At 69.4% G+C, this 56760-nt stretch carries 55 protein-coding genes (2 of these 55 only partly in view); 20 read left to right on the top strand and 35 right to left on the bottom strand.

Annotated features, from left to right (window positions below; genetic code table 11):
- Positions 1–838, bottom strand: the 5' portion of a protein-coding gene (locus tag E1P53_RS08170; protein WP_131733978.1) for an HPP family protein. It extends 323 nt beyond the left edge of the window; 838 of the gene's 1161 nt are visible here — the first part of the coding sequence; its start codon is at positions 836–838; the stop codon falls past the left edge of the window.
- Positions 839–1083: 245 nt separating this feature from the next.
- Between E1P53_RS08170 and E1P53_RS08175 the strand changes: the two genes are divergently transcribed.
- Together E1P53_RS08175 and E1P53_RS08180 are read left to right on the top strand one after the other, a co-directional pair.
- Complete coding sequence (locus E1P53_RS08175) at positions 1084–2580, top strand: aldehyde dehydrogenase family protein (RefSeq protein ID WP_109239577.1); 1497 nt, start codon at positions 1084–1086, stop codon at positions 2578–2580.
- A gap of 41 nt (positions 2581–2621) precedes the next feature.
- Entirely contained in the window at positions 2622–3740 is a 1119-nt protein-coding gene (locus E1P53_RS08180; RefSeq protein WP_006899318.1) for an NDMA-dependent alcohol dehydrogenase, read from the top strand.
- Positions 3741–3783: 43 nt separating this feature from the next.
- Here the strand turns inward: E1P53_RS08180 and E1P53_RS08185 are convergent, their stop codons facing one another.
- Positions 3784–5970: an FUSC family protein gene (locus E1P53_RS08185; protein ID WP_131733979.1), complete on the bottom strand. Its 2187-nt coding sequence runs from the start codon at positions 5968–5970 to the stop codon at positions 3784–3786.
- Between the two features lie 110 nt (positions 5971–6080).
- Here E1P53_RS08185 and E1P53_RS08190 point away from each other — a divergent pair, with 110 nt between their 5' ends.
- Positions 6081–6695, top strand: coding sequence for a Pr6Pr family membrane protein (locus E1P53_RS08190; protein ID WP_131733980.1), 615 nt, complete (start codon positions 6081–6083; stop codon positions 6693–6695).
- Positions 6696–6846: 151 nt separating this feature from the next.
- Here the strand turns inward: E1P53_RS08190 and E1P53_RS08195 are convergent, their stop codons facing one another.
- From E1P53_RS08195 to E1P53_RS08215, 5 genes are all read right to left on the bottom strand, one after another.
- Complete coding sequence (locus E1P53_RS08195) at positions 6847–7473, bottom strand: TetR/AcrR family transcriptional regulator (RefSeq protein ID WP_006899315.1); 627 nt, start codon at positions 7471–7473, stop codon at positions 6847–6849.
- A 20-nt stretch (positions 7474–7493) separates the two neighbouring features.
- Positions 7494–8663 carry an acyl-CoA dehydrogenase family protein gene (locus E1P53_RS08200; RefSeq protein WP_109239526.1) on the bottom strand — a complete coding sequence of 390 codons (1170 nt, stop codon included), beginning with the start codon at positions 8661–8663 and terminating at the stop codon, positions 7494–7496.
- 40 nt (positions 8664–8703) lie between these two features.
- Positions 8704–9867, bottom strand: coding sequence for an acyl-CoA dehydrogenase family protein (locus E1P53_RS08205; protein ID WP_131733981.1), 1164 nt, complete (start codon positions 9865–9867; stop codon positions 8704–8706).
- Between the two features lie 67 nt (positions 9868–9934).
- Positions 9935–10741 carry a TIGR03084 family metal-binding protein gene (locus E1P53_RS08210; protein ID WP_131733982.1) on the bottom strand — a complete coding sequence of 269 codons (807 nt, stop codon included), beginning with the start codon at positions 10739–10741 and terminating at the stop codon, positions 9935–9937.
- A 90-nt stretch (positions 10742–10831) separates the two neighbouring features.
- Positions 10832–11752 (bottom strand): PaaI family thioesterase, encoded by a 921-nt coding sequence (locus E1P53_RS08215; RefSeq protein WP_131733983.1) that lies wholly within the window; start codon positions 11750–11752, stop codon positions 10832–10834.
- Between the two features lie 102 nt (positions 11753–11854).
- Between E1P53_RS08215 and E1P53_RS08220 the strand changes: the two genes are divergently transcribed.
- The 5 genes from E1P53_RS08220 (at position 11855) to E1P53_RS08240 (ending at position 17175) form a co-directional block, all read left to right on the top strand.
- The gene (locus E1P53_RS08220) at positions 11855–12316 is read left to right on the top strand and encodes a hypothetical protein (RefSeq protein ID WP_131733984.1); all 462 of its coding nucleotides are present in this window, start codon (positions 11855–11857) and stop codon (positions 12314–12316) included.
- 110 nt (positions 12317–12426) lie between these two features.
- Positions 12427–14016 carry a fatty-acid--CoA ligase FadD1 gene (gene fadD1, locus E1P53_RS08225; protein WP_131733985.1) on the top strand — a complete coding sequence of 530 codons (1590 nt, stop codon included), beginning with the start codon at positions 12427–12429 and terminating at the stop codon, positions 14014–14016.
- Positions 14017–14044: 28 nt separating this feature from the next.
- Positions 14045–15124, top strand: coding sequence for a TIGR03857 family LLM class F420-dependent oxidoreductase (locus tag E1P53_RS08230; RefSeq protein ID WP_131733986.1), 1080 nt, complete (start codon positions 14045–14047; stop codon positions 15122–15124).
- On the top strand, positions 15125–16177 hold the full coding sequence (locus E1P53_RS08235) for a phosphotransferase (RefSeq protein ID WP_131733987.1): 1053 nt from the start codon (positions 15125–15127) through the stop codon (positions 16175–16177).
- Positions 16174–17175 carry an NAD-dependent epimerase/dehydratase family protein gene (locus E1P53_RS08240; protein WP_131733988.1) on the top strand — a complete coding sequence of 334 codons (1002 nt, stop codon included), beginning with the start codon at positions 16174–16176 and terminating at the stop codon, positions 17173–17175. The genes E1P53_RS08235 and E1P53_RS08240 overlap by 4 nt, the downstream gene beginning before the upstream one ends.
- A 195-nt stretch (positions 17176–17370) precedes the next feature.
- Here the strand turns inward: E1P53_RS08240 and E1P53_RS08245 are convergent, their stop codons facing one another.
- The 8 genes from E1P53_RS08245 to E1P53_RS08280 are packed head-to-tail and all read right to left on the bottom strand — an operon-like array spanning position 17371 to position 24329.
- Complete coding sequence (locus E1P53_RS08245) at positions 17371–18264, bottom strand: SDR family NAD(P)-dependent oxidoreductase (RefSeq protein ID WP_131733989.1); 894 nt, start codon at positions 18262–18264, stop codon at positions 17371–17373.
- The gene (locus tag E1P53_RS08250; protein ID WP_131733990.1) at positions 18261–19529 is read right to left on the bottom strand and encodes a hypothetical protein; all 1269 of its coding nucleotides are present in this window, start codon (positions 19527–19529) and stop codon (positions 18261–18263) included. Before E1P53_RS08250 ends, E1P53_RS08245 begins: the two co-directional genes overlap by 4 nt.
- A gap of 4 nt (positions 19530–19533) precedes the next feature.
- Positions 19534–20079 (bottom strand): Cif family virulence factor, encoded by a 546-nt coding sequence (locus tag E1P53_RS08255; RefSeq protein ID WP_131733991.1) that lies wholly within the window; start codon positions 20077–20079, stop codon positions 19534–19536.
- 21 nt (positions 20080–20100) lie between these two features.
- Positions 20101–20301, bottom strand: a complete 201-nt coding sequence (locus E1P53_RS08260) for a ferredoxin (RefSeq protein WP_006899302.1) — start codon at positions 20299–20301, stop codon at positions 20101–20103.
- Positions 20301–21668: a cytochrome P450 gene (locus E1P53_RS08265; protein ID WP_131733992.1), complete on the bottom strand. Its 1368-nt coding sequence runs from the start codon at positions 21666–21668 to the stop codon at positions 20301–20303. The genes E1P53_RS08260 and E1P53_RS08265 overlap by 1 nt, the downstream gene beginning before the upstream one ends.
- On the bottom strand, positions 21668–22504 hold the full coding sequence (locus E1P53_RS08270; RefSeq protein ID WP_131733993.1) for an SDR family oxidoreductase: 837 nt from the start codon (positions 22502–22504) through the stop codon (positions 21668–21670). The genes E1P53_RS08265 and E1P53_RS08270 overlap by 1 nt, the downstream gene beginning before the upstream one ends.
- The gene (locus E1P53_RS08275) at positions 22504–23748 is read right to left on the bottom strand and encodes a cytochrome P450 (RefSeq protein WP_006899299.1); all 1245 of its coding nucleotides are present in this window, start codon (positions 23746–23748) and stop codon (positions 22504–22506) included. Before E1P53_RS08275 ends, E1P53_RS08270 begins: the two co-directional genes overlap by 1 nt.
- The gene (locus tag E1P53_RS08280) at positions 23748–24329 is read right to left on the bottom strand and encodes a TetR/AcrR family transcriptional regulator (protein WP_109239539.1); all 582 of its coding nucleotides are present in this window, start codon (positions 24327–24329) and stop codon (positions 23748–23750) included. Before E1P53_RS08280 ends, E1P53_RS08275 begins: the two co-directional genes overlap by 1 nt.
- A gap of 64 nt (positions 24330–24393) precedes the next feature.
- Between E1P53_RS08280 and E1P53_RS08285 the strand changes: the two genes are divergently transcribed.
- From E1P53_RS08285 to E1P53_RS08305, 5 genes are all read left to right on the top strand, one after another.
- Complete coding sequence (locus tag E1P53_RS08285) at positions 24394–25860, top strand: aldehyde dehydrogenase (RefSeq protein ID WP_131733994.1); 1467 nt, start codon at positions 24394–24396, stop codon at positions 25858–25860.
- 79 nt (positions 25861–25939) lie between these two features.
- Positions 25940–26677, top strand: coding sequence for an SDR family oxidoreductase (locus E1P53_RS08290; RefSeq protein ID WP_006899296.1), 738 nt, complete (start codon positions 25940–25942; stop codon positions 26675–26677).
- Positions 26674–27561, top strand: coding sequence for an NAD(P)-dependent oxidoreductase (locus E1P53_RS08295; RefSeq protein WP_131733995.1), 888 nt, complete (start codon positions 26674–26676; stop codon positions 27559–27561). Before E1P53_RS08290 ends, E1P53_RS08295 begins: the two co-directional genes overlap by 4 nt.
- A complete protein-coding gene (locus E1P53_RS08300) occupies positions 27558–27947 on the top strand; it encodes a carboxymuconolactone decarboxylase family protein (protein ID WP_006899294.1) in 390 nt (129 codons plus the stop codon). The genes E1P53_RS08295 and E1P53_RS08300 overlap by 4 nt, the downstream gene beginning before the upstream one ends.
- Positions 27944–29281 (top strand): alpha/beta hydrolase domain-containing protein, encoded by a 1338-nt coding sequence (locus E1P53_RS08305; RefSeq protein WP_131733996.1) that lies wholly within the window; start codon positions 27944–27946, stop codon positions 29279–29281. Before E1P53_RS08300 ends, E1P53_RS08305 begins: the two co-directional genes overlap by 4 nt.
- Positions 29282–29435: 154 nt before the next feature.
- On the opposite strand, the gene E1P53_RS08310 is transcribed toward E1P53_RS08305, so the two are convergent.
- The 4 genes from E1P53_RS08310 to E1P53_RS08325 are packed head-to-tail and all read right to left on the bottom strand — an operon-like array spanning position 29436 to position 34527.
- Positions 29436–30608, bottom strand: coding sequence for an alpha/beta fold hydrolase (locus E1P53_RS08310; protein WP_131733997.1), 1173 nt, complete (start codon positions 30606–30608; stop codon positions 29436–29438).
- Complete coding sequence (locus E1P53_RS08315) at positions 30605–32059, bottom strand: wax ester/triacylglycerol synthase domain-containing protein (protein ID WP_131733998.1); 1455 nt, start codon at positions 32057–32059, stop codon at positions 30605–30607. Before E1P53_RS08315 ends, E1P53_RS08310 begins: the two co-directional genes overlap by 4 nt.
- 3 nt (positions 32060–32062) lie before the next feature.
- Positions 32063–33712 (bottom strand): AMP-binding protein, encoded by a 1650-nt coding sequence (locus tag E1P53_RS08320; protein WP_131733999.1) that lies wholly within the window; start codon positions 33710–33712, stop codon positions 32063–32065.
- Positions 33713–33729: 17 nt separating this feature from the next.
- On the bottom strand, positions 33730–34527 hold the full coding sequence (locus E1P53_RS08325; RefSeq protein ID WP_006899289.1) for a 1-acyl-sn-glycerol-3-phosphate acyltransferase: 798 nt from the start codon (positions 34525–34527) through the stop codon (positions 33730–33732).
- 127 nt (positions 34528–34654) lie between these two features.
- Between E1P53_RS08325 and E1P53_RS08330 the strand changes: the two genes are divergently transcribed.
- The 4 genes from E1P53_RS08330 (at position 34655) to E1P53_RS08345 (ending at position 38461) form a co-directional block, all read left to right on the top strand.
- Positions 34655–35296 carry a PaaI family thioesterase gene (locus E1P53_RS08330; protein WP_131734000.1) on the top strand — a complete coding sequence of 214 codons (642 nt, stop codon included), beginning with the start codon at positions 34655–34657 and terminating at the stop codon, positions 35294–35296.
- A 5-nt stretch (positions 35297–35301) separates the two neighbouring features.
- Complete coding sequence (locus tag E1P53_RS08335; protein ID WP_131734001.1) at positions 35302–36318, top strand: alcohol dehydrogenase catalytic domain-containing protein; 1017 nt, start codon at positions 35302–35304, stop codon at positions 36316–36318.
- 43 nt (positions 36319–36361) lie between these two features.
- The gene (locus E1P53_RS08340) at positions 36362–37297 is read left to right on the top strand and encodes an amidohydrolase family protein (RefSeq protein WP_131734002.1); all 936 of its coding nucleotides are present in this window, start codon (positions 36362–36364) and stop codon (positions 37295–37297) included.
- Between the two features lie 360 nt (positions 37298–37657).
- A complete protein-coding gene (locus E1P53_RS08345; RefSeq protein WP_131734003.1) occupies positions 37658–38461 on the top strand; it encodes a FadR/GntR family transcriptional regulator in 804 nt (267 codons plus the stop codon).
- A gap of 29 nt (positions 38462–38490) precedes the next feature.
- Here E1P53_RS08345 and E1P53_RS08350 read toward each other — a convergent pair whose 3' ends face one another.
- From E1P53_RS08350 to E1P53_RS08365, 4 genes are all read right to left on the bottom strand, one after another.
- Positions 38491–39237 (bottom strand): amino acid ABC transporter ATP-binding protein, encoded by a 747-nt coding sequence (locus E1P53_RS08350; protein ID WP_006899284.1) that lies wholly within the window; start codon positions 39235–39237, stop codon positions 38491–38493.
- Between the two features lie 4 nt (positions 39238–39241).
- Positions 39242–41068 carry an ABC transporter substrate-binding protein/permease gene (locus E1P53_RS08355; RefSeq protein ID WP_131734004.1) on the bottom strand — a complete coding sequence of 609 codons (1827 nt, stop codon included), beginning with the start codon at positions 41066–41068 and terminating at the stop codon, positions 39242–39244.
- A gap of 174 nt (positions 41069–41242) precedes the next feature.
- Positions 41243–41512: a DUF2277 domain-containing protein gene (locus E1P53_RS08360; RefSeq protein WP_131734005.1), complete on the bottom strand. Its 270-nt coding sequence runs from the start codon at positions 41510–41512 to the stop codon at positions 41243–41245.
- A 65-nt stretch (positions 41513–41577) separates the two neighbouring features.
- Complete coding sequence (locus tag E1P53_RS08365; RefSeq protein ID WP_131734006.1) at positions 41578–42546, bottom strand: NADPH:quinone oxidoreductase family protein; 969 nt, start codon at positions 42544–42546, stop codon at positions 41578–41580.
- Between the two features lie 49 nt (positions 42547–42595).
- On the opposite strand from E1P53_RS08365, the gene E1P53_RS08370 reads away from it, so the two are divergent.
- Positions 42596–43303 carry a class I SAM-dependent methyltransferase gene (locus tag E1P53_RS08370; protein ID WP_131734007.1) on the top strand — a complete coding sequence of 236 codons (708 nt, stop codon included), beginning with the start codon at positions 42596–42598 and terminating at the stop codon, positions 43301–43303.
- Between the two features lie 47 nt (positions 43304–43350).
- Here E1P53_RS08370 and E1P53_RS08375 read toward each other — a convergent pair whose 3' ends face one another.
- The 3 genes from E1P53_RS08375 to E1P53_RS08385 are packed head-to-tail and all read right to left on the bottom strand — an operon-like array spanning position 43351 to position 46435.
- Complete coding sequence (locus E1P53_RS08375; RefSeq protein WP_131734008.1) at positions 43351–44109, bottom strand: SDR family NAD(P)-dependent oxidoreductase; 759 nt, start codon at positions 44107–44109, stop codon at positions 43351–43353.
- Positions 44106–45047, bottom strand: a complete 942-nt coding sequence (locus tag E1P53_RS08380; RefSeq protein WP_006899278.1) for an alpha/beta hydrolase — start codon at positions 45045–45047, stop codon at positions 44106–44108. Before E1P53_RS08380 ends, E1P53_RS08375 begins: the two co-directional genes overlap by 4 nt.
- Positions 45044–46435: a flavin-containing monooxygenase gene (locus E1P53_RS08385; protein WP_131734009.1), complete on the bottom strand. Its 1392-nt coding sequence runs from the start codon at positions 46433–46435 to the stop codon at positions 45044–45046. Before E1P53_RS08385 ends, E1P53_RS08380 begins: the two co-directional genes overlap by 4 nt.
- Before the next feature lie 176 nt (positions 46436–46611).
- On the opposite strand from E1P53_RS08385, the gene E1P53_RS08390 reads away from it, so the two are divergent.
- The gene (locus E1P53_RS08390; protein WP_006899276.1) at positions 46612–47211 is read left to right on the top strand and encodes a TetR/AcrR family transcriptional regulator; all 600 of its coding nucleotides are present in this window, start codon (positions 46612–46614) and stop codon (positions 47209–47211) included.
- Positions 47212–47377: 166 nt separating this feature from the next.
- Here the strand turns inward: E1P53_RS08390 and E1P53_RS08395 are convergent, their stop codons facing one another.
- From E1P53_RS08395 to E1P53_RS08415, 5 genes are all read right to left on the bottom strand, one after another.
- The gene (locus E1P53_RS08395) at positions 47378–48235 is read right to left on the bottom strand and encodes an LLM class F420-dependent oxidoreductase (protein WP_131734010.1); all 858 of its coding nucleotides are present in this window, start codon (positions 48233–48235) and stop codon (positions 47378–47380) included.
- A gap of 150 nt (positions 48236–48385) precedes the next feature.
- Complete coding sequence (locus E1P53_RS08400) at positions 48386–49465, bottom strand: prenyltransferase/squalene oxidase repeat-containing protein (RefSeq protein WP_006899274.1); 1080 nt, start codon at positions 49463–49465, stop codon at positions 48386–48388.
- On the bottom strand, positions 49462–50190 hold the full coding sequence (locus E1P53_RS08405) for a class I SAM-dependent methyltransferase (protein WP_006899273.1): 729 nt from the start codon (positions 50188–50190) through the stop codon (positions 49462–49464). Before E1P53_RS08405 ends, E1P53_RS08400 begins: the two co-directional genes overlap by 4 nt.
- 19 nt (positions 50191–50209) lie before the next feature.
- The gene (locus E1P53_RS08410; protein WP_006899272.1) at positions 50210–51454 is read right to left on the bottom strand and encodes a glycosyltransferase family 4 protein; all 1245 of its coding nucleotides are present in this window, start codon (positions 51452–51454) and stop codon (positions 50210–50212) included.
- Between the two features lie 2 nt (positions 51455–51456).
- Complete coding sequence (locus E1P53_RS08415; RefSeq protein ID WP_083900190.1) at positions 51457–53139, bottom strand: FAD-dependent oxidoreductase; 1683 nt, start codon at positions 53137–53139, stop codon at positions 51457–51459.
- 100 nt (positions 53140–53239) lie between these two features.
- Between E1P53_RS08415 and E1P53_RS08420 the strand changes: the two genes are divergently transcribed.
- Positions 53240–54076, top strand: a complete 837-nt coding sequence (locus tag E1P53_RS08420) for an acyl-[acyl-carrier-protein] thioesterase (RefSeq protein ID WP_131734011.1) — start codon at positions 53240–53242, stop codon at positions 54074–54076.
- Between the two features lie 16 nt (positions 54077–54092).
- On the opposite strand, the gene E1P53_RS08425 is transcribed toward E1P53_RS08420, so the two are convergent.
- The 4 genes from E1P53_RS08425 to E1P53_RS20420 form a co-directional block, all read right to left on the bottom strand.
- Entirely contained in the window at positions 54093–54641 is a 549-nt protein-coding gene (locus tag E1P53_RS08425; protein WP_131734012.1) for a DUF3558 domain-containing protein, read from the bottom strand.
- Positions 54638–55525 (bottom strand): Hsp15 family ribosome-associated heat shock protein, encoded by an 888-nt coding sequence (gene hslR, locus E1P53_RS08430; protein WP_006899268.1) that lies wholly within the window; start codon positions 55523–55525, stop codon positions 54638–54640. The genes E1P53_RS08425 and hslR overlap by 4 nt, the downstream gene beginning before the upstream one ends.
- 172 nt (positions 55526–55697) lie before the next feature.
- Positions 55698–55892, bottom strand: a complete 195-nt coding sequence (locus tag E1P53_RS08435; RefSeq protein ID WP_006899267.1) for a hypothetical protein — start codon at positions 55890–55892, stop codon at positions 55698–55700.
- Positions 55893–56091: 199 nt separating this feature from the next.
- Positions 56092–56760 carry the 3' portion of a hypothetical protein gene (locus tag E1P53_RS20420; RefSeq protein WP_181954837.1) on the bottom strand. 1182 nt of this gene lie beyond the right edge of the window, so the window shows 669 of its 1851 coding nt (coding positions 1183–1851); its start codon lies beyond the right edge, outside the window; its stop codon occupies positions 56092–56094.

Consider the following 56760-nt stretch of genomic DNA (forward strand, 5'->3'; position numbering starts at 1 on the left):
TTCGCGTCACCACCGGCAGCGCGGTGAAGCGGTGTGTGTCGAACATCTGCGCCAGCTCGCCGACCGTGGAGCCCGGCGCGACCGTCACGAGATCCACGGACATGAAGTCGCTTGCGACCAGCGGGCCGGCACGATGTCCGGCCGCCCGGAGTTCGGCCGCGCTGACCAGGCGAGCGAGGTCGGCGACCCCGAGGTTCAGGGACTGCTTGTACCGGTTGAGGATCTCGGTGAGTTCGCCCTCGTCGAGGCCGATCCGGGCGCCGACCGAGGGCGCGTCGTCGAACCGCCGATAAGGGTAGCGGCGTCCGGTGACGCGGGCGTACACCGCGGCGAGCGCGACGAGACCGATCGTCCCCACCGCGACGGGAGCCAGGGCGAATCGGAACCCGAGCGCGTGCACCAGCTCCGGGCTCAGGGCCGCGGTCATGGCGACGGCGCCACCGGGCGGGTGCACGGCCCGGCAGACGATCATCGCGATCACCGCAACGCCCACGGCCAACGGGACACGCACCGGCGCCGGCGACACGAGCAGGGTGACGGCGACTGCGGCCGACGCCGAGACCGTGTTCCCGACGACGGCCGGCCACGGCTGCGCGAGCGGGCTGTTGGGCGCGGCGAACAGCAGGACCGCCGTCGCCCCGAACGGCGCGATGAGAAAGAGGCCGGTTCGCGAGTCGATGCCCGACGACGCCAACACCAGTCCGATCAGACCGAGACCGACGGCGGAGCCCAGGCCGGCGCGCAGTGCCTCGCGCGCGGTGACCGCCGCGGACGACGGCCCCAGCGAGCGCAGGGCGCCTGACAGCCTGGCGGAGGACGTGGACGCGGGCCGTGCCATCGGTCACCTTTCCGCGTCCTCGGTCGGGCGGCGGACGCCGCCGTCGAGGAGAGAGGCTAGCCCCCGCTCGGGGCGTGCCCTCCCGCACCCCGCGCTGTCCAGGTCCGGTGTTCAGTTTCTGGACATGGCGGCGCTCTCGATCGGTGAGAGAAATGGTTCAGGTCACATATGACCCAGATCACCTCTGGCCCCGAGCAGGACTCCGGCGGGCCGGTGATCTCGCCACGTTCGAGATGGAGGTTCCCATGACCGCAGTCGCCACCGAGCTGCTCCCGAGAGTTCGTGACTTCATCGCCCGCGACCGTCCCATGCTGATCGACGGCGACTGGGTGCAGTCGGCGTCGGGCCGCACCTTCGAGACCATCGACCCGGCCACCGCGCGGCCGATCACCTCGGTCGCCCACGGCGACGCCACCGACGTCGACCGCGCCGTCCGGGCCGCGCGCGAGGCCTTCGACAACGGCCCGTGGACCCGGATGAAGCCGAACGAGCGCGAGCGGCTGCTGTGGCGGGTGGGCGACCTGCTCACCGAACGCGCCGCCGAGTTCGGCCAGCTCGAGGCCCTCGACAACGGCAAGGCGGCGACCATCGCGACCGCCGTCGACGTCGCCTGGTCCGCCGACATCTTCCGCTACAACGCGGGTCTGGCCACCAAGATCACCGGCACCACCGTCGACGTCTCGATGCCGTTCGTCCCGGGCGGCGAGTTCCACGCGTACACCCTGCGTGAGCCGGTCGGCGTCTGCGGACTGATCGTGCCGTGGAATTTCCCGCTGCTCATGGCGGCCTTCAAGCTCGCCCCCGCGCTGGCCGCCGGCAACACGGTGATCCTCAAGCCCGCCGAGCAGACGCCGCTCACCGCGCTGCTGCTCGGCGAGATCTTCCAGGAGGCAGGCTTCCCGCCCGGCGTGGTCAACATCGTCACCGGCTTCGGCGACGCGGGCGCGGCGCTCGCCGCCCACGACGACGTCGACAAGATCGCCTTCACCGGCTCCACCGAGGTCGGCAAGAAGATCGTCGAGGCCGCCAAGGGCAATCTCAAGAAGGTGTCGCTGGAACTCGGCGGCAAGAGCCCGAACATCGTCTTCGCCGACGCCGACTTCGAGAAGGCGGTCGCCGGGTCGGTCGCGGCGTGGATGTTCAACCACGGCCAGTGCTGCGTCGCCGGGACGCGACTGTTCGTCGAGCGCCCCATCTTCGACGAGTTCACCGCGGCCGTCGCCGAGGCCGCCTCGCAGGCGAAGATCGGGCCGGGACTCGATCCCGCCACCGAACTCGGACCGCTGGTCAGCCAGGAACAGTTCGACCGGGTGTCGGGCTATCTGGCCGCCGGTCTCGCCGACGGCGCGCGCGCCCTCACCGGCGGAAAGCGCTGGGGCGACGAGGGCTTCTTCATCGAGCCGACGGTCTTCGTCGACGTCGAGCCCGAGTTCTCCATCGTCCGCGAGGAGATCTTCGGCCCGGTCGTGGCCGCGATGCCCTTCGACGCCGACACCGGCGTCGCGGCGGCGGCGAACGATTCGATCTACGGCCTCGCCGCCGGCATCTGGACCACCGACCTGTCCAAGGCGCACCGCACGGCCCGTCAGATCAAGGCCGGCTCGGTCTGGGTGAACCAGTACAACGGCTTCGACACCGCCATGCCCTTCGGCGGATTCAAGCAGTCCGGGTGGGGCCGCGAGCTCGGCGCCGCCGCGATCGACCTCTACACCGAGACCAAGGCCGTCAACATCGCCCTCTGACCTCCCTCCCCCGCCCCCCCCCAAGTGCAAAGGAGCACAGCATGACACTCACCACCAAGGCCGCCGTCCTCACCGGTCCCGGCAAGCCGTTCGAGATCGTCGAACTGGATCTCGACGAGCCCCGCGAGGGTGAGGTCCTGATCAAGTACACCGCCGCCGGCCTGTGCCACTCCGACCTCCACCTCACCGACGGGGACCTCCCGCCGCGCTATCCGATCGTCGGCGGTCACGAGGGATCCGGCATCATCGAGGCCGTCGGCCCCGGTGTGACCAAGGTGAAGCCGGGCGACCACGTCGTGTGCAGCTTCATCCCCAACTGCGGCACCTGCCGCTACTGTTCGACGGGCCGCCAGAACCTGTGCGACATGGGCGCCACCATCCTGGAGGGCTCGATGCCCGACGGCACCTTCCGATTCCATTCCGGCAAGGACGATTTCGGCGCGATGTGCATGCTCGGCACGTTCGCCGAGCGCGCCACCATCTCCCAACACTCGGTGGTGAAGGTCGACGACTGGCTTCCGCTGGACAAGGCCGTCCTGGTGGGTTGCGGCGTCCCGTCGGGTTGGGGCACGTCGGTGTACGCCGGCGGCGTGCGAGCCGGTGACACCGTGGTCATCTACGGCATCGGCGGTCTCGGCATCAACGCCGTGCAGGGCGCGGTGTCGGCCGGCGCCAAGTTCATCGTGGTCGTCGACCCGGTGCAGATGAAGCGCGAGGCCGCGCTGAAATTCGGTGCGACACACGCGTTCGCGGACCCGGCCGAGGCCGCCGCGAAGGTCAACGAGCTCACCTGGGGACAGGGCGCCGACCAGGCGCTCATCCTGGTCGGCACCGTCGACGAAGAAGTCGTCTCGAACGCGACCGCCGTCATCGGCAAGGGCGGCACGGTCGTCATCACCGGCCTCGCCGACCCCGCCAAGCTCACCGTCCACGTGTCCGGCTGCGACCTGACCCTGAACCAGAAGACGATCAAGGGCAGCCTGTTCGGCTCGGCCAACCCGCAGTACGACATCGTCAAGCTGCTGCGCCTCTACGACCAGGGCCAGTTGAAGCTCGACGAGCTCGTCACCACCACCTACACCCTCGATCAGGTGAACGAGGGCTACCAGGACCTGCGCGACGGCAAGAACCTGCGCGGCGTCATCATCCACGACAGCTGACCCACCCGCTGTCTCGCAGCTGTCGCACGCCCGCCGGGAGGTCTCACCTCGCGGCGGGCGTGCTGCGTTCCCGGGCCCGCCGTCGGGGTTCGGGGACCGCCGCCGCCATCCGACGCACCGATTCGGTGACACGCTGCGCCTGGCGGACCGGATCCGGATCGGCCGGTGCGATCCCCAGCTCGGCGGGCGCTCCGCCGGTGGCGACCTCGCGGAGGCGGGACTCGTCGACTTCGCCGTGTTCGAGGGCCGACACGGTCGCATCGACCGCGACCCGCAGTTCCTCCACCGGGTCGGGAGCTCCGGCTCGGCGGTGTTCCGGCACGGCGGTCCCGGCACCGGCGGCCTCCACCGCCGACCAGGCGAGGCCGCGCGCCGCCCGGGTCGTCTCGCGCAGGTGCGGCCGCACCCGGCGCAGGGTCGCGCGATGGCTTCGGCTGAGCGCGAAGACAGCCGCGGTCGCAGCGCCGAGGATCGCCGACTCGGCGGCGTCGAGCGCCCGCACCGCGCCGAGCACCGCATCGGAATCGGGGACCGCGTCGGAGTCGGGGACCGCCCCGCCACCGGCGCCCGGTGAGGGTCGCCCGGTCCGGCGCAAGGCCACCGACGCCAGATCCACGAGCGCGTCGAAGTAGTCGTGCAACTTGGCGGCCAGGACCGGCGAGGTGGGTGTGCTCAGCACGAAGAACGCCGCGGCCGATCCCACCAGCGCACCGCACAGGGTCTCTTCGACGCGCCACTCGAGGACGTGGCGGTTGAGGACCCCGAGCAGGTCGTAGGTGTTGGTGAGGACGATGGTGATGAACAGGATCGTCCACGTGTAGGAGACGGAACCGAGGTAGAAGGCGAAGAACACCGCGCAGACGACGATCACGTACTGCACGTTCGGGTGTTCGCCGATGAGGAGGACCAAGGCGACGCCGACCAGCAGCCCGACGACGGTGCCCTGCACTCGCTTGACGGCCTTGGTGAGAATCGCCCCGCGCGTTGCCATCCCGTTGAACACCATGAACGCGCTGAGCACCGCCCAGTACCACCGGCTCGCGGAGATCAGATCCCCGACGATCAGTGCCGCCGAGCAGGCGACCACCACCTGCAGCGCGAAGCGCGTGGTGTCGGGCCGGGCGGGCTTCGCGGCGGGTTTCGACTCGGCCCCTGGGTTCGAGCGTGCCGTGGACTCTCCCGCGGCGGGCGGACCGGTGGGCGGCCGCGACGCCGGTGTGGGCCCGGGTGCCGGCGGAGTCGCGGGTTTCTTCCGCCGATGGATCTCGATCGCCCGGAGTTCGGCGGTCGCGGAGGCGACGACGCCGAGCGTCGCGATGGTCGGATCACCGTCGGTGAACGCCTCGTCCTGTTCGAGGACGGGCGGTCGCGTCTCGGACCGCAGGAACTCCCGGACCAGCGACACGGCGGCGGCGACGTATCGGTCGCCGCCGCGTTCGGCGACCAGGAAGGCCGCCTGCTCGCAGGACAGATGCAGCATCGCGACGCGCCGCGACAACGCCTCCGCGTCGGCGTCGGCGTACAACGCGGTGTCGTAGTCCTTCTGCCAGCCCGCGATCTCGCTCGCGGCCGCCGACAGCCGGGTGACGGCCCCCGCCAGGCGGTCCCGGTCTTCCGGCGCGTCGGCGTGCCCTGCCTCGACCGCGACCCGGAGCAGGTCGTCGGCGCAGACACGCATGCCCCGTATCAGACTCTCGAGTTCCCGATCCGGACGGTCCGGGATGAGGACCAGCCGGACGAAGAGCGCGGTCGCCACCGCGATCACCACCAGCCCGCACAACACCGGCAGGGCGTGCAGGTCCGCCTTCATCACCACCGCGAAGAAGAAGACGAAGAACCCGAAGAAGGAGAGGGCGCTGCCGCGCGGCCCGAATCGCGTCGACCACGCGGCGAGCCCGGCGATGGCCACGAAGGCCACCGCGCGCGCCACCGTCAGGTCGCGAAGCAGGCACGCGATCAGCGCCGCCGCGAACCCGGGGATCAGCAGTGCGACGGTCGTGATGATCCGGGCACGGGAGGTGGCGTCCTTGACCGCCCCGACCGTCGCCCACAGCGACAGGAACCCCGCCGACAGTTCCGCCGCGGCCGGAACGTCGACCACCGTGCGGATCGCGACGACGAGAAGCGCGCCGATCGCCATGGCCGATGCGCCGCGGGCGGCCTTTCGCAGACGTGCCGCCCCCGGATCGTGGGTCGTGAGCAGTGCGGTCAGCGCGAAGGGCGGGGCCATTCCGGAATTTTCGCATCAACCCCGCCGTCCGCACATGTGCGCAGGGGCGTGTTCGTGCCACTCCGGCGAGGCGGCGTCTGCGGCGGATCACCGGGTGCTTGAATCTCGGTGTGACAGCGACCTGGTGGATCCGCATTCTCCGCATCGCCTTCGCCGCCCTCGGCACCGCGGCCCTGGTCTACCAGGTGATGGTCCGGTGGGGCGACGCCGATTTCTCGCTCGGCAACTTCTTCGGCTACTTCACGGTGCTCAGCAACATCGCGGCCGCGATCGTGCTGCTCGTCGGCGGGCTGTTCGCACCGACCTCGCCGGGCTGGGAGTGGTTCCGCGGCGCGGTCACCACCTGCATGGTGATCACCGGAATCGTGTACGCGCTGTTGCTCAGCGACGTCGACGTGGACGTCACCTACAGCTGGGTCAACGACGTCCTGCACCGCATCATCCCGCTGGTGATGCTGGTGGACTGGGTCGTCGTGCGGGCACGCCGGCTGCCCCCGCGCAGCTGGCTGACGTGGCTGGCGATCCCACTCGTCTACGGCGTCTACACCCTCATCCGGGGCCCGTTCGTCGACTGGTACCCGTACCCCTTCATCGACCCGCGGGAGCAGGGCTACGCCTCGATGACGATCTCGCTGATCGTCGTCTTCGTCGGCATGGCCTTCATGTCCTTCGGCGTGTACTGGGCCGGGACGTTCGGCCGGACGAGGGAACCGGCGGGCGACTGACGGCTCGTCGGCACCGATTCGCGTCGCCCGCGACACCATTCCGGATCGGCGACCCCGATTGGTGTCGCCGATCCGAAGTGGTGCGCGGCGAACGCGGGCACCCGGACGAGTGGACGAGCGCGGGCTCGATCGTCGTGACCCTCGGGAAAGGTCACGCGGCCTCGTCCACCCCCAGGGCAACCGCGAGCTGTTCGCACCAGGTGTCGACGACCAGTGCGCGACGCGCCGAGTCGTCGGTCAGGGTGTCGGCCAGACCGAGGCCGCGCGCGAAGTCGAGGGTGGCCTGCACGAGCCGGAAGCCCTTCTCGTCGTCGGGCGACACCCCCATCGCCGCCATGGTCCGCTGGTGCGCCGCGCGGGCGAACTTCGCCTCGAGCGGCAGGATCAGCTTGCGCAGGGCGGGATCGGACGCGGCCGCCGCCCAGACCTGCAGGGCGGCCTTGAATTCCGTCCCGGTGTAGACGTCCACGATCCGCCGGACCGCCGCCAGCACCCGGGCCGAGCTCATCGGCTCGTCCGGGCCGGCGATCTCGCTGTCCGACGCCGCGGTCAGGTCGTCGAAGACCTGCTCCAAGGCTGCGGTGATCAGCGCCTCCCGCGTCGGGAAATGATGCTGGGCAGCACCTCTCGAGACCCCGGCACGCTCGGCGACCGCGGCGACGGTGGCCGCGGACCAGCCGTCCGCGGCGAGCGCGTCGATCGTGGACCGCAGCAGGCGTTCGCGCGTCCGGCGTGAACGTTCCTGCTGCGGCTCACGGGAGTTCGAGGCGACTGTCACCGATGCTCCTCGATCCTGCCTCAGTACGACTTGGGCAGCCCGAGGCTGGTCTGCGCGACGAAGTTGAGGATCATCTCGCGGCTGACCGGGGCCACGCGCGCGATGCGCACGAGGCTCAGCAGCGGCGCCATGCCGTACTCGGTCGTCAGGCCGTTGCCGCCCATCGAGTGCACGGCGTGGTCGACGATGTTCTTCGCGGCCTCGGCGGCGGCGTACTTCGCCATGTTCGCCGGCTCGGCGGCGCCCCAGTCGTCGCCCGCGTCGTAGAGCGTCGCGGCCTTCTGCATCATCAGCTTGGCCATCTCGAGCTCGATCTTGCCCTGCGCCAGCGGATGTGCGATGGCCTGGTGCGCGCCGATCGGGGACTTCCACACCTGGCGGCTGTTGACGTACTCGACGGCCTTGCCCAGCGCGAAGCGCCCCATGCCGATGGCCGATGCCGCGGCCATGATCCGCTCCGGGTTCAGGCCGGCGAACAGCTGGCTCAGCGCGGCGTCCTCGTCGCCGACGAGTGCGTCGGCGGGCAGCCGCACGTCGTCGAGGAAGAGCTGGAACTGCTTCTCCGGGTTCGCCAGCTCCATGTCGATCATGGTGTAGGTGAAGTTCTCCGCGTCGGTCGGCACGATGAACAGCGCCGGCTTGAGCTTGCCGGTCTTGGCGTCCTCGGTGCGGGAGACGATCAGCACGGCGTCGGCCTGGTCGACGCCGGAGATGAAGACCTTCTGGCCCGACAGCAGCCAGTCCGAGCCGTCGCGGCGGGCGGTGGTGGTGATGTTGTGCGAGTTGGAGCCGGCGTCGGGCTCGGTGATGCCGAAGGCCATCGTGATCGAGCCGTCGGCGAGACCCGGCAGCCACCGCTGCTTCTGCTCGTCGGTGCCGAAGCGCGCGATGATGTTGCCGCAGATGGCCGGCGACACGACCAGCATGAGCAGGCCGGTTCCGGTGGCGGCGAGTTCCTCCATGACGATGGAGAGCTCGTACATGCCGGCACCGCCGCCGCCGTACTCCTCGGGGAGGTTGACGCCGATGAAGCCGAGCTTGCCCGCCTCCTGCCAGAGCTCGTCGGTCTTGCGTCCCTCACGGGCACACGTCTGGAAGTAGTCCGTGCCGTACTTGGCGGCCAGGCCGGCGACCGCGGCGCGCAGTTCGGCGCGTTCCTGGGTCTCGACGAAGGGGTTGGGAGCAGTCATGAGCTGTGATGTCCTCTCGTTCGTTCTGGGGTGCGCCGGGTCAGGCCTGGTAGCCGAGTCGCTTGGCGGCGAGACCGGTGAGGATCTCGGTGGTGCCGCCGCCGATGCCGATGATCCGCATGTCGCGGTACTGGCGCTCGACCTCGGTCCCGGTCATGTAGCCGAGGCCGCCGTGCAGTTGGACGGCCTTGTTCGCGACCCACTCACCGGTCTCCACGGCGGTGTTCTTGGCGAAGCAGACCTCCGCGATGAGGTCGTCGTTCGAGGTGACCTTCCGCTCGACGACAGCACGCGTGTAGGTGCGGGCGATGTCGATGCGACGGGCCATCTCGGTGAGCGTGTCCTGCACCGACTGGCGCGCGATGATCGGCTTGCCGAAGGTGTGGCGGTCGCGCGCCCACTGCAGGGTCAGGTCGAGGCAGCGCTGGGCGCTGGCGTAGGCCTGCACCGCGAGGCCGGAGCGCTCGGTGACGAAGGCCATGGCGATCTGGGCGAAGCCGGAGTTCTCCGCGCCGACGAGGTTCTTGACCGGCACGCGCGCGTCGACGAAGGACAGTTCGGCGGTGTCCGAGCAGCGCCAGCCCATCTTGTCGAGCTTGCGGGTGACGGTGAAGCCGGGGGTGTCCTTCTCGATGACGAGCAGCGAGACGCCGCCGGCGCCCGGGCCGCCGGTGCGGACGGCGGCGACGACGAAGTCGGCCCGGACACCGGAGGTGATGTAGGTCTTGGAGCCGTTGACGACGTAGTGGTCGCCGTCGCGGACGGCCTTGGTGGTCAGGTTGCCGACGTCGCTGCCGCCGCCGGGCTCGGTGATGGCGAGGGAGCCGATCTTCTCACCGGCCAGGGTCGGGCGGACCCACCGGTCGATCTGCTCGGGATCGCCCGCCGCGATCAGGTGCGGCAGGGCGATGCCATGGGTGAACAGGCCGGAGAAGATGCCGCCCGCGGCACCCGCGTAGTGCAGTTCCTCGGCGAGGATGGTGGTGTCGATCAGGTCGCCGCCGGAGCCGCCGACCTCTTCCGGGATGCCGAGGCCGAACAGGCCGAGCTTGGCGGCCTCGCGGTGGAGTTCACGCGGGATCAGACCGTCGCGCTCCCACTCGTCCTGGTACGGCAGGATGTGCTTCTCGACGAACTTCCGCACCATGGAACGCAGTTCGAGGCGTTCCGGCGTGTCCCAGACGTTCGGGCTGGCAATGGGCACCCGTGGCTCCTTTTTCTAGATCTATGTGGGTTGTGGTTGATGGTGTGTCGCCGTGGTTCGCGGCGGTTCAGGCCCCGCGGGGTTCGCGTCCGCTGCCGGGAGGGCCGGCGAAACACTGTGCGATCCCGGACCATTCGACGGCGTCGTCGCCGATGAACTCCAGGTCGAGATCGGCCCGCGCACGACGCTGGGTGACCAGCGAGCAGAAGTCGAGCGCCGACCCGCGGACGATGTTCGACGCATCCTCGGGACCCCAGGTCCAGGTCTCTCCGGACGGCGCGGCGAGTTCGTAACGGAAGGGCTCGGCGGGCGCGGTCTTGCCGTTGACCATGTACGCGAAGTCGCGGGTGCGCACGCCGATGTGCGCGATGTGCCGCAGCCGCTCGGTCGGCAGGATCGTCACCCCGAGCGCGTCGGCGACGTCGAGTCCGTGGGCCCAGGTCTCCATGAGGCGCGCGGTGGCCATCGACGCGGCCGACATGGGCGGGCCGAACCACGGGATCTTCACCCCGTCGGCGACGTTGCGCAGGGCGTCGGCGAGCTCGCCGCGGGCCTTGCGCCAACGCGCCAGGAGCTCCTCAGCAGGCGCCCCCGCACCCGCCTCGGCGGCGTCGTCGACATAGGTCTCCGGGCTGGCGCCCTGCAGCGCCTCGGTCAGGAGCGCGGTGAACTTCTCGGCGTCGGTGGCCGCGATCGTGGCGACCTCGTCGGTCCAGGCCAGGTGCGAGATCTGGTGGGCGACGGTCCACCCCTCGGCGGGCGTGGGCGTCGCCCATCCCGCGTCGTCGAGGTCGGCTACCAGTGCGTCGAGCTGTGCGGACTCGGCTTCGAGATCGTCGACCACCTGATGGACGGCTGAGCGTGCTTCGGACATGCCAGCAGAGTCACACACGCCACCAGAAAAATCAAGCACGCTTGATTGTTTTTGCCATAGACGATCACCGCGAACGGCGATCCGCGCAGGTCAGTGGTAGTGGACGTCGAGGGTCGCGCGGCTGAGCAGCACGTCGTCGTAGGAGGTCATGGCCGCCTCGAAGGACGAGATGCGACGACCGGTCTTGATCGGCGCCACCTCGACGGTGACCTCTCCCCCGTCGACGGCCGGCGAACGATAGAAGCCGATCGCCATGTCGCCGATCGAGTGGTCCTGCCCCGGCCCCGCGTGGAGGTGCCCGGCGAACGAGCCGGCCTGGCCGACGATCGTCGCGATCACGCCGCCGTGCATGGTGCCGAACATGTTGCCCATCCACGGTTCGGTCTGGACGCGGAAGCGGACGCCCGCGTCGCGGTCGGAGGCGCCGTCGAGGATCTCGACCGTGCCGTTGAGCATCTCGGCGAGCGGGCCGGGCTCGCGCACCTTGGTGGCGATCTCCTCGACGACCTCACGACCCGTGAGATCTGCCGGGATCGGCTCGGGCAGGGCCACTGTCGCATCGCAGGTCGCCGGCGGCATGCCGATCTCGCCGGACGGGGTCTCGCCGACCGGGGCGCGGCCGACGCGGACGTTGCGGGCGGTCCCCACGCAACGCAACTCCCCCGCACCGGTCCGGATCTCCACGGTGGTCGATCCCCATGCATCGTCGTGCATCACGACGTCGGCGCGGGCGGCGAGGGTGTCTCCGACCTGCGCGCGCCCATGGGCGGAGAGCGACAGTCGCGCCTGCAGGGTCGCGGCGGCGGGGTCGCCGTGGACCTGATGGAACGGGATGCCGCCGGCGTGATCGAAGAGCACCGCGAGCGCGGGCAGCTCGATCAGCCCGCGATGGTCGGCGAAGCGGGAGCACAGCACCTGCTCGGCCCGGACGCTCCGCTCCGAGACCTCGATACCACCCACATGGAAGGCGGAGAGCGGGTCACGGGGCTCGGCATGCTGCGTCGTCGTCATGGCTCCCCTTGTATCAGCAGGAGGCGGGAGCACTCACATTGAGGAGTTCAACATCACTACCGTAAGCTGGCTTAGACGTTTCCAGAGTGACGGGAGATACACATGGGACGCAAGACAACTGCAGTACTCGGAGCTTTCGCGGCATTCGGCGCACTGACCCTCGGCGCGGCGACCGCTTCTGCCACGCCGGGTGAGCATCCGCTCAGCGTCGACCAGATCCCGAACGCCGGCATCACCGTGGGCTCCAACGGCATCAGCGGCGGCTTCGTCGCCTCCGTCCTGGCCTCGGGCACCGAGCCCGGGGTCACGCAGTTCTCGTTGGACACCACCCCCACCGAGGCCTGCGCGACCAACCTCAAGGGCGCCAGGGTCGGTCTCTCGTGGACCAACAAGACCACGGGCGCGTCCGGCAGCAAGGTCTTCGACGCCTGCACCGACGGCCGCCCGGCCGACGGCGCGGCGGTCGAGACCGGCGCCGGCCAGATCCAGTTCACGACCACGATCATCGGCCAGAACGACCAGTCGTTCACGGTGGTCCCCGGCAGCGGTTCGTTCACCCGCTGACCCGACTCCCGGGCCTGCCGGGGATCGTCCGACATCCTCGGCAGGCCTTGGCAGTAGACAATTTCCCAGATCTGTCCACACGTCGGGTGAACGCGTTCTAGATTCAGCTCATGGCCGAGACAGTCACCCAGCTCCTGCAGGCACGCGCAGACGACGACAACCTGGCGATCACCTACAACGGCAGCACGTGGACGTGGCGTGAGTACATCCGGGAATCGGAGAAGACCGCCGCGGCGATCCTCGGTCTCGCCGACACCTCTCGTCCCATGCATGTCGGCACGCTGCTCGGCAACACCCCCGACATGCTCATCGCCCTCGCGGCCGGCGCCCTCGGCGGATACGTGACCGCCGGCATCAACAACACCCGACGCGGCGAGGGTCTCGCCGGCGACATCCTGCGCGCCGACTGCCAGATCCTCGTCACCGACGCCGAGCACCGCCCGCTCCTTCAGGGACTCGACCTCCCCGGGGTGACGATCCTCGACACCTCCACGCCGGAGTGGGCCGAGCTCATCGCGAACGCGGGTGACCTGACGCCGCATTCGGTCCCCGGCGCGATGGACACCTACATGCTGATCTTCACCTCGGGGACCAGCGGCGACCCCAAGCCGGTGCAGTTCGCGCACATGATGATCCCGTTCGCCGGACCCGTCCTCGCCGACAAGTACGACATCGGCCCGGGCGACGTCTGCTACCTGTCGATGCCGCTGTTCCACAGCGCCGCGCTCATGGGCGGATACTGCGTGGCGCTGTGCAGCGGCGCCGCGATCGCACCGGCCAAGTTCTCCGCATCGACGTTCCTCGACGACATCCGCCGCTACAACGCCACATACATGAACTACGTCGGCAAGCCCCTCGCCTACATCCTCGCCACCGAGGAGAAGCCCGACGACGCCGACAACCCGCTGCGCGTCGCGTTCGGCAACGAGGCCACCGACCGCGACATCGAGGAGTTCTCACGACGATTCGGCTGCACCGTCTGGGACGGCTTCGGGTCCACCGAGCTCGCGATCATCATCACCCGTGAACCCGGCACGCCGCACGGCTCGATCGGCAAGGGCTTCCCGAACGTCGCGATCTACCACGAGGATCCGCTGAAGGAGTGCCCGCCGGCGCAGTTCGACGAGAACGGCGCGCTGCTCAACCCCGACGAGGCGATCGGCGAGCTGGTCAACGTCGAGGGCGGCGGGATGTTCATGGGCTACTACAACAACGAGCAGGCAACGAGAGAACGTCTGCGTCACGGGATGTACTGGTCCGGCGACCTCGCCTACAAGGACGCCGACGGGTGGATCTACCTCGCCGGGCGCACCGGCGACTGGATGCGCGTCGACGGCGAGAACCTTGCCGCCGGCCCCATCGAACGCATCCTGCAGCGCATCCCCGAGATCAACCGGGTCGCGGTCTACGCGGTGCCCGACGAACACGTCGGCGACGCCGTGATGGCGGCCGTAGTCCTGCAGGACGGGGCCGAGCTGACTCCGGAGTCGTTCGCCGAACAGCTTGCCGCACAACCGGACCTGTCGCCCAAGGCGTGGCCCAGCTACGTCCGGATCGCCGACGACCTGCCGACCACGGCGACGAACAAGATCCTCAAGCGCGCGCTCAAGGAGGAGGGCCCCACACCCGGCGGCGGCACCCTGTGGGTCCGGGAGCCGCGCTCACGCGTCTACCGCGAGGCGGTCGGCGCGAACGCCTGATCCCCACCGGCCCGACGACGTGCACCCCATGGAACGGCTCACCGAGCTCGGTTACTACGCACTCTCCCGGCACCCGGTCACCCCGCGTGAGCTCGCGGCCGAGGCGCGCTTCGCCGACGAGATCGGACTCGGGACCGCGTTCGTGTCCGAACGGTTCAACGTCAAGGACGCCGCCGCGCTGTGCGGGGCACTCGCCGGTGCCACCGAGGATCTCGGGATTGCCACCGCGGCAACCAATCACAACACCCGACACCCGATCATCACCGCGACGATGGGGGCCACGCTCCACGAACTGTCGGGCGGGCGCTTCGCCCTCGGACTCGGACGCGGGATCGCACCGCAGTGGCAGATCCTCGGGCTCGACCTCGTCACCGGGGCCGGCCTGCGTGACGTCACCGGGCTCCTCCGCAGGCTCTGGGCGGGCGAGATGGTGATCGGGCACGACGGACCGGCCGGGTCGTATCCCCTGCTGAACCTCGGTGTGTCTCTCGATCCACCGCCGCCGGTCATGCTCGTCACGATGAGCCCCCGGACGCTGGAGCTGGCGGGCGAGATCGCCGACGGCGTGGTGTTGCACACGTACTTCGGCACCGAGGCCACGCGCCGGGCCGTCGACTGCGTCCGGCGTGGAGCCGAGCGCGCGGATCGCGATCCCGCGTCGGTCCGGATCTGGTCGGTGGTCGCGACCGTCCCCGACGACCTCGACCCCGCCGACCGGCTGCGCCGACTGTACGGCCGCCTGGCCACCTACCTGCAGGGCTACCCGGATCAGCTCATGCGCGCCAACGACTGGGACCCCGCCGATCTCGAACGCATCCGCGCCACCGCGGCATTCGGCCGCGCGCGCGGGCCGATCGACGCCACCGCCACCGCCGACGAACTGGCCGAATTGGCCGAGGCCATCCCCGACGCCTGGGTCGCCGACTCCGCGACCGGTTCGCCCGCCGAGTGCGCGGCGACCGTCGCCGGACAGTTCGACCTCGGCGTGGACTCGGTGATCCTGCACGGGGCCACCCCCACCGAACTCGCCCCGGTCGTCGAGGCGTACCGGGACATCCGTCCCGCCGCGGCCGCCGGGCTGCCGGTCAACCCCGGAAGGATGGCGTAAGTGACCGAGACCGTGGAGATCCCCACCAGCGTCGACCAACTCACGCCGCAGTGGCTGTCGGGGTTCCTCGCCGACAACGGCCGCGAGGCGAAGGTCACCTCCGTCACCGCCGAGCCGGTGGGCACCGGGCAGATGGCGGGGTCCTATCGGCTGCGCCTGGAGTACGCCGACGCGGCGGGGCTGCCGCCGACGATGGTCGCCAAGCTCGCGACGGGCGCACCCGAACAGCGCGAATTCGGGTCGGGGGTCTTCCGCAACGAGGTCCGCTTCTACCGCGACCTGGCCGACCGGTTCACCGTGCCCAAACCCGACTGCTACGCGGCCACGATCTCCGACGCGGCCACCGAGTTCGTCCTGCTCCTCGAGGACATGGGCGATGCGGTCCAGGGCGACCAGATCACCGGATGCACCCCGGCGCAGGCGGAAGCGGTCGCCGTCGCGGCGGCCGGTCTGCATGCCCCGGGATGGAACGACGCCGGCCTGCTCACCGACATGCCGCTGCCCGGGGAACCCGAGCGCGAGATGATGGAGTCGATCCTGGCCCCGATGGCCGACGTCTACCGCGATCGGTTCTCCCCCGACTCCCGGGGATCGGCGGCGATCGACTGGCTCGTCCGCAATGCCGGTAACTGGCTCGTCGCGCCCCTGGACAACGCCGCGCTCATCCACGGCGACCTCCGCGTCGACAACGTGCTGTTCGGTCCCCGCGGCGAGGTGACGGTGATCGACTGGCAGACCATCACCACCGGGAATCCGCTGCGCGACATCGCCTTCCTGCTGAGCACCAGCCTCACCGTCGAGGACCGGCGCAAGCACGAGCGCGGCATCGTCGCGTCGTATCACCGGGCGCTGGTGACCGCGGGGGTCACCGGCTACACCCTCGATCAGTGCTGGGAGGACTACGTCGGCAACCTGATCCAGGCTCCGCTGATCATCGTCTTCGGTTCGGCGGCGGCGCAGCCCACCGAACGCGGCGATGCGATGTTCGACGCCATGCTGTCCCGCAGCGCCGCCGCGATCGACGACCTGGCGCCCGGCGGTCTCGGGTCGTGAAACTCGTCATCGGCGGCAACGGCTTCCTCGGGTCGAGGGTGGTCCGGCAGCTCGTCGACGCCGGTGAACGGGTCCGCGTCCTGACCCGTCCCACCAGCAACCTGCGGACGCTCGACGGCCTCGACCACGAGCACGTCACCGGCGACCTCTTCGACGCCGGGTCCGTGCGGGCCGCCATGGACGGGTGCGACGTGGTCTTCCACTGCGCCGTCGACACCCGTGCGTGGCTGCGTGATCCCGCGCCCCTGTACCGCACGAACGTCGACGGTCTGCGGGCGGTGCTCGACGTCGCCGCCGGGATGCGGTTGCGCAGGTTCGTGTTCACCAGCACCGCCGCCACCATCGGGCGGCCGACAGGGCGCCGGGCCACCGAGGACGATGTGTTCGACTGGGACGGCGCCCCGGCATATGTCAGGAGTCGCGTCGCCGCGGAGGACCTGTTGCTGGCCCGGGCCCGTGCGGGTTCGGTCCCCGGTGTCGCGATGTGTGTGGCCAACACCTACGGTCCCGGCGACCTGCAACCGACGCCGCACGGGTCGTTCGTCGCCGGTGCGGCGCTCGGGAAGTTGCCGTTCACGGTCCGCGGCTGGTGCGCCGAGTCGGTGGGGATCGACGACGCCGCACGGGCCCTGATCCTCGCCGCCGACCGCGGCACGGTGGGCGAACGGTACATCGTGTCCGACCGGTCGATCGACATGTCCGAGATCACCGCGATCGCCGCGCGCGAGGCCGGGCGACGGCCCCCGCGTCTCGCACTGAATTCACCCGTCCTCCACGCCGTCGGCGCCATCGGATCGGCGCGCGCCGTCGTCACCCGCAAGCCGGTTCAGCTGACCCTGCCGTCGGTGAGGCTCATGTTCTTCATGCCCGAGATGGATCATTCCAAGGCCGAACGAGACCTGGGCTGGATGCCGCGTCCCGTCGAGGAGGCCGTCGCCGAGGGTGCCCGGTTCTGGTTGCGGCGCGCGGCGGCGCGTCGCGCGCAGCACGCCGGCTGAACGGGTTCGAGCGGTCGACGACGGGTGCTCCGCGAGCGCTGTCGTCCCATCGTCGCCCGACCGCGGTCGCCCGCGACATCACGCCCCAGCGGCGACCTCGGACGAGGTCGCCGATCCTGATCGAGGTCACGCGACATCACTCCGGCCCAGCAAAGGCTGACGCCCACAGGACGATCCACCAGTGAGGGTGGAGTCTCACCCCAACAACTCCGCCAGCTCCTCGAGGCTGTACGGCTCGGCGTCGGTGTGGTCGCGATAGGCGACGAGGCCCGGCTGCTGGGCGTCGAGCCTGCCGATGAAGCCGCCGGCCGCGCTGAAGATCTGTCCGTTGATGTGCTTCGCGGCATCGCTTGCGAGGTAGACGTACAGCGGTGCGACGTACTCCGGTGGCGCCGGATCGAGCGCGGCGTCGCGGGTGAGGTCGTCGAGGATGCCCCGGCGGTGCAGTCGGTCGATGTGGGCGACGTAGTCGTCGCCGGTCGACAGCCTCGACCTCGCCCCGGGCATGACCACGTTGACGCGGACGCCGTGTTCGGCGAGGTCCGCGGCGGTCGCGAGCGCAAGCGCGTTGACCCCGCCCTTGGCCGCCGGATAGCCGCTGCCGCCGAACATGCCGAGCGAGGCCGCCGAGCCGGTCAGAACAATCGATCCCGCCCGCTGGCCGACGAACACCCGCCCGGCCGCCTGCACGAGGTGGAACGCGCTCATCAGGTGGGCGTCGATCTGCTCGCGGAACTCGTCGGGCGTGATGGTCAGGACCGACGACCCGGGCGGCTCGGCGATGCCGGCGCAGTTGATCGCGACGTCGAGTGCGCCGAACTCGCGCAGAGCGGCATCGACCATCTGCCCGGCCACTCCCGCGTCACCAGCCGATCCGCACACTCCGACCGCGCGGCCACCGCGGCCGCGGATCTGCTCGACCGTGTCGTCGACGGCGCTCCCGTCACGGCCGTTGACGACCACGCCGGCACCGTGCTGTGCCAGCGCCTCCGCGACCGCGCGGCCGATGCCCCGCGTCCCGCCGGCGACGACCGCGACCAAGCCGTCGGGAACAACGACACCGGGTGACCGGTCGCCGCCCGCCGTCACGCCGAGCTACCCACCGGGGTGATCGGAATCGAGCGACCGCGGTCGGTGAACTCCCAGCTCGCTCCGCCGCTGAAGCGGGCGATCGCGACCTCGCCGCTCTCCTTCCGCGCGGTGTCGGTGGTGACGATCCTGATCTCGAGCGCGCCGTCTGTCTCGTGCGCTCCCTCGACGCCCAGGTACGGGCTCACCGCGGTGGCGATCGCCTGCAGCGGTTCGAGGTGGTCCGGCGTGATGATCGACATCCACCCGTCGTCGGTCATGGCCGCCGACTCGCGCGGCAGCCGCACCACGACGGTGTCGTCGTCCGCGGTCGCGGTGAGGCCGGTGTACTGGGCGGGCCCGAAGCACGGATGGACGGCCAGCACCCGGGCGAGGCCGCTCGCGTCGGCGGGGAGGTCGAGCGCGGCTCGGATCCGGTCCGCCGCCAGACCGGCGACGCCGGTCAGCTGCTTGCGGCAGATCTCGACGACCTGCAGCTCGTTCTCCGCGTGCCGACGCAGGCTCAGCTGGAATCCCAGGGCCAGCAACTGGTGTTGCAGCGCAACCTCTTCGGCGACACGCACCAGTGCCGACCTCGACCACTCGGCGAACTGCAGGTCCGCCACCAGCGGACCGCGGTAGTCCACCCAGCCATCGGTCGCGGAGGCGTCGATGGGTGACAGCTCGAGCCGGCCGGCCTCCGTGCCGAACATCGTCTCGGCGTCCGGCGGGAGCGGGAGCTCCTCGCGGTCGGGTTCGATGGTGACCGTCCACTCGCAGTGCGGCGTCCGGTCGGCCGGGCGACGCGGTGGACGGTGCACCGGCCGGATGCGCGCCCGCCGGTTGGTGGCGATGGCCGTCGCGTCGAACGTCGGATCCTCGATGTCGTGGCACATCGTCGTGACGTACTCGTCGCCGAGCGGCTCGACGTCGAGCAGGGCTCCGCAGTGGTCGAGGACGAACGAGCCGTGGTGGGCGTCGTCGACGCGGAAGCGGAAGTCCATGAACTGCGGCGGCGCGCCGATGTCGAGCTGGAGACACTTGAACATGTCCTCGACGCCGTCGCCGTCGATGCCGAGCGCACTTCGCATCCTGCTGGTGTAGACGGGGCTGGCCGCCATCCACTCCTCGATGGCGATCGCGCCCATCACCTCGCGTCCGAACTCCGAGATGAGATGGGCCATCCCGCTGCGGTCGATCATCTGACCGGAGAGCAGGAGCTCGGGCACCAGGATCGCCAGCTGCTCCTGGCTCAGGCCTGAATAGGGCGGGGCGGTGTGGGTCATCGGCTCACCAGAACTCGACGGGTGCCTTGCCGAGGTCGTACCACCCCGGCAGGTTTCCGGGCGCGGCCTTCTCCACGCGCTTGAGCATGCCCTCGCTCATCGCGTTGTCCTGCATCATCTCGATGAAGAGCGCGGACACGTTGCCGTAGTCGAAGAAGTCGCGCTGCCAACGGAATCGGAAGTTGCCACCGTATTTGAACCAGCTGCCCTGGATGCCCTCGAGGGCGTAGTGGCTGCCGTCGGGGCGGGTCCCCTCATAGACCTGCTTCCAGAAGCCGATCATGTCGCCGGTGGTGTCGTCGATGACCCAGGCCTGGTAAGGGTAGGTCCAGCCCTCGAGGCCCTCCATCTCCTGGCCGAGCGCGAGCTCGCGGATCTCGTCGCGGCCGACGGCCATGAAATCCTTCTTGGGACCGTAGTTCCAGCCGTAGGTGGCATCCTCGGTGTAGAACTCGGCCAGTGGCTTCCAGTCACCCGCCTTCTCCGCCTCGATGTTGGCGGCGAGCCACCGCTGCTTCATCTCTTCCAGTTCGGCACGGTCAAAAGACATGTGTCCCACTCTCTCCGGTCGTCAGGGTTGGTCGTCTTCGATGATCCGCAGGGCCTGCGTCGGGCAGTACTGCACGGCTGCCTCCACCTCGGCGCGGCGCGACTCGTCGGGTTCGGGTTCGAGGATCTCCACGTGGTCCCTGCGCGCCTCGAAGATCCCGGGGGCCTCCATCTCGCACATTCCGTGGCCCTGGCACAGGTCCAGGTCGACCTCGATGCGCATCAGCGGTCCTTCCGCCGACGGTAGGCGACGCGGCACGGCTGCTGCAGCTGGACGACCATCTTGGAGTGGTCGTTCCGGTAGCTCTCCGACGGCTGCAGCATCTCGAACTCGTAGTTCTGGAACAGCACCGAGAAGATCGCCTTGAGCTGCATGATGGCGAACTGCGCCCCGACGCAGCGATGCCGGCCCGCCCCGAACGGAATCCACGTCCAGCGGTTGACCAGATCCTCCTGCCGCGGTTTGTCGTAGCGGTCGGGATCGAAGGCATCCGGGTTCGGGAAGTCCTCGGGCAGGCGGTTGGACACCGCCGGCGAGACCGCGATCGACTGCCCCGCGGAGATCTCGTAGCCCTCGACGTGGAAATCCTTCTGCACCACGCGCATCAGGATGATCAGCGGCGGATGGAGGCGCAGCGCCTCCTTGAGCGCGTTCTCCAGCTGCGGCATCTGCCGGGTGTGGGCGAAGGTGTACTCCGGACGCTGCCCGGGCGGGGTGTCGCCGTAGATCTCGTCGAGCTCGTCGTAGACCCGCGTCATGTAGTCCGGGTTGCGCAGCAGCTCGATGAGGGTCCACGCGGCCGTGCCCGAGGTGGTGTGGTGACCGGCGAACATCATCGAGATGAACATGCCGGTGATCGTGTTGGCGTCGAAGCCGACCTGGACGAGGACGTCCATGAGGTCGCGATCCTCTTTGTCCTCGGTGGGATTCGCGATCCGCTCGTTCATCACGCCCTGGATGAACTCCACGAGTTCGGCACGGGCCTCGTCGCGCTTGCGGAAGCTCTCGATGTCGGCGTGGTAGTCGACGTAGGCGATCGGGTCGGTGCCCTTCTCCAGGTCGTGGAAGAGGTGTGCGATGCGCCCGCTGAGCTGCTCGCGGAACTTGCGTCCGATGAGGCACGACGACGAGGTGTAGAGGGTCAGCTCGGAGAAGAAGTCGAGCAGGTCGATCTCACCGGAGTCGCCCCACTCGGCGATGATGCGCTCCACCTCGTTGGGGATCGTCACGGCGTGCTGCTTCATGTGCGTGGCCTTGAGCGCGGAGTTGTGGATCGCCTTGGAGCGTTCCTCCGGGCTCGCGTCGAACACCACGCCCTCGCCGAACACCGGGGTCATGAACGGGTAGGCCGCCGCCTGGTCGAGATCCTCCTCGGGAGCCCGGAAGAACTCCTCGTTGGCCGCGGCCCCCGACACCAGCACCACCTCGCGGTCGGCGAGCTGGAACATGCCGACGTCGCCGCATTCCTCGCGCACCCTCCAGAACAACGAGATCGGGTCGGTGGCGAGCTCGTCGAGGTGTCCGTGCTCGGCCTCCCCGCCGGAGACGCGGTGCGGCTTCTTCAGGCCTGATTCGGTGGTGGCGGTCATCAGTCCGTCTCCTCGTTGGTGTCCGACTGTCGCTGGTCTGTCATGTCCTGCTTCGCGATCCGGTCCCGTGAGATCGCCCCCTCGGCCTCGACCTCCACCGCGCGCATGTGTGCGCCGCGGGGCATCGTGACCATGGCGTGGACGGCCTGGGCGATGTGTTCGGGCGACAGGAAGTTCCCGTGCCGCGCCAGACCGTGCTTGATCCAGTCGTTGAGCATGTTCTCGGTCGTCTTCTGATCGAGGTTCATGCCCATGCCGGTGAGTGTCTGGCCCGGGCGCACGACTCCGGCGCGCACTCCGGTGCCCTCGAGTTCGAGCTGGATCGTGGCGACCAGCCCGTCGATGCCCGACTTGGCGGCGACGTAGGCCGACGACCAGGGACGCGGATGGAGCGCCACGTCGGAACCGATGAACACGAAATCGCCTCGGCCGCGGTCGATCATGCCGTTGATGACGGCACGATAGATCCGGTAGGCGCCGGTGAGGTGGATGTTTATCTGGTCGGCGAACAGCTCGGTGCCGGTCTCGTAGGAGAGTCCGACGGCGAGATCGCCCGCACCGGCCACGACGATCTCGAGGTCGCCGAGGGCGGCCTGCGCCTTCGCGACGCAGTCGATCACGGACTGTTCGTCGGTCACGTCGAGCGGGACCGCGACGGCCTCGCCGCCCCCGGCGACGATCTCGTCGGCCAGTTCTTGCAGCCTGGCGACCCGGCGCGCCGCGAGGGCGACCGGATGCCCTGCTGCGGCGAGGTATTCGGCGGTCGCGGCACCGATGCCCGACGAGGCACCGGCCACCAGGACCGGCCGGCGTTCGGGATGAGGGAGGAAGGCCATCAGCGCACCGTCACTTTCACGGGGAGTTCGGCGAAGCCGCGGACGTTGACCGAGTGCACGCGCACGGCGTTGTCGGCGTCGATGTCGACCGAGCGGATCGAGCGGATCACCTCGCCGAGGCCGATGTTCGCCTCCAGCCGGGCCAGGTGCGCGCCGAGGCAGAAGTGTGCGCCGAGGCCGAAGCTCATCAGCGCCTGCCCGTTGTCGCGGCCGATCAGGTACCGGTCGGCGTCGGGCCCGAAGACCTCTTCGTCGCGGTTGGCCGATCCGACGAGGAGCAGGACGCGATCCCCGGCGGGGATCACCTTGTCGCCGTATGGCGCATCCTCGACGACTCGTCGCACGACGATCTGCGTGGAGTTGTCGTAGCGGAGCGTCTCCTCGGTCCACTGCGGCACGGCGAGCTCGGGGTCGGCGAACACCTTGGCCAGCTCGTCGGGGTTGCGCCAGCCCCAGTACAGGGCGTTGGCGAGCAGCTTGGTGGTGGTCTCGTTGCCGGCGACCACCATCAGCACCATGAAGCCGACGATCTCGTCCTCGGTGAGCTTGGTCTTCTCCCCGGTCACGTCGTCGTCGATCTCGGCCTCGATGAGCGCCGAGACCAGGTCCTCACCGGGGTTCTTGCGACGGTCGGCGATCAGCTCCGAGTAGTACTTGTGCAGGTCGAGATAGGCGTAGATGGCCGCCTCGGGGATGTCGAGGACGCCGTCCTCGCGGTGCAGCAGCAGATCCGACAGGCGACGCAGCTCGGCGCGGTCGGCCTGCGGGACGTCGAGCAGTTCGGAGACGACGTCCATCGGCAGCAGCGCGGCGAACTCGGCGACGTAGTCGAACTCGCCCAGGTCGAGGCAGCGGCTCCAGTGCTGGTGCGTCAGCGCGGTGATCCGGCCGGCGAGGTCGTTGACGCGACGCGGCGTGAACCCCTTGCTCACCAGCTTGCGGATCCGCATGTGCTTGGGATCGTCCATCGCGAGGAACGACATCGACTTGTGCGCGTCGGGCCCGTAGGCCGACGGGTCCATCGACACGCCCCAGCTGTTCGAGAACCGCTGCACGTCACGGAATCCGGCGCGGACGTCGGCGTGCGAGGCGAGCGCCCAGAAGTCCATCGCGGAGTTGTAGTACACCGGCGCCTCGGCACGCAGGCGCGCGTAGGTCGGATACGGGTCCTCGTGGAAGTCATAGGCATAGGGATCGAAGGGAATCCGATCCTCCATGCCGCGAACCGATGTGGTTTCGGTCATCACTTCTCCATCAGTAGATGTGCTGCGGCGACGAGCCGTTCGGAGGTCTCCTCGTAGGTCATGTGCCCCATCCCGGCGTGGACGAGCCCGCCGGCGTAGATCATCTCCAGCGCGTCGAGCAGCGGGCTCGGGTTCTCCGGGTCGTCCTCCAGCGCCTCGGCGAGACGGCGGCGGATGAAGACGCCGATCCGGATACGCAGGTGCTCGACGTCGGGGTCGGTGCCGAGCAGCGCCACGGTCACGGCCCCGCCGAGCTGCCCCTCGCCCGCGACGACCAGCGCGACCTCGCGCAGGACCTGCGCGACCCGTTCGGCCTTCGAGGCGGTCGGGTCCGGCTGGGACACCCCGGCGGAGAGCCGGCGCCAGAACACCTCGGCGACCAGATGCGACTTGGACGAGAAGTAGGTGTAGGCCGTCGCCGGTGCGACGCCCGCGAGCTTGGCGACCGACCGCACGGTGAGCCCTTCGAACCCCTCGGCGTTCAGGACCTCGACGGCCGCGTCGGTGAGCCTGGCCACCGTCTCCGCCTGCTGCCGGGTCAACCGGCGGCGAGTGGATTCCTGCGATACCGGGCTGGACATGTGAGGCACGTTACACTAGCTTTGAACTCGAGTCCAGACACCTGTCCAGATGGAGTTCCAGCTCATGCCCCTTCGCCCCGAATCCGCGTCGGACCTGTTGATCGACGGCAAACTCACCCCCGGCAGCGGCGGTGTCTTCGACGTCGTGAACCCGGCGACAGAGGAGGTCATCGGACAGGCGGCCGAGGCCACCGCCGCGGACATGGACGCCGCGATCGCCGCCGCCCGCAAGGCATTCGACACCACCGACTGGTCTCGCGACCACGCATTCCGCGCGAAATGCCTACGCCAACTACGCGATGCGCTGCTCGCCCACGCCGACGAGTTCCGCGAGCTCACCATCGCCGAGGTCGGCTGCCCGTCGTTCCTGACCCACGGCCCGCAGTTCGAGGGCCCGGTCACCGATCTCGGCTACTTCGCCGACCTCGCCGAGAGCTACGAATGGACCCGCGATCTCGGCGAGGCGAAGCCCATGGGCATCAAGAACCATCGCGAAATCCGCTCGGAGGCCGTGGGCGTGGTCGGCGCGATCACGCCGTGGAACTTCCCCCACCAGATCAACTTCGCCAAGATCGGCCCGGCGCTGGCGGCCGGATGCACCGTCGTCCTCAAGCCCGCGCCGGACACCCCGTGGTGTGCGGCGCTGGTCGGCAAGGTCGTCGCCGAGGAGACCGACCTCCCGGCGGGCGTGCTGAACATCGTCACCTCCACCGACCACCAGCTCGGCGCCCAGCTGGCCACCGACCCGCGCGTCGACCTCGTCTCCTTCACCGGGTCCACCGCGACCGGCAAGAAGGTGATGGCCGCGGCGTCGGAGTCGCTGAAGAAGGTGTTCCTCGAGCTCGGCGGCAAGTCCGCGTTCATCGTCCTCGACGACGCCGACGTCGCCTCCGCCTGCTCGATGGCCGCGTTCAACGTCGTCACCCATGCCGGCCAGGGCTGTGCGATCACCACGCGCCTGCTCGTCCCGCGCACCAGGCTCGACGAGGCGATCACCGCCACCCGCGACGCCCTGGCGGGCCTGCCCGCCGGCGACCCGACCGACCCCGGGACGATCTGCGGCCCGCTGATCTCCGAGCGCCAGCGACAGCGCGTCGAGTCCTACATCGAGCTGGCCAGGCAGGAGGGCGGCACCATCGAGATCGGCGGCGGCCGCCCCGCCGACAAGGAGCGCGGCTACTTCGTCGAGCCGACGCTCATCTCCGGACTGGACAACTCCGCGCGCGTCGCGCAGGAGGAGATCTTCGGCCCGGTCCTCGTGATCATCCCGCACGACGGCGACGACGACGCGGTGCGCATCGCCAACGACTCCCCCTACGGCCTGTCGGGAATGGTGTACGGCTCCGACGAGGAGCGGATCGACAAGGTGGTCAACGGGGTTCGCACCGGCACCATGGGGATCAACGGCGGCATCTGGTACTCCGCAGACGTCCCGTTCGGCGGATACAAGCAGTCCGGCATCGGCCGCGAGATGGGCGTCGCCGGCTTCGAGGAGTATCTGGAGACCAAGGCCGTCGCCCGACCCGCCTGACCCGCCCACGACCCGCGAGATCGCACCCGGCGGGCGCGTCGCACCAGCCCGACCGGGAACCCACACAGAAAGCAGGACGATGAGTTCCAAGCGTTTCGAGAACAAGACCGTGATCGTGACCGGCGCGGCCGGCGGCATCGGCGAGGCCTACGCCCGGGCGCTGGCCGGCGAGGGCGCCAACGTCGTGGTCGCCGACGTCAACGACGAGCAGGGCAAGCAGGTCGCCGCCGACATCGGCGGCCTCTACGTCCACGCCGACGTCGCCGACGTGGACTCCGCACAAGCGCTGGCCACCGCGGCCGTCGACGCCCACGGCTCGATCGACGGCCTGGTCAACAACGCCGCCATCTACGGCGGGATGAGGCTCGACTTCCTCATCACGGTGCCGTGGGACTACTACAAGAAGTTCATGAGCGTCAATCTCGACGGCGCCCTCAACGTGACCCGGGCGGTCTACCCGCACATGACGAACGGCGGGTCCATCGTCAACCAGTCCTCCACCGCCGCATGGCTCTACAGCGGCTTCTACGGTCTGGCCAAGGTCGGGGTCAACGGACTCACCCAGCAGCTCGCGACCGAGCTCGGCGGCCAGAACATCCGGGTCAACGCCATCGCCCCCGGCCCGATCGACACCGAGGCGACCCGCACCACCACGCCCGGCGAGATGGTCCAGGACATCGTGAACCGGTTGCCGCTCAAGCGGTTCGGCAAGCCCGAGGACCTCATCGGGATGTGCCTGTTCCTGCTCTCCGACGAGGCGAGCTGGATCACCGGGCAGATCTTCAACGTCGACGGCGGACAGGTCATCCGCTCATGACCGACGCCCCACCGACCGCACGGCCCCGCCTCGGCTTCGTCGGCCTCGGCAACATCGGCGGACCGATGGCCGGGAGCCTGGCGGCCTGGCCGGGCGGGCTCTCGGTGTTCGACCTGTCCGGCGACGCGGTCGCGAAGGTCGTGGAGAAGGGCGCCGACGCGGCCGACTCCCTCGCGGACCTGGCCGAGAAGTCCGACATCATCGGCATCTGCGTGCTCGACGACGGCCAGGTCCGGTCGGTGGTGACCGGAGCCGACGGCCTGCTGTCCACGGCCCGGCCGGGAACGATCATCACCGTCCACTCGACGATCGGCCCGGACACCGCGGTCGATCTGGCCGAACAGTGCGCCGCGCGGGAGGTGACCCTGCTCGACGCCCCGATCTCCGGTGGCTCGATGGGTGCGGCGTCCGGCCGGCTTGCCATCATGGTCGGAGGCCCCCGCGAGGCCTACCAGAAGCTCAAGGAACCGTTCGCGCTGACGGCCGACATGATCGTCCACGCCGGCGATGTGGGAGCGGGCACCAAGATGAAACTCGCTCGCAATCTCCTGCACTTCATCTCGTTCACCGCCACCACCGAGGCGGCCCGGCTCGCCGAGGCGGCAGGTCTCGACATCGGCAAATTGGGCAAGGTGGTCCGCCACTCCGACGCCGTCACCGGCGGCCCGGGCGCGATCATGTTGCGGGACACCACCGCACCCGTCGACACCGACGACCCCTGGTACGGCATCCTCACCGGCGTCCGCACCCTGGGCGAGAAGGACCTGTCGCTGGCGCTCGCCCTCGCCGACGAACTCGACGTCGACCTGCCACTCGGCCGTATCGCTCTGCGCGACCTGGCCGCGGGACTCGGCGTCCCCCATGCCGAAGGAGACAACACATGACCCGATCCCACATGTCCGACGAGGCGCCGGAGGAGATCCGCAAGCGCGGCCTGCGGCGCATGTCCGAGGTCTACGGCTGGGAGGTCAGCGACGGCCCCGGCGACTACTTCGCGCACACCGCCGACCAGGTCTTCGGCAACGTGTGGGCCCGCGAGGGACTCACCGACCGCGACCGGCGCCTTCTCCTCCTCGGCGCCCTCGCCGCGAGCAACAACATCGACGTCGCCGAGATCCAGGCCGGCGCCGCACTGGCCAACGGCGAGCTGACCCCCGAACAGCTCGAGGAGATCGGGCTGTTCCTCTGCTATTACGTCGGCTGGCCGCAGGGCACCAAGATGCACTTCATGTTCGGCGAGGCCATCAAGAAGCACAGGAAGAACACGTGAACGCCCCCATCACCTTCCGGCCGCTCGACGGCGGCAAGGGCTCCTCGCTCCTCAGCGCCTCGCCGGTGCCGGACCTGAGCGCAGCCGGATTCACCGACACCGAGTACGCCGCCTCCGGCGTCGCCGAACGCCTCGTCGGCGACACCCCGACCCCGCCTGCGGAGTTCACCACGCGCGTCGTGGTCCGCCGGCCCGCCCAGCCGGGCAACTTCAGCGGACGCCTCGTGGTCGAGTGGCTCAACGTCAGCAGCGGCAGCGACGCGGCGCCCGAATATTCCTATCTCGCCGCCGAACTCGTGCGCAGCGGCCACGCCTACGTCGGCGTCTCGGCGCAGTACGTCGGTATCGAGGGAGGCACCGGCTCGGTCGGCGTGAGCACGGGCGCGCCGCAGGGTCTCGCCGACAAGGACCCGGAACGCTATGCCGGCCTGCATCATCCGGGCGACGCGTACTGCTACGACATCTTCGCCTCCATCGGCCGCGCGCTCCGGGACACCGACGCCGACGGGCATCCGCTGTCGGGGCTCGAGGTGTCCACGGTCCTCGCCGTCGGCGAATCCCAGTCGGCGATGGCGTTGACGACCTTCGTCAACGAGGTCCCCGCCGATGACGTCTTCGACGGGTACCTCATCCACAGCCGGGCCGCCGCCGGACTCCCGGCCGGCGAGGTGGGCACCGGCGTCGACGTGACGACGGTGTTCTCCGGTGAGCCGACCCGACTGCGCACCGATCGTGATTCCCCGATCTTCGTCCTGCAGACCGAGACCGACATCCTCACCAATTTCCGCTACTTCTCGGTGCGGCAGCCCGACGACGACCGCCTGCGGGTGTGGGAGATGGCCGGGACGTCCCACGCGGATCTGCACCAGGTGGGCGCGTTCGAGGAGTACCTGGGCTGCCCCGACCCGGTGAACCGGGGACAGCAGCGCTTCGTCCTGCGCGCCGCGCTGCGGCACCTGACGAGGTGGACCGAGGGCGGCGCTCCCCCGCCGTCCGCCGAGCCCCTGCGGTTGCGCGGAATCCACACGCCCGAGCCCGAGTTCGAGGTCGACGACCTCGGCAACGTCCTCGGCGGGGTGCGCACGCCGAGCGTCGACGCCCCGACACAGGTGCTCAGCGGCATCGTCCCGGACCCGGTGTCGCGGATCTGCCTCCTGTTCGGCACGACCCACCCGATCCCGGAACACCTGCTCGCCGATCGCTACGGCACGCGCGAGGAGTACGAGATGTGTTACGCGAACGCCACCGACGCCGCGATCGAGGCGGGATTCGTCCTCGCCGACGACCGCGAGGAACTGCTCGCCGACGCCAATCCGGAGTTGGTGCCCGAGTAGGTCGGGGCCTCGGATGAAGGTCAGGGCCTCGGACCGAGACATATCGCCCGCGACACCAGACTGGTGTCGCGGGCGATGTGGGTTCGGGAAGGACGCACCTGGCCGGCCCGTCCGTTCGGTGTAGGTCGTCGCCGGAGGCGCCCGCACCGAATGGTCAGTTCACCGCCCGCCTGTTCTCGCCTGCCGGCCCCGCGGGCCTGACGGGCTCGCTCAGGAACCCGTCGGTGGCGTGCCGGATGCCGGGCGACATCGCATGCCCCACGTGACTGCCGTTGTACCAGTGGATACGTCCGCCCCAGTGCTGGTGCAGTCTTTGCGCGGCGGACACCCAGGTGACCCGGTCGTTCAACGCCGCGACGACCATCCGCCGGTCCGGCGCGGGCAGCGGCTCGACCGACAGCGGACTGATCACCTTGGACACCTCGCGGACCTCGTCGCTGCGCATCAGTTCGGCCAGGCGACGCCCCTTCGAGCCACCGCGGGCCATGTGGTGGGCCAACGTCGCGTGCATGTCGAGCATCGGCACCACCGCGAGGACCGAGGAGATCCGCGGGTCCATCGACGCGACCATCGCGGCGATCGGACCGCCGAGAGACGTTCCGGCGATGGTGATGTCGGCCGGATCCTGGGCGGCGATCCAGGACACGAGGGAGCGGATCTCGGCGATCGCCCGGATCGTGATGAGGGTGTTCACGAGCGGGTCGAAGCCCGGATAGGCGACCTTGCTGATACGCCGTGGCCCGTGCGCGGGCAGCACCGGGAAGACGACGTCGTACCCCAGTTTCTTGTGCAGGTGCGCGGCCCGGAAGGCGTACAGGTCGTCGGCGCGGCCCTGGGCGGCGCCGTGCACCCAGATCAGCCAGCGTGCGCCCGGACGCCGCCTCGTCATCACCCGCACCGAGGCCAGGCCGTCGGCGTGCGGGTCGAGGTTCGCGACCGAGTCGGGCAGCCGGGTCTCGGTCGAGTAGTCGATGTGCTCGAAGGCCGTGGTCCCGAAGATCTTGCGATCGCGGGACAGGATGCGCGGCGCCCCGGGGTCGCGGTAGACCTCGGAGGAGTCGAGTCGGGCGAACTCGTCGGCGACGTCGCCGCAGCGCGCCACCCACGCCTCGACCTGCTCCATCGGCGGGATCTCGCGGATCACCGAGTTGACCGCGATGAACAATTCGTCGATCGCGGTCTCTCCCACCAGTCGGGGTCCGAATCCTGCTGCGGGGATACCGGTCTCGGGGTTGCCGCGGCGAGCTTCTGCCGAACTCCCGATGGCCCGCGGCAACACGCCCGCGAAGAGCCCCACGCGGGCGAGCTCGGTTTCCCAGTCGATCAACTGGCCTCCTGCGCCATGGACCTGATGCCCAGTGCATCGGCCGCCTCGTCCACCGCGGCGGACACGCGCCGCAGGAATCCCGCGGGGTCGGGCATCGACTCGGGCGTCGCGATGAGGCCCATGCTGAGGCGTCCCGCGTAGCTGTAGGTCGTGAGGTTGACGTCGGCGGGCGCGATGGCCAGCGCGAACGATATCCAGTCGACCACCTCGACGTCGCCTGCCCACCGCGTCGTGCGCGGGCCCGGGAGGTTCGCGGTGGTGATGTTGTTCATCACCACCGGCATCAGGTCGGCGGCGACGCTGCGGAAGAACGGCCCCATCCGGCCAGTGTAGGTCGACAGCTTCTCGGTGAGCTCGAAGCCCACCTCGCGGCGGCACGCCACGGCCGCCGCGCAGCTCTCGCCGGTCGCGACGATGCGCTCCACCGGATCGGCCAGATCGGAGCGCAGGTAGGCCGACGAGGTAGCGATCTCGTTGCCGTACGTGCGCGACGAGGTGAGGTCCTTGCACACCCCGAAGATCGTGACCGAGGCGCCGGGCTCCTCGCCGCGGGCGATCAGCTCCTCCCGGATGGCGCCGGCGATGATGCCGTGCAGGGCGCCGTTGACGGTGGTGTTCGCGGCCAGGGCGATCTGCTGCACCGCATACAGGGGGATGTCGGCGGACGCGCACACCCGCGTGGCGCCGCTGCGGGAGTTGAAGCTGGTCCGGCGGGCGGTGAGCGGCTTGGGAATCCGGTCCGCGTTCTCGACCTTGCGCCGCTGGGCGACCGATCGGCGCACGGCCTTGACGAGGGCGGGCAGTTCCCGGGCCAGCAGTCGCGACTCCGCGCGTGCAGACCTGCTCAGCGCCCGGGTGTCGACGTCGTCGGCCGGTACTGCGACCGGCGCGGGCTCGACGGCGTGGCCGGGCTCGGCCGTGGCGGCCATGAAGGTGTTCAGCGCGGCGAGCCCGTCGGCCACCGCATGGTGGACGCGCACGACGATCGCCTGCCGGCCGCCTTCGAGACCGTGGACGAGGGTGAGCGCCCACAGCGGGTGGTCGCGATCGAGTTGTTCGACGGCCAGGTCGGAGAGCACGGCGTCGAGGTCGGCGCGACGGCCGGGCGCGGACACCCGGCGCTCGTCGAGGTGGCGTGTGACGTCGAAGTCGGTGTCGGGCACCCAGTACGGGCGCGCCGAACATCCGCGCACCCACTGGATGCGCTGGGTCGCGCGGGGGAACTTCCCGAGGTACTGCGGCAGCAGGGCGGCGAGCTCGGCGAGTTCGACGGGCCTGCCGCGCCGGGAGGTGTCGAGGACCGCCACCTTCAGCGTGTGCATGGGGTTCGACGCCGACTCCATGTTCAGCATCAGCGCGTCGGGGCCGGTCATCCGTTCGGCCGCCTCGGGTAGCGCTTCCCAGGACACCGCCCGGAGCCGGGCGTCGCGGGTCATGTTCTGCGAGTTCATCGTTCAGCAGACCTTCCGCTCGGGAACCGCGGCCTGCAGCTCGCGCTTGAGGATCTTGCCGGTCGCGTTGCGCGGCAGCTCGTCGAGGAAGTGGACGTCGCGGGGCACCTTGAAGCCGGCCAGCTGCTCGCGGACGTGCTGCTGGATCTGTTCGGCTCCGATCAGGGTCTGCGGCGCCCGCACGACGTAAGCGGCGAGGCGCTGGCCGAACTTCTCGTCGTCGACCCCGATGACGGCGACCTCGTGGACGGCGTCGAGGGCCGCGATGACCTGCTCGACCTCGAGCGGGTAGACGTTCTCGCCGCCCGAGACGATCATCTCGTCGTCCCGGCCGACCACGAACAGGCGACCGTTCTCGTCGATCCGCCCGACGTCGCCGGACACCATGTGCCTGTCGGCGAACGCCTTGCTGTCGGAGCTGGTGTAGCCGTCGAAGCCGGAGTTGTTGGCGACGACGATGCGGCCGATCTCCCCGACCGGGAGGACCCGGTCATCCTCGTCGAGGATGCGGACGCTGGTGCCGACCAGCGGCCGGCCGGCGGTCTCGGGGGCCGCGCGCAGGTCCTCGGGCGTCGCGGTGCTGATCAGCCCGGCCTCGGTCGCGTTGTAGCTGTTGTAGACGATGTCGCCGAAGCGGTCCATGAACGCGATGAGTGCGTCGGTGCGCATCCGCGAGCCGCTGGCGGTGACGAAGCGCAGGCTCGGCATCGGGCGCGCGTCGAGCACGTCGTCGGGCAGGTCGATGATGCGTTCGAGCATCACCGGCACGACGGCCAGGCCGGTGGCCTCGTGCTCGCGGACGAGATCGAGCGTGGCCACCGGGTCGAACCGGCGCCGCATGATCATCGTGCAGGTCATGGTCGCGGAGATGGCGACCTGGCCGAAGCCCCAGGCGTGGAAGATCGGTGCGGCGATGACCGTGGATTCGCCTGCCCGCCAGGGAATCCGGTCGAGCATCGCGGCCAGCGAGGCGACGTCGGTGCTGCCGCCGCGCCGGGCGCCCTTGGGAGTGCCGGTGGTGCCCGACGTCAGCAGCACGATGCGCCCGGCCCGCGCCGGCCGCTCGGGACGGCGGCCGAGGTTCGCGGCGATGAGCGCGCCGACGGTGTGCCCGCCGACCGGTCCGGAATCGGTCCAGGCGTGGACCCGACGCAGGCGCGGAAGGCGTTCGGCGGCAGGGGCGATGACGGCATCGAACTCATCGTCGGCGATGAGGATGTCGGCGCCTTCGCGCTCGAGGACGTCGGCGAGCTGCGGCCCGGCGAAGCCGGTGTTGAGGAGCACCGCGTCGGCGCCGAGGCGCGACGTGGCGGCCAGTGCCTCGATGAGCCCGCGGTGATTGCGGCACAAGATGGCGACGGTGGCGGGACGGCCGCCGGGCAGGTCTCGAAGTCCCACGGCGAGGGCGTCGCACCGGGCGTCGAGTTCGCCCCAGGTGAGTTGTCCGGCCTCGTCGATGAGGGCCAGTCCCTTCGGGGACCTCGCCGCGGCCAGGCCGATGCCGCTGACCGGGGACGCCCCGCCGTGACGTCGCAGGTTGAGTCCCATCCGGATGTAGCGGTCGAGGCGCAGCGAGCCGAGGAATCCGCTGCGGACGAGGGTCCGCACGAGCCAGGTGTAGGTGGCGAGTCGTTCTCGAAGTGTGGTGAGCATGGGGGTTCTCCTTCCGGTCAACCGAGAACCGGGAACCGGCGTTCGCGGGCGAGACCGTCGAGGGCGTGCTGCATCCGCTTGCGGATCATCTGGTCCACCTCGTCGTGGTCCGGGTCGGTGCCGAACTCGGCGGTGATGTCGATCGGGTCGAGCACCTCCGTGACGAGCTTCGATGGCAGCGGGATGTTGGGCGGGAAGTGCGCGTTGAAACCGAACGGGAACCCGAAGGCGAACGGGGCGCTGTCGATGCGCAGCAGCTTGTCCAGCCGCAGCAGCTTGGCGAGGGTGTCTCCGCGGTTGAGGAAGAGCTGTGTCTCCTGGCCGCCGATGGTCACGATCGGGACGATCGGCACCCCGGCCTCGAGGGCCGTCCGGACGTATCCGGTCCGGCCGTGGAAGTCGATGACTGCCGATTGGCTGGTGGGCCGCAGCACCTCCCACTCGCCGCCGGGGAACACGATGGTGGCCGCACCGGCCTTCAGCGCCGCGACGGCGTTCTTGGGATGCGCGGGGAGGAATCCGAACTTGCCGAAGACGTCCTTGCCGGCGCCGGTGAAGATGAGGTCGTGGGCCAGGGTGTAGAGCGGCCGGTCGGCGCCGAACTCGTCGGCGAAGGCGACGCTGATCACCGGGACGTCGAACGCCATGAGTCCGCCCGAGTGGTTCGACACGAGCAGGACGCCCCCGTCGGGCACCTTGTCCATGCCGCGCACCTCGGAACGGAAGTAGGTCTTCACCACGAGTTTCAGCACAGGCAGGACACGCTTGACCCAGGTCTCGTCGCGCGCGGTGAGGTCGAAGGTCGGGGCGGTCATCGTCCACCTCTCACTGATCGGGAAAACACCAGAAACTAGAACACGTTCTAGTGTTGAATTAGAACACGTTCTATTTCGGGTCACCACCTGGAGTAACCCATCCCACAGTCCAAGTGATCGGAGTCACATGGAGTTCATTCTCGAGGACATCTCCGAGGCCGAGGTCGCACGTCGGCGCGGCGTCTACACGCCGCTCACCGACATCGTCCGCGACCTCGTCGACGCCGTCATCCGCACCGAGGTCTCCGAGGACGCCCTCGACGACGCCCGCCGCCGGATCGCCGAGGTCGTCTCGGACCTGCGCAGCAAGCAGATGGACGGCCCGTACGGGGTCCGGCACACCCGCCAGAACACCGGCATGGCCTGGGGCAACGCCGTCATCGGGGTGCGCAATGCCTTGGCTCCGCCGCTGGACGTCGTCCACGTCGACGACGGGGTGCGCTCCTACTTCACCCTCGGCGCCGCCTACGAGGGCCCGCCCGGCTGCGTGCACGGAGGCGTCTGCGCGATGCTCCTCGACCATCTGCTCGGCAACGCCGCGAGCACCGAGGGCCCCTGCTACACCGGCACCATCACCATCCGCTACCTGCGTCCCACGCGCCTCGGCGCACTCAGTGCACGCGCCTGGGTGACCGAGCGGACCGGTCGCAAGCTGTACGCGAAGGGCACCATCTCCGACGCCGAGGGCGTGACGTGCGAGGCCGAGGGCGTCTTCATCGTGCCGAGGTCGGCGGTCGACACCCCGGCCGTGCGCTGGTCGCAGGGCTGAGCCCGATGCGTGCCGCCGTCACCACCGGCCGAGCCGGTGCCGATGCCTTCGAGGTCACCGAACTGCCCGACCCCACACCCGGCCCCGGTGACCTCGTATTGCGAGTGGCCGCGAACGGGATCTGCGGGTCCGACCTGTCCACGGCGCCGTTCCTGCCGCCCGGCGTGGTGATGGGGCACGAGTTCGCCGGCGAGGTGGTGGCGATCGGTCCGCGCTCGGGACCCGGCGGCGACACCGACTTCCGGGTGGGCGATCTGGTCGCGTCGATGCCGGTGCGCGGCTGCCATCGGTGCCGGGCGTGCCTGACCGGCGACATCGCCCGCTGCCCTTCGGCGCAGACGCTCGGCCTCGGCGTGCTCCCGGGAGCCTTGGCGGAGTTCGTCGTGGTGGGTGCCGCCGAGAGCGTCCGGGTCGAGGGCGTCGATCCCGCCGAGGGCGCGCTGGTCGAACCGCTCGCGGTCGGCCTCCATGCGGTCACGCGCGCGGCGATCGCCCCCGACGACCGGGTCCTGGTCCTCGGCGCCGGGCCCGTGGGGACGGCGGTTCTCCATTGGCTGTCGCGCGGCGTCGCGGGCGAGGTGATCTGCTCCGACCCCTCCCCGGGCAGGCGCGCCGCGGCACTCGATGCCGGCGCATCGGCGGTCTGCGTGCCCGACGAGGTGACCGGGTACGTCGAGGACGGGTTCGACGTGGTGATCGAATGCGTCGGCAAGCCCGGCATGGTCGCGAGCGCGCTCGACGCCGTCGCGACACACGGCCGGATCGTCGTGGCGGGCGTGTGCCTGTCCGAGGACCGTTTCATGCCGGTCGCGGGAGTGGTGAAAGAGGTGTCGATCCACTTCGTCTCGTACTACACGCGCGCCGAGTTCGTGACCGCCGCAGCGGAGTTGAGCAGCGGCGCGGTCGGGTCGTCGACGCTGGTGAGCGCGATCGTCGGGCTCGACGCGGTCGGCCGGGTGTTCACCGAACTGTCGGAGCCCAACGACCACCGGAAGGTTCTCGTGGCACCCGCCGTCGAGTGAGGAAGTCTTCGCCCGAGACCTGTCCCGGCGTAACGTCGGACGGGTGAGCAACGGCGTTCCCGATTCCCCGACCACCGGACATCCCGCACCCTTCAGCCCGGACGAGGCCGAGCGCGTCCGGGCGATCTGGACCGGACTGCGACTGCCCGGTCTCATCGACGTGCACACGCACTTCATGCCGCGGTCGGTGATGGACAAGGTGTGGGCCTACTTCGATTCCGCCGGCCCCCTGGTCGGCCGCGAGTGGCCGATCGCCTACCGCGCCGACGAGGACGTCCGCGTGGAGACGCTGCGCGCCTTCGGCGTCCGCGCCTACTCGTCGCTGGTCTATCCACACAAACCCGACATGGCGGAGTGGCTCAACGGATGGGCGCAGGACTTCGCCACGAACCATCCCGACTGCCTGCACACGGCGACCTTCTATCCGGAGGAGTCGGCCGCCGTGTACGTCTCCCGCGCGATCCAGTCCGGCACACAGGTCTTCAAGTCGCACATCCAGGTCGGCGACTACTCGCCGACGGACCCGTTGCTCGACGGGGTCTGGTCGCAGATCGCCGATTCGCAGGTGCCGGTCATCATCCACTGCGGGTCGGGTCCGGCACCGGGCGCGCACACCGGCCCGGAGCCCGTCCGCGCTCTGCTGCAGCGGTTTCCGTCGCTGCCGCTGATCATCGCGCACATGGGCATGCCGGAGTACGAGTCCTTCCTCGACCTAGCCCTCGAGTATCCGAACGTCCACCTCGACACGACGATGGCCTTCACCGACTTCGTCGAGGAGGACGCCCCGTTCCCCGACGACCTGCGGGCACGACTGGCGGAGGCCGGCGACAAGGTGCTCTTCGGCAGCGACTTCCCCAACATCCCCTACGGCTACACCCACGCGCTCGAGGCGGTCACCGGGCTGGGCATGGGCGACGAGTGGGTGGCAAAAGTGCTCTACCACAATGCTTCCCGACTGTTCGGGGTGAGTGGGTCCTGATGCCGACGCCCGGCTGTCGTCGCGTTCCGGTCCCCCCGGCCGCGCGACACCCGATCGTCCGGGGAGGTTTACGGGGCTGCTTCCTCGGCACCATCTGCCGTGGAAACCGAGTGCCGGGGTACGCCTCACGATCTGACAGGAATCCCCGGACGTGCGACCCTTGGTGGTGCCCGTTCGATCACGGCATGGCGCCCTCGATGCCGGCGGCTTGGTCGAGACATCGCGAGCAGGCACACCGAGGTTCATTCGTCCGTACGAATATCCGGCAGAACCACTCGACTCCCCACTACAGTGCAACCGACCCGTGGCTTTCGTCATGACGCCCCAGACGGAAGACGAGCGAGCGAGAAAGGGCCGAGGATGACACGCGAACTGGCCCGCACCGGCATCCCGATCATCTACGACCCCGACGCGATGAGGTCGCCGGCGCGGTCGGGAGAGTCCGCGCGTGCGCCGAAGGCGTCCGAGACCACCGCGGCGATGATCGTCTCCGACATCGTCTCTCTCGGCCTGAGTCGCGGCGATCGCCTCCCGGCGGAGAACGCCATGCTCGCTGACTATTCGGTGAGCCGAGAGACCCTGCGCGAGGCACTGCGCATCCTCGAGGTCCAGGGACTGATCACCCTCAAACGCGGTCCGGGTGGCGGGCCGTTCGTGGGAGCGCTGAACGCGTCGTACCTGGCACGCACCGCTTCGCTGTATTTCCATCTCGCCGGCGCAACCTACGACGAGGTCTTCGACACGTGGATGGTCCTCGAGCCGCCGCTGTCGGCGAAGGTGGCGCGTATCGAGGACCGTGCGATGAAGGAAGCGGCGTTCTCCCGGTTCCTCGACTACAACGCCGCCGACCACCAATCGAACGAGATCGTCGGCGATTTCACCAATTTCCACACCGTCATCGCCGAGTTGAGCGGCAACCGCGTGCTCACGCTCCTGACCCAGGCGATCGACCACATCGTCGTCGAGCATGTACTCGACGCCGCACGAGGCACCCTCGGCGAGGACGACTCGATGAGCCACGATCACACCGAGATCGCCCGGGCGATCATCGCCGGACGTCCGCGCAAGGCCGAGACGCTGATGCACGAACACATCAACGACGTGGTCGAGCGCTTCCGGGCACGTCACCCCGACCGCGCGAGCGAACTCGTGCAGTGGATGTGATCCGGCCGCGCGGGTGACCCCGCGTGGCGTCAGAGCACCTGGGACAAGAAGGTGCGCAGGCGATCCGATTTCGCGTCGTCGAAGATCTCGTCGGGCGCACCGGTTTCCACCACCACGCCGTGGTCCATGAAGAGCACGTTGTCGCTGACATTGCGCGCAAAGCCCATCTCGTGGGTGACCACCACCATGGTCATCCCCTCTGTCGCGAGATCGGCCATGAGGGCGAGCACACCCTTGACCAGTTCGGGGTCGAGCGCCGAGGTCGCCTCGTCGAAGAACATGACCTCCGGCGCCATCGCGAGTGCCCGCGCGATCGCCACGCGCTGCTGTTGACCGCCCGACAGGCGGGCGGGCCGGACGTCGGCCTTGTTCGTCAGCCCGACGATCTCGAGCTGGCGCAACGCGACCTCGCGGGCCTCGTCCTTGCTCAGGCCCTTGAGCTTTCGCGGTCCGAGGGCGACGTTCTCGACGACGGTCTTGTGCGGGAACAGGTTGAAGTGCTGGAACACCATTCCGATCCGGCGCCGCAACTCGTCGGGGTTGTCCTTCAGGACCGACCGGCCGTCGAGCAGGATGTCGCCGGAATCGGGTTCGTACAGGCGGTTGAGCACGCGCAGCAGCGTCGACTTGCCCGAGCCCGACGGCCCGATGACGGTGGTCGTCGTGCCGGCGTCGACCTGGATGTCGACACCCTGCAGGACGTGGTGCTTGCCGAAGGACAGGTGCAGTCCGGTGCCGGTCAGCGACACCGCTTTTCGTGTGGTGGTGGCGGACATGTGCCTATCCCTTCTCGACGGCGGTGACGGGCAGCGGATCGTCCTGGACGTCGGCGGGTCGTCCGGTCCGCAGGCGACGGTCGATGTGGTTGACCAGATGGGTCAGCGGGATCGTCAGGATGAGGTACATGATGCCCGCGGCCACCAGCGGTGACAGGTTCCCGGTCTGCGCATTGAGGTCACGGCCCACGGCGAACAGCTCGCGCTGGCTCGCGAGGAGCCCGAGGAAGTAGACGAGTGAGCTGTCCTTGATGAGGCTGATGAACTGGTTCATGAGCGCGGGCAGGACCCGTCGCACACCCTGGGGCACGACGACCAGTCGCATCGACTGGCGGTAGCTGAAACCGATGGCGCGGGAGGCCTCGAGCTGCCCCTCGTCGACGCTCTGGATGCCCGACCGGAAGATCTCGCCGATGTAGGCCGCGGCGAGGAGCGCCAGCGCGACCGCGCCGAGCCAGTACGGGTTGTTACCGGTGATCCCCTTGACGACGGGACCGATGCCCAGACCGACGATGAGGATGACGACCACGGCGGGGAGCCCGCGGAAGATGTCGGTGTACACCCGCGCGGGCCACCGCAGCCAGCGGGACCGGGAGATGCCGCAGATCGCGAGGATCATGCCGAGGATGGTGCCCAGGACGCCGGAGACCACCGACAGGATCAGGGTGTTGACCAGGCCGACCTTGATCAGCTCGGGGAAGGACTTCTCGTAGAGCTCCCAGTTGAAGAAGGTGTCGCCGAGCTGCTGCAGGGTGCTCTTGGGCTTGGTGGCCTCGCCGGGGACGTTCTTCTCCGCGTTCGCGGCGGCGACCGCGGCGATGTCCTGCAGGTCGGGTTCCGGTGCGGCCTTGCTGCCCGGCTTCCAGCCCTCGGGCAGTTCCCGGGGCACCCAGTCCTCGTAGAGCTTGGCGTACGTGCCGTCGGCGATGACGGCGTCGAGTCCGGAGTTCAGCGCCGCGACGAGATTCGGCTTGTTCTTGCCGACCGCCCAGGCGATGAAGTTGTTGACGCTGAAGGTGTTCTCGACGATCGAGGTGCCGTCGCCATCCCGGACGGCACCCTCCGCCTGCTGCGACGGCGCGACCCAGGCGTCGACCTGCCCGCTCTTGAGGTTGGCGTACGCGGTCGCGTAGTCGGGGAACTTCACCGGGTCGAGGCCCAGCGTGTTGACGACGTAGTCGTCCTGGACGGTGCCCTGCACGACGGCGATGCGGGTGGCGGCCGAGAGGTCGCCGAACGACTTGACGGGGCCGCTGTTCGGGGCGACGAGCGCGAAGTACCCGAAGTCGTAGCCGTTGGTGAAGTCGACGGTCTTGCGGCGGTCGTCGGTGGTGGTGATCGACGACGACCCGACGTCGAAACGGTTGTTGGCGACCTGCGAGAGCAGCCCTGCGAACTCGGTGCCGTTGAACTCGATCTGCAGGCCGAGCTTCTCGGCGACCGCCTTGAGGAGCTCGTTGTCGAAGCCGGTGAACACGCCCTTGCTGTTCACGCAGATGCTGGGGCCCGCGTCGGACAGGGTGCCGACGGAGAGCTTGCCGGGCACCAGCAGTTCGAGCGCGCCGACGTCGATCGAGTCCACCGGCGCCGTGGTGGGCGTGGTGTACCTGTCCTCCCCGCCCTGTTCCGCGGCGGCGAGGTTGACCGGTGCCGCCGACGCGGACTCCAGACCCGCCGGCGCACAGCTGTCTTGTGGTGCCGCCTGGGCACTCGGCGCCGGCAGTCCGAGGACCGCGAGGACACCGACGAGTGCTGCCGTCAGCGCGAGTGCGAACAGACGGACCGCGCGCGGAACGGCTCGATGAGCACGGTGGGAACTGTGGTTGGACACCACTCCGAGGCTATCCGCGGCGAGTCCCCAGGTCACAATTTTTTGCTCGCCGGTGAGCCTAACCCCCGGTGAACTGGGGTTTGTCCGGATTGCCGGGCTGGATTCGGCACGGATTTCGAGGACGGGTTCCGCAGCAGGTATCGCTGAGCGTCACCTACTGCGGAACGCGAGACACTACCCCCGCGCCGCGATCCGCGCCTGCACCTCGGGGCGTCGCAACGGCGGGACGGTCTTGGGCGGTTGCCGACGCTCGGGCAGGGCGTCGAGCAGGGTGCGGGTCGCGGCGGTGACGGCGACGACCGCGGCCTCGAAGGCCTCGGCGTTGGCCGGCGACGGCTGCCGGATGCCGCTCACCTTGCGAACGTACTGCCGGGCGGCCGCCTCGATCTCCTCTCCGGTGGCCGACGGTTCCAGACCGCGGAGTTCGGTGATGTTGCGGCACATGGCGATTCCCTTCGCAGGCGGCGTCCTCGGGCGGTCGTCGCCGGCCGACGGGACCCGCGAGGGTCTCAGTCGCCGATCTTCACGACCGCCTTACCCAGAATCCGCCCTTCGGCCAGGTCGGTCAACGCCTCGGGCAGCTGCTCCAGTGTGTAGGTCTTGTTGGCCTGGGGCGTCATGCCGTCGGCGATCATCTGCGTCAGCTCCTCGTGCAGAACCGCCGGGAGATCGGGATGGGTGCGGATGTACTCGCCCCAGGCCGCGCCGACGACTGCGATGTTGCGGAAGAGGACGCGGTTGAGCTTCACGGTCGGGATGCCGCCGGCGGCGAAGCCGACGACCACGTAACGACCGTCGGGTGCGACCTGCCGCAGCGCCTCGTCGAACACCTCGCCGCCGGACGGGTCGATCATGACGTCGACGCCCTTCGGGGCGATCTTCTTGAGTTCGGCGCCCCAGCCCTCTTCGAGCTGGACGATCTCGTCGGCGCCCGCACCGCGCAGCAACTCCTCGGCGCCCTTGCGGTGCACGATGGCGATGACCTTCGCGCCCAGGGCCTTGGCGACCATGATCGACGCGGTACCCACGCCGCCGGCGGCGCCCAGCACGCCGACGACCTCACCCGGCTGCGTGTGCGCGCGGGTCTTCAGCGCGAAGAGCGCGGTCTGGTAGTTGATGCCCATCGCCGAGCCCTGCTCGAAGGACAGCCCCTCCGGCAGCGGCAACAGTTGTTCGGGTGCCGCGGCGACCTGCTCGGCGAAGCCACCGACGATCGAGGCGACGAGGACCTTGTCCCCCACCTTCACCGACGAGCCCTCCGGGGCCGACCGCACCACGCCCGCGACCTCGGTGCCGGGGGTGAACGGCACCGGGACGCGGAGCTGGTACTTGCCCTGGCTCATCAGGAGGTCGGGGAAGCAGATGCCGCAGGACTTGACGTCGACGACCACCTGGCCGTCGGCCGGAGTGGGATCGGGGACGTCCTTCAACTCGAGTCCGGACGGGCCTGTCTCTGCAGTGAGTACCTGAGCTTTCATAGGCCTCACCCTACGCGGCGCCCCTCACACACCCGTTAGGATCTGCCCTATGTCACAGTCCGCGGCGACCCCGCCGAATGTCGTGCCGAACGCTCCGTCCGCCGAACGTCTCCGAGTCGCCGACGAGGCGCCCGGCTTCATGCCGCTCGACGAGGCGCAGACGCTGTACGAGATCGCGGCGGAGTATCTCTCCCAACCGGATTCGACGAAGGTCGGCGTGGAGATCGGTACCTACTGCGGAAAGTCGACGGTCTTCCTCGGTTCCGCCGCCGAGGCCCTCGGCGCCGTCATCGTCACCGTCGACCATCACCGGGGCTCCGAAGAGCACCAGCCGGGCTGGGAGTACCACGACGAATCGCTCGTCGACCCCCACTCGGGCAAGCTCGACACCTCGGCCCGCTTCCGCCGCACCATGTTCGACGCCGGGCTCGAGCGCACCGTCGTCGGGCTCCTGGCCCCGTCGACCGTCGCCGCCCGGATCTGGGGCAAGCCCGCCGACTTCGTCTTCATCGACGGCGGCCACAGCATGGAGGCCGCACAGAACGACCTCGACGGTTGGGCGCCGTGGGTGCGGGTGGGCGGCGCGCTGCTGATCCACGACGTCTTCCCCGACCCGGCCGACGGCGGACGCCCGCCCTACGAGATCTACTGCCAGGCACTGGCGACCGGACAGTTCACCGAGGTCCGCGCCGAGGGATCGCTGCGGGTTCTCCGACGCGACTCCGGCGAGGTGGGGGCTCCGCTGACGAAGGCGTGACGCCCGACGGGAACAGGCCGGAACCCTGACCGGTACGCGCGTACCGGTCAGGCCTGTCCCATGAGCGCCCGGACCTTTCCGAGCACGTCCGGATAACGCTTGAGGTGTGCGCCGCCGTTGACGTCGAAGGCCGAGCCGGTGATCCACCGCGCCTTGTCCGAGGCGAGGAACACCACGGTGTCGGCGATCTCGGACGGCTCCCCGCTGCGGCCGAGCGGAGTGTTCTCGATGTACTCGTCGGTGAGCCCGGGGATCATCCCGATGCCCTCGGTGAGCGGCGTCGACACCAGGCCGGGAGAGACCGCGTTGACGCGCACGCCGCGTCCCGCCAGTTCGAGCGCCGCGACCTCGACGAGCATCAGGACTCCCGCCTTCGACGCGCAGTAGGCGCCCATCCCGCTACCGGGTTGCCGGCCGTTGAGCGAGGCGATGCAGGTGATCGAGCCGCCGTCGGCGATCCGTTGCCCGGCATGCTTGATGACCAGGAACGTCCCGGTGAGACATACGTCGACGGTGTACCGCCACGCGCTGAGTTCGAGTTCGGTGAGCGCGCCCGGATCGGAGAGCCCGGCGCAGTTGACCATCGTGTCGAACTCGCCGACGGCGTCGAAACCCGCGGCGACCGAGTCCTCGTCGGTGACGTCGAGGCGCAGCGCGCTCACGGTGTCGCCGCGTTCGGCGGCGACCTGCTCGGCGGCGTCGCCGTTCACGTCGGCCACGACGACTTCGACGCCCTCCGCGATGAGCGCGTCGACGGTGGCCAGCCCGATGCCCGACGCCCCGCCGATGACGACCGCCCGCCTCATCGAACGCCCGCGGTCTGTGCGGTCAGATGACGCGACAGGAACGAGACCTCGTGGTCGACGCAGGGTTCGAAGAAGTCGTTGCCCTCGAAGACCCCGAAGTGATCGCACGGGTAGTGCCGAACCTCGGCGCGCGCCTTGAACGCCGCCTTGGCCGCGGCGTGCGGCGGTGCGGCCGAGTCGAAGTCGGCGATCTGAACCAGGACCGGGGCGTTGATCCGGTCGACGTGCTTGTCGGCGCGGAACCCGCCGATCTCGAGTCCGACCGAGGCATCGACCTCGTTGCGCCACGACGGCCCGGCGATCGCGAGGTAGCTCTCCAGGAATCCGGGGGCGGTCAGCGCTGCGCCCTGGTCGCCGGGTTTGCCGACGACCCGCATCATCTTCGGCCGTCCGCCGAGCTTCTGCGCCACCGAGCTGGCCACCGCGGTGGCCGTCGACCGCGCCATCGCCGCCCCGCCGGCCTGGCTGTACGCGACACGGCCGGCCGCGAGGCCGTTGACCAACGGCACCACCGCGACGACCGCGGCGATGTCGGCGCGGTCGGCGGCGACGGTCAGCGCGTGCCCGCCCGACTGCGACACGCCCCAGAGGATGATCCGATTGGGATCGACGCCCGGTTGCCGTTTGGCCGCGACGATCGCGGCCCGGTAGTCGTCGGCCTGACGTTCCAGCGAGATCTGCTGGCGCGGTTCGCCTCCCGATAACCCGAAGCCCCGGTAGTCGAAGGCGAGCACCGCGAGTCCGGCGTCGGCGAGACGCAGGGCGAACGGCGCCAGGCCCGAGTCCTTGGTGCCGGCGAACCCGTGTGCCATGACCACCACGGGCCGCTTGCCGTCGACCTCGAACGGCGAGGACGCCGTGCCGGGGAAGAACCAGGCGTCGCACTCGACTCCCGCCGACGGGAAGCGGACGGTTTCTGCTCCGGTGGGGACGCTCATGCCGAGGCCTCCGATCCCGCGGTCACGCCGGCCGAGACGGTGTCGGCGACCCCGGCCCAGCGCACCGGCCCGAGTTCCTGCGCGCGCCTGCGACCTTCGGGCAATTCCTTGGTCCGGATGTTGTGCTCGTACAGGTAGTGGTCGAGCTGCTGGGTGTGTCGCGCGCTCTTCACCATGTGGCCGGTGAAGAACTCGGTGTCGGCCTTGATGGTCTCCCTCATCTCCGGGACCGACGGCGGCCGGTAGTTGCCGGTCGCATATGCCCCGATCACCCGCGCCTGGCACTCGACGAACGGGAACAGCGTCGGGACCGCCTGCGCGAAGCCCGCGAAGACGAGGTCGTCGATGCCCGGGTAGAACATGCGCTTGTAGAGGTCGATGTGGTTGTCCGGCGCACTGATGAACTCGGGATCGAAGAACGGGAAGGTGATGTTGTATCCCGTTGCGTAGATGATGATGTCGAAGTCGTCGGACGTGCCGTCCTCGAAGTGTACGGTCGAGCCGTCGAGCCGGCTGACGTTGGGCTTGGCGACGACGTCGCCGGAGCCGAGTCGGAGCGGCAGCTCCACCGACTGGGTCGGATGCGCCTCGAAGAACTTGTGATTCGGCGTCGGCAGCCCGTAGTCCTCGGGGTGGCCGGCGGTCAGCGGCTGCATGACCTGCATGAACTTCCGCTGCCACGACATCGGGATGTAGGGCGAGGTGCGGTAGTACTTGTCGGCGGGCTTGCCGCCGAAGTACTTCGGCACGATCCACGCGCCGGACCGGGTGGACAGCGTCAGCTTGTTGTCCAGCGCCTTCGACGACAGCTCGACGGCGATGTCGGCGGCGCTGTTGCCGAGGCCGACGACGAGAATCCGCTTGCCGCTGAAGTCATGCGGGGTCCGGGGGTCGATGTAGTGATGCGCGTGCATCTCGATGCCGTCGAACTCGCCGGGGAAGTCCGGGTAGCGCGGGTCCCAGTGGTGGCCGTTGGCGACGATGAGCAGGTCGAACCGCCGGCGTTCACCGCGCTGCGTCTCCAGCTCCCAGCCGCCGCCGTCGAGCCTGCGCGCGTGCTCGACGCCGTTGGTGAACTCGATGCTCGGCAGCAGGTCGAACGCCTCGGCGTAGGCGTCGAGGTAGGCCTTGATCTGGGTGTGGTGGGGGAAGTCCGGGTACTCCTCGGGCATCGGGAAGTCCCGGAACGACAGCTGATGCTTCGAGGTGTCGATGTGCAGAGACCGGTACGCGCTGCTGTGGCCGTTCGGGTTGCCGAAGGCCCAGTTGCCGCCGATTCGGTCGGAACTCTCGAAACACGTGTACGGGACGCCGTAGTCGGTGAGCATCTTGCCCGCCGTCAGGCCGCTGATCCCGGCACCGATGATCGCGGTGGTTGGTAAAGGCACGCTGCCCCCTCGAGACGAGTCGGGTGTAGACACAATCTGATTTGTGTCTACACGATGACCGGGCGCGCGGTGTACGGATTCCACGATCTGTCCACCCCTTGTTAGTCTTCGGCCAGTGAGTCGCCCGTCCCACAGGGCGACCGCACCCGAGCACCGCCGGAGAACCAGGGAGGGCCGTGACCGAGGCAACCACGTCGGTGACCGAACGCCTCCTCGATGCCACCGAGAAACTGCTGGCGGAGAAGGGCATCCGCGCGACGACGATGCAGCAGGTCGCCGAGTCGGCCGGGGTCTCCCGCGCGTGGCTCTACCGGCACTACCCCGACAAGCCGTCGATGATCGGGGCGACGATCGTCCGGCTCACCGAGTCGTTCTGGCGCGAGGCCCGTGCCGAACTCGACACCATCGACGGCTTCGCGGGTCAGCTCACCGCGGGCGTCCGGATCGGACGCGGGGCATACGACGACCCGGGCACCCTGCTGATGCGGCTGCGCACCGAGGAACCGCACGAGTTCGCCGAGTGCGCCGGGATCGGCGTGGTGAGGCTCGTCCCCGACCTCGCGGCGTTCTGGCTCCCCTACGTCGAGGCGGCGGCACGCCGCGGGGAGATCCATCCCGGCCACGACCTGCGCGAGGTCTCCGAATGGGTTGCGCGCGTGCTGATCAGCCTCGGCACATCGCCGGGCGAGACCATCGACATCGACGACGCCGCACAGGTCCGCCGCCACGTCGAGCGGTACGTGATGCCGGGCCTGCGAGCACACCCCGACGCCTGAGTCGGCCCCGACATCACCCCGGCCCGGCGACTTCGACGGGAGTCGCCGACACCGAACGACGTCGCAGGCGGCGTCGACCGAGGATGCGGCACGCTCGTTAGGACGACTGCCGGCAGAACGTGCACGCAACCCCTGCACCAGGGCCCGACGGCGGCGGGCACGCCGACTACACGGCCGCGGGCGCGAGGTCGAGCTTTCCGGCCAGTTTGGCGAGGTAGCCGCTCGCCCGCTCGACCGAGTCGTCGGGCAGGCCGTAGAGCACGGTGGTCACCCCGATCTCGCGCCACTTCTCCAGCTTCTCGGGAACCGGCTTGAAGTCGAGCACCACGACCTGCGGATCACCTTCACGACCGGCGTCGGTCCAGATCCGCTTGAGCAGGGCGACCGATCCCTCGATGTCCTCTTCGCCCGGCGTGGTGATCCACCCGTCGGCGCTTCGTGCGATCCACTTGAAGTTCTTCTCGTTGCCCGCCGCGCCGACCTGCACCGGGATGTGGGACTGAGGCGGCTTCGGCCATGCCCAACTGGGACCGAATCGCACGAATTCCCCGTCGAATTCGGCCTCCTCCTGCGTCCACAACGCGTTCATCGCCTCGAGGTACTCGCGGAGCATGGTCCGACGACGCTTCGGCGGAACATTGTGGTCGGCCAATTCGTCCAGGTTCCAACCGAATCCGACGCCGAGCGTGACCCGGCCGTCGGAGATGTGGTCGAGGGTGGCGATCGTCTTGGCGAGCGTGATCGGGTCGGACTGGACGGGCAGGGCCACGGCGGTGGCCAGGCGGATGCGCTCGGTGACCGCCGCCGCCGAGGCCAGCGACGTCCACGGGTCGAGCGTCCGCATGTAGCGCTCGTCGGGCAGCGTCTCGTCACCGGTCCGCGGGTGCGCGGCCTCCCGCTTCGTCGGGATGTGACCGTGCTCGGGCACGTAGTACGACGCGAACCCCGCCTTCTCGATCAGCGGCGCCAGCACATGCGGCTTGAGCCCCCGATCGCTGGTGAACTGGACGATCCCGAAATCCATGGCGCCTCCCCTGGCGGCGTTGCTCTGCCGTCCGTCGACTAACCGGACGCATGACTGGACACCAGTCTAGGTGATGGGCGCCACAGAGAACAGGGAGTTGGTCACTTCGATCCCGAGGCCTCCGGGTCGGTTCTCCGGACCTGGTCGCCCTCAGAGAACCGTCGCGGGTTCCTCGTCGCGAGGGGTCACGACGAGGCTCTGGCGCACGTCCCGGAAGATCCCGTTGGCGACGCTGGTGCGGCTGACCGCGTCGGCGGCCAGCACGACGGCCGCCGAGGTCCAGCAGCTCTTCTCCACCGGCCAGCGCTTGCCGTCGGCGAAGACCAGCCCGGTCCAGTACGACCCGTCCGGGTCACGCAGGTGCTGGATCGAGGCGATCAGCTCGATCGCGTCCGCGGTGTCCCCCAGGGAGTCGAGGGCCAGTGCGAGCTCGCAGGTTTCGGCTCCGGTCACCCACGGCCGGTGATCGACGCAGCGCACACCTTTGCCCGGGACGACGAACTCGTCCCATCGGCGCGCGATCAGCTCCTGGCCGACCTTCCCGCGCACCGCACCGCCGAGGATCGGGTAATACCAGTCCATCGAGTGCTCCGATGGGGGTGTGAAGATCTCCCACTCCTCACGCTCGATGTCGGCGCGGATCGCGGCACCGAGCTTCGCGTGCGCGGCGATCCAGTCCTCGTCGGGCTGATCGACCTCGGCGGCGATGCGGATCGCACAGTCGAGGGCCTGGAAGATGCTGGAGTTGCCGGTGATGAGGGCCTCGCCGAACATCGCCCCGGTGCGGTGATCGCCACCCCAGCGGAAGGCGCCGTCGGGCCGCTGGAACCGCAGCACGCAGTCGATCGCCGACCAGACGACCGGCCACATCCGTTGCAGGAACGCGTCATCGGCGGTGATCAGATAGTGATGCCAGACGCCGACCGCGATGTAGGCGCAGAAGTTCGAGTCGGTGCCCGCGTCCTCGACCGTGCCGCACACGGTTCGGATCGGCCACGACCCGTCGTGACGCTGCTTGCGTCTCGACCACTCGTACGCGGCCTCCGCCTCCGCGTGGAAACCGGTGACCGACAAGGCCATCGCGGACTCGATGTGGTCCCAGGGATCGGTTTGCCCGCCGGGGAACCAGGGCAGGGCCCCGGATTCCTCCTGCATACCGGCGATCGCCGCGCCCGTCGCGCGGATCTGATCGGCGGTGACAACTCCCGGGATCTCCGGGATCGCCGTCATGAAGAGGCGGCGGTCTCGGGCTTGCGCAGGTACAGGGCGACGGACTTGCCGATGATCGGGTTGAGGGCCTGCTCGCCCACCCGGGTCAGCCACGGCTTGCTCATCATGTCCCAGACCAGCAGCTTGTGGTACGCCTTCACCAGCGGGTTGTCGTTGTTCTCCACGCCGACAGCGCATTTCAGCCACCAGTAGGGCGCATGCAGCGCGTGCTGATGGTCGGTTCCGGTCACCTCGAGGCCGGCACGGCGCAGCTTGTCGGCCAACTCGGAGGCCTTGTAGATGCGGACGTGTCCGCCCTCGACCTCGTGGTACTCGTCCGACAGCGCCCAGCAGACCTTCTCCGGCCAGTACCGGGGTACGGTCACCGCGGCGACACCGCCCGGCTTGAGGACGCGGACCATCTCGCTGATCGCACCCTCGTCGGCCGGGATGTGCTCGAGGATCTCGGACATGAGCACGACGTCGAAGCTGTTGTCCGCGTACGGGAGGCGCAACGCGTCGCCGACCTCGGCGCGCGCCTTGGCCGATGCCGGCACCTGCCCCTCGGCGGTCATCGCGTCGAACATCTCGGCCACGTCGGCCATGTCCTTCTCGGACATGTCGAAGGCGATCACGTCGGCACCCCGGCGGAACATCTCGAAGGAGTGGCGCCCCTGCCCCGCCCCGATGTCGATCGCCTTGGTGCCGGGCCCCACGCCCAGCCGGTCGAAATCAACTGTCAGCACTCGATGTCCCTTCTGTGGCTTACCGGTGACCGGCCAGCACGGTTTCGTAGTGAGCCGCCGTCTTGGCGGCCACCGCTGCCCAGCTGTAGTTCTCCTCGGCGCGGCGGCGTCCGCCCGAGCCGAGTTCGACGCGCAACCCCGCGTCGTCGAGGAGTCGTCCGATCGCCTGGGCGAGTCGGCCCGAATCGCGCGGCGGCACCAGGAGCGCGGCCTGCTCGTCGGTGCCGACCACCTCGGGGATGGCGCCTGCACGGGTCGCCACGAGGGGCGTCCCGCAGCTCATCGCCTCGACCGCCGGCAGCGAGAAACCCTCGTACAGCGACGGGACGCAGGCGACCTCCGCGGAGGCGAGCAGCTCCGCCATCTCCTCGTCCTCGAGGCCCGAGACGACGCTCACCCGATCGGAGATCGCGAGATCCTCGATCATCTTGGCAGAAGGGCCATTCGGGTCCAACTTGGACACCAGTACCAGTTTTACGTCGTCGCGCTCGGCAGCGAGCTTCGCGACCGCCTCGAGCAGGTACGACACCCCCTTGAGCGGGGCGTCGGCACTCGCGACGCACACGATCCGCCCGGGCACACGCTCCGGCCCCGGCCGGAATACCTCGGTGTCGACGCCGAGCGGGATCGTGGTGATCCGGCCCGCCGGGATGTCGAAGGCCTTGCGGATGTCGACCTCGCTGCTGCGCGACACGGTCAGCAACTCCGGGATGCGCCGGGAGACCCGGCCCTGCATCCGCAGGAACGAGTGCCAGCGCCATGCGGTGATCTTCCGCCAACCCTTGGCCGCGCGCACGGCGAGCGTGCGGTCGCGGGTGATCGGGTGATGGATCGTCGCGATGAGCGGGAACCCGGCCTTCTGGATCCGCAGCAGGCCGTATCCGAGGCACTGGTTGTCGTGGACGATGTCGAAATCGTCTCGACGCTCCTCGAGCAGCCGGGCGACGCGGAGGCTGAAGGTCAGCGGCTCGCCGAAGCTCGCCGTCCACATCGAGCCGACCTCGAGGAAATCGATCCAGTCGCGGTACTCGCCGAGTTTGGGCGTGCGGAACGGGTCCGGCTCGTCGTAGAGCCCGAGGCTGGGCACCTTGGTGACGGTGACCCCCGCGTCGATCGCGACCTGGTCGAGCTCCGGGTACGGCTGCCCGGAGAAGATCTCGACCTGGTGGCCGAGCAGCGCCAGCTCGCGGGACAGATGACGGACGTAGACCCCTTGCCCACCGCAGTGTGGCTTGCTGCGGTAGGACAGCAATGCGATGCGCACGGTTACTGCGCTCCGGCGGCTGCGGCCGCCTCGAACTCGGGGATGCTGACGAACTTCGTCCGCGGACGGTGTGCCGCCTTGCCCGCCGCCTTCTCGGCCGCGTCGATGGCCTTCCATCCCGCGAGGTCGATCCGGTGGGCGCCGCGATCGGCGACGATCGCCGCGACGTCGTCCCGCGGGGTCGACGGGTCGGCCAGCGTCTCGGCGATGAAGTCGTCGATCACCGCGCGGGCGGTCTCCTGCCCGCACACGCGGTTCATGCCGATCCCGCCGCTCGCGCCGCGCTTGATCCAGCCGGCGACATACAGGCCGGGCATGACATCACCCCCTGCTGTTGCCTGCACACGTCCGCTTTCGTTGGGGACCACGCCGCGACTCTCGTCGAAGGGCAGGTCGGTGACTGGGACACCGCGATAGCCGATGGCCCGCAGGACCAGTCCGGCGTCGATGTCGAAACGTTCTTCCGTGGGTGCCACGGCCACCCGGCCGGAGGCATCGTCGACGTACGCGTTGCGCGCGCAGGTGACGCCGGCGACCTCGCCGTCGCCGGTGATCTCCACCGGCGAGACCAGGAAGCGGAACACGATGCGCTTGTTGCCCGGGGTCTGCGGCCGCTCGGAGAACTCGCGGGCCAGCCGGATCTTGGTGGCGATCGTCGAGTCGAGCGTGTCGTCGGCGAGCGCGGCCTCCGACGCCGGGTCGAGGACGAGTTCGGCCGGATCGATGACCACGTCCACGCCCTCGACGTCGCCGAGGGCCAGGAACTCGCTGTTGGTGTAGGCCGCCTGCGCGATGCCGCGGCGGCCGAGCAGCACCACTTCCTTGATGTTCGACTCGCGCAGCTTGGCCAGCGCATGGTCGGCGATGTCGGTCTTGGCGAGCTCGTCGGGATCGGTCACGAGGATGCGCGCCACGTCGAGGGCGACGTTGCCGTTGCCGACGACCACCGCGCGCTCGGCCGAGAGATCGACGTCGAGGTCGACGTAGTCGGGGTGGCCGTTGTACCAGGCGACGAACTGGGTGGCGGCCACCGAGTTGCGCAGGTCCTCGCCCTCGATGCCCAGGCGCTTGTCCGTGGCGGCGCCCACGGCGTAGATCACCGCGTGGTAGCGGGCGACGAGCTCGTCGTGGCTGATGTGCTTGCCGACCTCGACGTTGAGGAAGTAGTCGAAGTTCTTCTTCGCCGCGACCGAGGCGAAGGTCCGCTCCACGCCCTTCGTGGCGGCGTGGTCCGGGGCGACGCCCGCGCGGACCAGACCATAGGGGGTGGGCAGGCGGTCGAACATGTCGACCTTGATGGTGGGCTTGCGCACCAGCTCCTCGGCGGCGTAGAAGGCCGCGGGGCCGGCGCCGACGATCGCGACGTGCAACTCCTTGTCGGCGGGCAGCTGCGGCGCCTTGCGCGGCGGGACCAGGCCGCCCTCGACGTCGTGGTCCTTGTAGTAGTCGGCGTTGATCTGCAGGTAGGGCTCGTCCTTCTCGGTGAGCTGATCGTCGGGGACGATCGCCTCCACCGGGCATTCATCGATACAGGCGCCGCAGTCGATACACGTCTCCGGGTCGATGTAGAGGGCCTCCGCCGTGAGGAACTCCGGCTCGTCGGGCGTGGGGTGGATGCAGTTCACCGGACACACGCTCACGCAACTGGCATCGTTGCAACATGGGCGGGTAATCACATGCGCCATCTGCTGTTTCCTCGTCATCCAACACGTAGAACGTGTTCTAGTTTCGGCGTTGACTGTATCTTATCCGCAAAGATACCTGCGACCCAGCGAAGGGACTCGAGTGAGCCAGGTTACTGCAGGACAGAGACGCACCTCACTACCCGACCGCAAGGAGGGCGCACGCTTCTTCCAGGCCGACTACCGGGTGCGCACCGGTGACGTGGACCAGGAGATGCGGGTCCGTCTCGACGCGGTGGCCCGCTACCTGCAGGACGTCGCCAACGACAACATCGAGGCGACGGAGTTCCACGCGACCGACCCCTTCTGGATCGTGCGGCGGACCGTCATCGACGTCGTCCGCCCGATCACCTGGCCGGCGACGGTGACGGCGCAGCGGTGGTGCGGCGCGCTGTCGACCCGCTGGACCAACATGCGGGTGCGCCTGACCGCGAAGCACGAGACCAATCGGTTCAACCCGAACCCGCGCCCCGACGGCCTCATCGAGACCGAGGCGTTCTGGATCAACGTCAACGAGCAGGGCATGCCGTCGCGCTTGTCCGACGAGGCGTTCGAGATGTTGTCGTCGATGACCGACGAGCACCGTCTGCGCTGGAAGCCGATGAACCCGGAGAAGGCGCCCGAACAGACTCCCCTGCCCGACCGCGAGCACGTGCTGCGGATCACCGACTTCGACCCCTTCAAGCACCTCAACAACGCGGCGTATCTGGAAGCCGTGGAGGACGAGCTCGTCGACCACCCCGATCTCGTCGACGTCCCGCATCGGGTCGTCATCGAGTACCTGCGCCCGATCGTCCCGGGCACGCGGATCACCCTGCGTCGCATCCGTGAGGGCGACCGACTGAGCGTGTGGCTCCTCGTCCCCGGCGGCGCTAAGGGCGACGAGCAGGTGGTGGCGGCCACCGTCGTGGTGAGCCCGCTGCCGGTCGCCGAGGCCTAGGACCCGGCGGTGCGGCCTACTGGCCGCCTCGCAGCAACAGTTCCATCAGCTTGATCGGGGCCGCGCAGGGATCACCGGGCGGAGCGGAGCGCGGCTCGACGAACCAGGTGAAGACCCCCCGGCTCGGGGCGCGTGCGGTCACGCCGCACAGTCCCGGCCGGTCGGGACTGCGCTGGGTGAACGCGGATTGACTGGCGATCTTGATGTTCTCGGTGGTGAACCCGAGCTTCTTGGCCGTCTCCTTCTCGACGTTGATGCTGCCCCACTCGAACCAGTTGAACGTCACGCTGACGGTGTCATTGCCGGAGACCAGCCACCGGCAGATCGCACCGCTGAAGGACTGCTCGGCGAAACCGCCGCCGGCCACGACATCGGCGATCGTCTCGTCGGGCAGCACCTCGCACTCGAGAAGGAGCCGGTCGAACTGGTCGGTGTCGACGTCGCTGGTGCCGGATTGCCCCGCCACACCCACCGGCAGCGGCTCACCGTCGACGGTGCGCGCGCACCCGGCGAAGACGGCGAGTCCGAGCACGACGGCGGCCAGGAGTGCGAGGGTGCGCCTCATGACGCGCGCTCGATCGACATCGTCGCCAATTCGCGCGCGGCGTTGCAGATCTCGTCGATGGGCCTCGGGTTGCGGGCGTCGCCGCGGATCGACCACTCGAAGAAGTCGGCGCCGAAGTCGATGCCGACCTCGCAGATCTGACCGGACTGGCTCCAGCCGATGAACCCCGTGTGGCCCTTGATCTCGAGCTTGTTGGTCTCGTCGCGCGAGAGTTTCACGTTGGCCTCTTCCCGGCCGATCGGCGAGCCGCGGTACCAGTTGAACGACGCCACCGCACCGGTCCGCGAACCGGTGGTGTCCCACTCGCAGACCGAGGTGTTGTCGACCGTCGCACTGAGCCCGGTGAATCCGGTGACGCGGACGACCTCCTCGAGGGTCACCCCTCCGCAGCGTCCGAAGAACGGCCCGGACCCGGCCTGGGCCGGTGCCTCCGGAGTGTTGGGACGGTTCGGGTCCGAGGGGGTGTCATCCGACGAGCACGCGCCCAGCGCGAGCGCGAGGACGGCGACCAACGAGATCAGGAATCCGCTGCTGCGAAGACGATCGAGTTGCCGCCGTTCCCGTTTCGTGGGGCGGCCGGCACCGCGGTCGCGACGCGGCTGGCCGGCGATGATCTCCTTCGGCGGCGGTGGCGGCGACTTGTCGATGTAGCACTCGGCGGCGGCGGGGGCCGACACGCGCTTGCTGATCGTCTTGGTGACCTCGACGATGCGCTCGCGGCCGTTCACCCAGACCCGGATCTCGTCGCCCGGCACGATCGGCTGGGCGGGCTTGGCGGTGGCGCCGTTGACGCGGACGTGACCGCCCCGGCAGGCGGCGCCCGCCGCCGACCGGGTCTTGGTCAACCGGATCGCCCAGATGTAGGCGTCGACGCGCGTGGACATGCTCTACCGACCCGCCCTGCAGGCCTCCGGACCGCGATCACGATCCGAATCGACGATCATGCGCACGCACTCCCTTCGCCCCGCGTTGCCGCCACGCCCGGCGTGGCTGTCGTGTTGGCCCCACTGTAGCCGCGCCGACGAGGTCATCGGCTCGGCCACGCGGCAGGACCCCTCAGCGTTTGCGGGTGAGCAGGTACAGTCCGCCACCCACGGCCAGGATCGCGAACAGGATCGCCAGGAACGTCTGGTCCAGCAGCAGCAGGACGACGAAGACGGCGATGCCGGGCGACACCGCGATCAGGCTCATCACCGGGTGCTGGCGGACGACCTCCGCCACGGCCTTGCTTCTGTTCGGATCGATCGCCATCGCGGCCCTCCCTGGTCGAATCCGTCGTGTCCGTCCAGCGTAGTCACCGCTCCCGGGTCCGGCGTGGGTTGTCTCGCCCGAGGTCGTCTCGCCGAGGCTGTCTCGCCGACGTCGGGTTCGGTGGCGGGAGAAATGGTTCGGCGCCCCGGCACGGATTTGGTCCAGGTGCCGGGGCGCCGGTCTGTGGGGCGGTCGGGTCCTAGTCGCCGGAGTCCGACCCGCCGCCGGAGTTCGAGCCGCCACCCGAACCCGATCCGCTGGCCGAGCCAGAACCGCTGCCGGAACCGGAACCGCTGCCGGAGCCGGAACCGGTGCCGGAGCCGCCGTCCGACTTCGACCCGCCGCCGGAGCCGCTACCGGAGTCCGAGCCGCTGCCCGAACCCGAACCGCTACCGGAGTCCGAACCGCTGCCCGAACCCGATCCACTACCCGAACCCGAGTCGGACGTCGATCCGCTGTCGGAGCCGGCACCGCCATCGGACGAGGTGTCTCCCGATCGGTCCTCGAGGCGATGCTTGCCGTGGTACTGCTCGCGGTGCTTGCCGACGTACTCCTCGCCACCGTCGGACGTGTCGGCAGCGCTCAGCGAGGCATCGCCGGCGGCCGGCGCCCACTCCTGCGGCGCGTCGGTGGCGAGCGGAGCCGGCGGGGCCTCGGTGACGTCGTCGGCGACGAAGGCCGACCGGGCCGCGACGGGAGTCGCACCGGAAGTCGCGGACGCGTTCGTCGGGGGGCCGCCGAGGGTGGTGCCGTCCAGGGTCGGCAGCAGGAACGGCAGCTCGTAGTCGGGGATGTGGATGACCGGGACGATCTGCCCGGTGTCGAGCTGACCGAAGGAGATGACCGGCACGCCGAGGTAGTTGGGGCG

This window comes from Gordonia paraffinivorans, assembly GCF_900683595.1.
Lineage (GTDB): Bacteria > Actinomycetota > Actinomycetes > Mycobacteriales > Mycobacteriaceae > Gordonia > Gordonia paraffinivorans.

Bases quoted from the DNA above. Each gene is read 5' to 3' on its own strand.
- E1P53_RS08175 (WP_109239577.1), top strand. From the start codon at position 1,084: ATGACCGCAGTCGCCACCGAGCTGCTCCCGAGAGTTCGTGACTTCATC.
- E1P53_RS08180 (WP_006899318.1), top strand. From the start codon at position 2,622: ATGACACTCACCACCAAGGCCGCCGTCCTCACCGGTCCCGGCAAGCCG.
- E1P53_RS08185 (WP_131733979.1), bottom strand. From the start codon at position 5,970: ATGGCCCCGCCCTTCGCGCTGACCGCACTGCTCACGACCCACGATCCG.
- E1P53_RS08200 (WP_109239526.1), bottom strand. From the start codon at position 8,663: ATGACTGCTCCCAACCCCTTCGTCGAGACCCAGGAACGCGCCGAACTG.
- E1P53_RS08210 (WP_131733982.1), bottom strand. From the start codon at position 10,741: ATGTCCGAAGCACGCTCAGCCGTCCATCAGGTGGTCGACGATCTCGAA.
- E1P53_RS08215 (WP_131733983.1), bottom strand. From the start codon at position 11,752: ATGACGACGACGCAGCATGCCGAGCCCCGTGACCCGCTCTCCGCCTTC.
- E1P53_RS08220 (WP_131733984.1), top strand. From the start codon at position 11,855: ATGGGACGCAAGACAACTGCAGTACTCGGAGCTTTCGCGGCATTCGGC.
- fadD1 (WP_131733985.1), top strand. From the start codon at position 12,427: ATGGCCGAGACAGTCACCCAGCTCCTGCAGGCACGCGCAGACGACGAC.
- E1P53_RS08230 (WP_131733986.1), top strand. From the start codon at position 14,045: ATGGAACGGCTCACCGAGCTCGGTTACTACGCACTCTCCCGGCACCCG.
- E1P53_RS08250 (WP_131733990.1), bottom strand. From the start codon at position 19,529: ATGACCCACACCGCCCCGCCCTATTCAGGCCTGAGCCAGGAGCAGCTG.
- E1P53_RS08255 (WP_131733991.1), bottom strand. From the start codon at position 20,079: ATGTCTTTTGACCGTGCCGAACTGGAAGAGATGAAGCAGCGGTGGCTC.
- E1P53_RS08260 (WP_006899302.1), bottom strand. From the start codon at position 20,301: ATGCGCATCGAGGTCGACCTGGACCTGTGCCAGGGCCACGGAATGTGC.
- E1P53_RS08265 (WP_131733992.1), bottom strand. From the start codon at position 21,668: ATGACCGCCACCACCGAATCAGGCCTGAAGAAGCCGCACCGCGTCTCC.
- E1P53_RS08270 (WP_131733993.1), bottom strand. From the start codon at position 22,504: ATGGCCTTCCTCCCTCATCCCGAACGCCGGCCGGTCCTGGTGGCCGGT.
- E1P53_RS08275 (WP_006899299.1), bottom strand. From the start codon at position 23,748: ATGACCGAAACCACATCGGTTCGCGGCATGGAGGATCGGATTCCCTTC.
- E1P53_RS08280 (WP_109239539.1), bottom strand. From the start codon at position 24,329: ATGTCCAGCCCGGTATCGCAGGAATCCACTCGCCGCCGGTTGACCCGG.
- E1P53_RS08285 (WP_131733994.1), top strand. From the start codon at position 24,394: ATGCCCCTTCGCCCCGAATCCGCGTCGGACCTGTTGATCGACGGCAAA.
- E1P53_RS08290 (WP_006899296.1), top strand. From the start codon at position 25,940: ATGAGTTCCAAGCGTTTCGAGAACAAGACCGTGATCGTGACCGGCGCG.
- E1P53_RS08295 (WP_131733995.1), top strand. From the start codon at position 26,674: ATGACCGACGCCCCACCGACCGCACGGCCCCGCCTCGGCTTCGTCGGC.
- E1P53_RS08300 (WP_006899294.1), top strand. From the start codon at position 27,558: ATGACCCGATCCCACATGTCCGACGAGGCGCCGGAGGAGATCCGCAAG.
- E1P53_RS08315 (WP_131733998.1), bottom strand. From the start codon at position 32,059: ATGAACTCGCAGAACATGACCCGCGACGCCCGGCTCCGGGCGGTGTCC.
- E1P53_RS08320 (WP_131733999.1), bottom strand. From the start codon at position 33,712: ATGCTCACCACACTTCGAGAACGACTCGCCACCTACACCTGGCTCGTG.
- E1P53_RS08325 (WP_006899289.1), bottom strand. From the start codon at position 34,527: ATGACCGCCCCGACCTTCGACCTCACCGCGCGCGACGAGACCTGGGTC.
- E1P53_RS08330 (WP_131734000.1), top strand. From the start codon at position 34,655: ATGGAGTTCATTCTCGAGGACATCTCCGAGGCCGAGGTCGCACGTCGG.
- E1P53_RS08335 (WP_131734001.1), top strand. From the start codon at position 35,302: ATGCGTGCCGCCGTCACCACCGGCCGAGCCGGTGCCGATGCCTTCGAG.
- E1P53_RS08345 (WP_131734003.1), top strand. From the start codon at position 37,658: ATGACACGCGAACTGGCCCGCACCGGCATCCCGATCATCTACGACCCC.
- E1P53_RS08350 (WP_006899284.1), bottom strand. From the start codon at position 39,237: ATGTCCGCCACCACCACACGAAAAGCGGTGTCGCTGACCGGCACCGGA.
- E1P53_RS08360 (WP_131734005.1), bottom strand. From the start codon at position 41,512: ATGTGCCGCAACATCACCGAACTCCGCGGTCTGGAACCGTCGGCCACC.
- E1P53_RS08365 (WP_131734006.1), bottom strand. From the start codon at position 42,546: ATGAAAGCTCAGGTACTCACTGCAGAGACAGGCCCGTCCGGACTCGAG.
- E1P53_RS08370 (WP_131734007.1), top strand. From the start codon at position 42,596: ATGTCACAGTCCGCGGCGACCCCGCCGAATGTCGTGCCGAACGCTCCG.
- E1P53_RS08375 (WP_131734008.1), bottom strand. From the start codon at position 44,109: ATGAGGCGGGCGGTCGTCATCGGCGGGGCGTCGGGCATCGGGCTGGCC.
- E1P53_RS08380 (WP_006899278.1), bottom strand. From the start codon at position 45,047: ATGAGCGTCCCCACCGGAGCAGAAACCGTCCGCTTCCCGTCGGCGGGA.
- E1P53_RS08395 (WP_131734010.1), bottom strand. From the start codon at position 48,235: ATGGATTTCGGGATCGTCCAGTTCACCAGCGATCGGGGGCTCAAGCCG.
- E1P53_RS08400 (WP_006899274.1), bottom strand. From the start codon at position 49,465: ATGACGGCGATCCCGGAGATCCCGGGAGTTGTCACCGCCGATCAGATC.
- E1P53_RS08415 (WP_083900190.1), bottom strand. From the start codon at position 53,139: ATGGCGCATGTGATTACCCGCCCATGTTGCAACGATGCCAGTTGCGTG.
- E1P53_RS08425 (WP_131734012.1), bottom strand. From the start codon at position 54,641: ATGAGGCGCACCCTCGCACTCCTGGCCGCCGTCGTGCTCGGACTCGCC.
- hslR (WP_006899268.1), bottom strand. From the start codon at position 55,525: ATGTCCACGCGCGTCGACGCCTACATCTGGGCGATCCGGTTGACCAAG.
- E1P53_RS08435 (WP_006899267.1), bottom strand. From the start codon at position 55,892: ATGGCGATCGATCCGAACAGAAGCAAGGCCGTGGCGGAGGTCGTCCGC.